The organism is Paenibacillus ginsengarvi (genome assembly GCF_003626695.1).
GTDB lineage: Bacteria > Bacillota > Bacilli > Paenibacillales > NBRC-103111 > Paenibacillus_AB > Paenibacillus_AB ginsengarvi.
Map to the genome: position 1 here is coordinate 1 of NZ_RBAH01000024.1, position 57671 is coordinate 57671.

Genomic DNA, 57671 nt, shown 5'->3' on the forward strand with positions numbered 1-57671 from the left:
GAAGGTATGGATAACACGCCTACCTTTTTACAATAGGAGATTTTTTTTATTTGGGCCATGAAAACACATCATAATTTAACAGATATAGTAAATACAAGAGATTGTATTTTTCATGTTAACTTCTTTGTAACGCTAGTGACTCACTCACAATTATTCGTCTATATGCTAAAGGTAACAAATCTTTCACTTCAACTTTAACAGGATTTCCTTTCTCATCGTTCAAGATTACCTTAATATCAGGGCAATATTTAAGGAGCATTTGCCGACAGTTCCCACATGGAGGGACTAAAGTGCAAACTCCCCCATGCCTGAAGTCAGGGCTTCCTCAGGTCATCGAGACTCGTAACTTCGTCTCTCCTTGAAGGCACCGTCCGAGCCTGGATATTGGTATGGTTACGATATCATAGGTGTTTAATTTTTAATCAAGGGAACTGGATGTATAATCGGATTTATTCAGCAAGACTTGCCCTAAAATGACCAACCTTGTTCCATCAGGCTCTGACAAGACTTTTTTCCTACACTTACAATCTTTAGTGCAAGTCGACCATCGCAATACCGACGGGAACCGTCAACGAGTCGTTCACCTTCACCGGGTTCTGCACTGTATCGTCGGAGAAGCAGTCGGAGAAAAAATAATCGGTTCCCGTTCTGACGATCCAGACGAACGTATTCGTGGTGGTAGCATTATCGTTCATGCTATAAAAGACACACCCTTTGAACAGGGTCTTTGGTTTCAGCGCACCTTCCTCCTGGATGCGAATAACGTAGTCGGAAACGTCTATGTCTTTCTGGAACCGACAGTTGACAAACTCGGTTAGTATATTCCGGTTCTCTGCCGCTCGATTGATCCAGATAAATTGACTGCCGGTTAATTCAAATTCCACCGCATCGAACTGTATGCGTCCGGTCGTTACCAGGTTCATCCTTCCAGCCACATGGCAATGATGAAACCGGATCTCGTTGCTTGAGATGTCTTTGCCAAGCCTATGCTCCCCAGTGGGAAAACGACACCTGTCAAACAACGCCTTCTTGAACTTTTGAAAGCCTGGTATATTGACAAGCGTGTCTGCCACGGTTACCCGAGACACCCCGCCATGAATCCTCAAATAGATTGGCTCCGACGGGTCGGGGCACGCGCAGCGATCAACGCTCAGATTGAATTGCGTCTCGCCAAATACCACGATATCGCCGGCAGCAAAAGTGCTTGAGTCGAACATCGAACGTTCCGTCACCAACGAATGGTCGAACACGCAGTCGCGAATCGTTACGGATGCGTTTGAGGTTAATTTATTGCTGCATATGATGCCTTTGCAGGATATCCCCGATTCGCTCGTCAGTTGAACGAAGCACTGGTTCAACCGAACCGTATCATTTGCACTCGATAAGTTGACATTGATTCCGTTCTGCGATCCGAATACTGCGCAATTGCTGCATGTAACGGCAACGCTGTCGTCAGTAAAGTTATTGGATATGACGATTCCGTTAAGATTATCGAGCACGATGCAAGAATCGAGTACAAATACCGCCGGAGTCGTGAGCTTAAGACGCGAACTGCCGGTGTTTACGACAAATCCTCTATCCGTATTGTTCTCGGCTACGCATTGAGCGTACGTAACAGTCTCCGAATTTTCCGCCCAGAATCCGGCGTTAAATTCACCACCGCCATACTGTCTGGATGAATCGTGCCCGTAACGGGCGTAGCATTGGGAGTAAGAGACGTTGACGCAGCCGCCCTCCAAAACGAACCCGATACGGGTATAGTCTTCGGCCTTACAGCGATCAAATCTGACGTCCTGGCAGTTTCGCGCATAGATCCCATCGCCGGAACCTCCCCGTGCATGGAGAAGGATGCAAGTCTCCACACCAACAGAATGGCAATTCTCGATGCGAAGATTGGACATGAAGCTATTGCGAAAAATACATCCACGCAAGATGATATTGGTGCTGTCCCGGATGTAACAGGCTATCGCCCCGGTAAAGGCGTCGTAGTTTCCTTTCCACGCTTCCGGGTCCGCGCTTACGTTCCCGTCGAACGTCAGTCCTTCCAGTGTAAGTCCATCCTTTCCTGTCATCCGGATGAAGTTGTACTTACTGGATTCGGGAGAGTTGTTTTGGAGGATGGCGCCGCAGTCTGAATACCAGGGAACGTTAATGAACAAACCATAAGCCATGTAGACCCCCGCCGGAAAATAAAGCCTTTTGGACAAAGCAGCCGCGGTGTTGTCCGCATTTTGAATAGCAGCCGTATCATCGGTCGAGCCGTCTCCTTTGGTGTCGAACCAGGTTACGTTGAGATAGTCCGTTTCAATCACGCGCTTGTAGCGCCTTCCGGAAGTGGTAACAAGCACGGTTCCCGTATTATCCAGCGAAGTCGTATCGGTGTTGTCATACTTGAAATATCCTTCCTGGCCGGGATCAACAATGAAATACAAGTCCGACGCGGATTTACCGCCGGTGTTAATGGATCGCAATTGCTCGACTGTGATCGATACGCAAGCCCCATTCCCTTTGGAACCGTTATTTAAATTGCCGTATACGGATCCCGTAACTGTGGTTTCCTGACCGAGCGCGATACCCGGTCCAAGCAGACTGGTGGCAGCCGTTGCCACCCCCGCCATGCCGATGGAGGTCAGCAATGCCCTTCGGCTGAATCGTTCGCGATTTTCCTCTTGCTTTTTTTCCAATGTTATCCCTCCATTTCCCGGCCACTGCGCAAGTAGCCATCACTCTCGTACTGGAGAACGCAATGTGTGCCGCTGACATGTTGCGCCCGGCGAACATCAGGTTATCGACATTTGCGCTAACGAGCAAACGCAGCGGGATCCCGTACATGTAAGGCGTGTACGGCTGTGAGCAAGGCTTCTCCTCTTTGGCGTCTATGCCTGACGGAGGAGGCGTATCCATCGACCAGCCGCCGTAAGCGATTACATCTTCAAAATCGACTACCTGTTCCAAATCGTTCTGGGTGAGCACTTGTTTCCCGATAAACCGCCGCGATTCCCGTTTGCCTGGTAAAAGCGCGATGGCCGCGAAAACGAAAATCGTCTTCGGTGAACGTGCGCGCCCATGCCGGCTTGACAAACGGCATCGGCCTGCCCTCGTCCCGTGCAGTGAACAGAAGAGAGGAACCAAGCCGGTAAGAATCGCTCAGCGCGGTTGCAGCGGATTCTCCGGCCGCCTCCCGTCCGGTCGTAAACGACGCGCCTGCCTCGTAGCCAAGCCTTCCGTCACCCGTACAGTCGGCAAATAGATCCGCTGTAATTTCAAAGAAATCTTCTGTGCTTTCCCGATTGGCGTATACCGCTGCGATGTGGTTTCCTTCTTTTCGGACACCGACAACCGACGTATTCAGCATGACCGTCAGTAACGGTTCGTTTAAACACGTTTCGTACAAAATCAGATCGAACATCGAAACGCTTCGCTGCGTATTGCGCATTCCAGCATTATTTCCTCGATAATCCCGCTCTCCCTCGCCTCTGTTTCGAGTTCTTTCCCGCGTGGTGAGGAGCCGGATACGTTCATGCGAATTTCCGACGAAGCATTCCGCCCAATACAGGCCAGTCTTGACACAAAATCACGTTCACTCCGTTGCGCGCCGCTGCCAGCGCGGCTGCTACTCCGGTAAGCCCCCCTCCTGCAACAAACAATTGTGTGTTCAGCACAGTTCTGTTTCGGTCTTTTTGATCCAACTACATGGTTTCCTCCGGTAATCATGTATAATTTGTGTTTCTAATTTCATAGTAGAGCAGCCGTTTTCCTTTTAAAATGTACTTTATTAATTGGAACGTATACACAATTTAATCGGGTGCGCAAAAAAATCCGCCTGCCTCAAAACTGGAGCAAGCGGATTGTGTGTACAGCAAAAACTAGAACAGCATTGGAAAGAGCACGAGCATCATGACAAGCGACAAGAAGCCGATAATTACAGCCCCGGCGCCCAACGGACGGCTTCCTCTCACATAAGCAATCGAGCCGAGCACAATCGCTGCTGCGCTTAACGGAACCGGGTACAAGACCAACGAAGCAAGTACCAGCCCAAGTGCAACCTATCCAATGGTACCCCCATTTTCCAGGCCGTCTTCATCCGCAGCGTCTTTTCGTTCGTCAACATATCCTTGTACGGGCAGAGCAACCTCTGTTGCAAATTCACTGTCTTCCCATGAAGCCGCCGTATATTCGCGGTAGCCCTCGTCTGTTAACTTTATAATGATCTACTTTGAAACGGTTCTCCTCATTTTCTCTGTAAACCTTGCCGTTTTGGTTCACCGCACCGAGGGAGCTTAATTCTTTCCCCTTATTTTACCACAAGTGTACCAAGATCCGACGGGTGCATATTCATACCATCGGGAATGTTACCAAGTTCTAGACACTGTGCAATGACACGAACTTGGTAACATACAGCAAAAAAGCCGCAGCATTGCGGCTTTAAATGAAATAATGTTTTTGACTTCCGACATTATTACAGTGCCGTCTTCTGAGGTGATACACACTTGATGCCTAAACCTGAGAAGAAAATGTACAGACCATCGTCAATGACGATGGTCTCCCGGGTGCTGTTGCACAAAGGTTCACGGCTGAACCCGTACGACGATCGCTTGCTCGAAATCATATCTCAAACGGCTTCCCCCCGCGACTAGCAGGGGGAATGTGCCCGATAGGAATACGAATCATACGAATCATCTGTCCAGCTCCTGAATCGCCTTCGTCAGCTTCTCGTCCGCCTCCCGTAGCGCCGTATTGATGTCTTTCCCGGTCGTCACCACTTCCTGGAACGCTTTCGATACGAGTACGGCAGGGTTCGTCTCGGTCGGGAATTTGTACTTGAACGGTTGAATAACGGCCAGCTTCGGCTTTGTCATCGCGACGACGTTTTTGGACTGATATTCGGCGGAGTCTTGGCCGAACGCCTGCTGCACTTTGTCATCCTTCAATACAGACACCCTCGCGTATCGGGACAGATCGTTCTGGACTTCGTTCGACAGTAGCGTTTCGATGACTTGGAACGCCGCCTCTTTATTCGGGCTCGCATTCGTGATCGAGAAAACAAGCGAATCGACCCGCTGCCCGGTTCCCGGCGCTTTCGGATTGACCGGATAGGTGACGACGTCCCAGTTGAAGTTTTTCACCGTTTTCAAGCTTTGCAGTGTGGCTGAATGTCCGGCAAGCATCCCCACCTCCCCTTTCAGAAACGATTGCGTCGCCTGCGTCGGAGGGTCGCTAGGCAGCAAATTCGTCGCGCCGGGAATTTTGTACAGGCCGGACCACAGCTCGAACAGTTGCTTCCACCCTTCCGTCTGTAAAGCGCCCTTCTTGCCGGCGAAATCGATAAACGGCAGGCCGGCCTGGTACGCGCCGCGGTACAGTTCCCCCGGGTACAATCCCCAGTATTGCACGCCTCCTTCGGTTCTCGTCATTTTCGCGGCGATCGTGCGCGCGTCATCCCAGGTCATGCCGTCTCTCGGGTACGGGACGCCCATTTTGTCGAACAAATCTTTGTTGTAAAACAAGGCGAACGAATTGTTGTAGATCGGAAGCCCGATCAAATAGTTCAGTCCGCTGGCCGTCTTGATCGACTCGAGAAATTCCGGACGAATCCGGTTCAAATCGAACTTTGCGCTTTTGATCACATCGTCCATATTCAGCTCGACCTTCATATCGAGCAATTGGGTCAAAGCGAGCGGATAGTCGACGCTGATGTCGGGGATTTCTTTGGTTGTAATCATATTGGCCAAAGATACTTTGGACGAATCGACCCATTGCGCCGTAATGTGCGGATACTTTTTCTTGACCGGCTCGACGATAAAACGTTTGAACTCGTCCTCGGTAAGGTGGCGTTGGGCGATTTTGACCGTTACCGGCTTCGGGCTCTCATTCTTCGCCGGCTCCGTCTTCGCCTCCTGTGCGGATTCTTTGTTTCCGCCGCAAGCTCCGAGCAGAAACGATAAGGATAATGCTGCCGCTGTCGTATAAATCGCAGATTGTCTCAATAGGGTCACCTCATAAACTGAATGTGGGATTTGTGGAAATCGATTACTGATTGAGCTTGTAAATGGCGACGTCGTCAATGTAAACTTGTTCGCCGGGGGCGAAATTCCAAAGCGTAATAACGGCCTGGGCGTATTGCACCGTCTTCCCCCCATAGCTCGGCTTCACTTCAAAGATGTGAAGAGCGGTCGTCCATTGCCCGCTCGAATATTTCACAGCAACCCGGTTCGATTGCGTCGCCGCTAAGGTTGCCCCACCGGAAGCTTTTAGATTGAACATCCATTGCAACGAACCTTTTGTTTGTGTCCCTCCGGGAGTGTAATAATGGAAGACGGCTCCGTATTTGCCTGGCCCGAGCGGTACGTTTTGCAGAACGGGCCCTCCTGGATTGACCCCACTGGCGAGCAGGCTATAGCCGCCGTTCCGGGATGCGGCGTTCGTCCGCTGAATAACACCGGAAGCCGTGTTTTCCACCCAGAAATACCATGGCGGAGCGGTCGTCGCCCCCGACTCAAACGACGGATTTTGCGCCAAATTCGTCACACCTCGCGCTTGCGCGAGCAGAAGCGCGGCCATATCGGCAACGCCGGGCACTGGGCTTCCGGTCGCCAGTTGCTCCAGCCGCAGCCTGACAGCACCGCCCGGAGGTTCCGCCAGCACCCAATCGCTCAAAGCGTTGAACGCCCCGCTCGTCATGCCGGACCAGATGCCGTCCCACTCCGGCGGCTTATGGGGCTGCATCAGCACCGGATCGCTCTCGAACTGCCAGAGCAGATCTTTTTGCTTCTGAGCCCATTCCACCTTCTCCATCGCCTTGTCCAGCAGCTCCAGCGCTTGCGTCTCGTCGGCCGGCGCGGCTATCGCCGATTCGCGCGGATAACCGAGTGCTGCCGCCTCGTAATAGTCGAACGAACGAAGCAGCAGTTGGGCTCGCTTTACCTGTTGAGCCGTTCCCGCCTGGGCGACAGCTAATTCCAGCCTACTACGGCTGTCGGCGATTTCCTGCTCCGTCACCAAGTTCATGTAATCCGAATCGAGGAACGGCAAATATTCGTACCTGCCGCGCACCCCGGGGACGGATGCTTTCCATGCCTGGAACCAGTTCGACGGAAGCACGCGCGTAGTCCAGAACTGCTCCCAATGATCGAAATATTGCTTCAAATAGGGTGCGGCCGCGGCGCCAACGGCATGCGTATACCAGTCGTCCAGCAACACGTCGACGTTCTGATTCGGATTCCACTGGAGTTTCGCCGCTAACCACGCTTTCGGCCCTTCTCCGAAGTTCGGATACAACTCCGCAGCATGTCCGACCACATGATGACTGTTCCCCGCTGCATAGTTGTCCTTCATCAAATGCGGATAGACGCGAGGCAGCGCATACGGCGTTCCGTACAAATAATCGTACCAGCCGATTTTGTCCGCCTTCGCCGCCCATGTAGCCATCGCAGTCGATCCACTCGCGGATAAGTCCGGATCAGCCCACGCCATCCGGTCGTCGGTGATGTACGGAATGACATGCGAATTCAGCGCAAAAGAAGGCGGGTCGTAGACGCTGCTGTAAGCGAGCAAGCCGAAATATTTGTCCGGTTTCGTTTGCAGCACGCCTGCCGCCACCTGATTTACCCACCCATAATAAATGTCTGACATGTCAAGCTTGCCAATCGAATTCAGTTTGTTCGGATAACTCGGGTGAGCCGGATTCGCTTCGCAAAAATTTTTGCTGTCATTGATACCGAGCGAATAGTACATCTTATCCGGGTTCGCATCGAAATATTGATTGATCCTATAAACCGCCGCCGTGACCGTTGCGGGATTGGAGAAGCAGGGCTGCCAGTCGAACGGATGCGTAGGCACTTTGCCTCCCGGGTAATATTCGGGATGGTCCGCGAATTTCTTCGGATCGAACAGCACGTTCATGTTGTGATGAAACGCGATGGTTTCGTGCATGCGGTTGAAGCGCGCCCACTTTTCCCGCTCCGGGGTCCACAATCCGAAAAATTGACGCGAAATTGCGGCAGGCTCCTCGCGGATCGCTGTTCGCGGAACAGTGACTTGCGTCCGCGCCGGCACGTCTTCTCCGTCGGGACCGGGAAGTAGCCAACGGACGCCGACATAACGCTCGAGAAAATCGTATACGCCGAATTCTGTTCCTGTCGGCGTCGGACCGACAATCGCAACGGTATGACCGTAAGGGCGAATCACGAAGCCGTCCCCGTTCATCCCCGATAGCTCGGTGCTGGCATTCGGATCCCCGCCCGTACCAATGTAGCCGACGAAGATGCGGACGTAGCCGTGTTGCGATGCGCTCAGGTCGGCTTCGGTCATAACCGGCAGCCTCGCTCCCGTCGACTTGTAAACATAGTCGGTCAGCGTCCCCGCCGCGGCGACCGTACCCGAATCGGCACCGGTCGCGATGAGGACGACCGCCTTCGCCTCGCCGTTTTTCACGATGTCGAGCGGTACGCCCGACGAAGCCTCACCATTGCTGGCGGCATAAACGAGCATACCCGCTCCGAGCATTATGACCAAACAAACCGCAATCGTGTGTTTGACCTTGCGTCTCATTGCAATCCTCCTTAGCAATAGATAAATGAGCGTTTACAATTCTTTTATTAAAGTAATGAAACCGGTTCCAAAAAGAATTATATTAAACGTTTACAATTTTGACAATACCATTTTTTGAAAATATTGATTTTACTTGTATTTGAATAGGTAATTTTAATATAATACATTTATCGTAAACGTTTCCTATTTGATCCCTGTATCACATGCTTGAGCCAGTTATATGCTGCTTGCGACGCTAGACGTTTTATATTCATTTGTATGTTATACTTATTCCGACGACGATAGGTAAAGGGAGTCGATTCTCCATGACGACAATTAAAGATATTGCCAAAGCCGCCGGGGTTACGATCGCCACCGTGTCCAGGGCGTTGAACAACGAGCCGGGCGTCAACGAGCTGACGAGAAGCAAAATTGTCGCGCTCGCCAACGAACTGAACTATATCCCAAATTTTGCCGCCAAGCGGTTGGTCAATAAAAGATCGAATTGTATCGGCATCATCTGGCACGGGGCGCGAGGATTGTTCTTCAGTCATTGGTGCAACAGCTTGCAGAAGCGGGCCGACCAGCGCGGGTTCAGCACGATGATTTCGCTGGCGCATCCGGATAAAGCGATCCGGCAGTTCAGCGAACATTTCATCGATCGGCTTATATTCTGGAGCAGCCCGGGATTGCCGCTTAGTCTGAGCTTTCTCCAGCAAAAGGAGAAGTTTGCAGGCTCCATGCTGGTAATGGGAGGCAATGTCCTGGAGAACGCACACCGGATCGGCATCGATCGCAAAGGCGCCATATTCAAGGCAGTACAGCATTTGGCCGAGTTCGGTCACCGGAGCATCGCATTTATTGGCCAAGACGAGGAAAAACTGTCCGGATTCATGCACGGTTTGCTGGAGTTTCAGCTGTCGTATCACCCGGATTTTATCATCCATTATCCGAGGCCTTCTTCGCTGCCGGAAGCGAAATTGCTGGCGCTCATCGGCAAAAAACCGCAAGAGAGACCGACCGCCTTCGTCTTGGACAGCCACGGTGTGCTGTTCGAGTTCAACAAAATTGTGAGAAAGCAGCAAGTCCGCATCCCGGAACAGTTTTCCGTCGTTGTGTACGACAGCATTCCGGAGATGGAGCAAGTTTTCGACATCCCGCTCACTACCGTCGGCCCGAACATTGAGCAACTGACCGAAGCGGCGCTGGACATTTTGACCGGCGACCAGCCTGATGCCTTCCAAGGCCGGTGGGTGGATATGAATGTGGAATCGGAGTTGACCGTCCGTGAATCGGTATTGCGGCCGGAGAATAGGAGTTGACAGGCAGAGGTCGATAATACGTTCTTCTAGATTATGCGATTCGCCACCTGGTTTCGCCAGCAAAAAACCGGCCGTCAGCCGCACGCTCCAGCCGATCGAAACCTCGTGGCCGTGGAGCGGCATACTGGCTTCCTGTTGCGGTACATACGTCTCCACCTGCACCCTTACGCCCTGCATTCTTTGCTTCCTTCAGCAGTTCGATCGCCTGGGTCACCGCAGCTTCGTCCCCAGGAACACCACCGTGCGGGAATGGGAAACATTTCTTCTGTCGGTTGATAAGAACCTTATCCCATAAATGACAAGAACTTTATCCCATTCCCGTCACGAGAACAAATAAAAAAAATGACGCTCGCTGTACGCGACGTCATTTAATTAGAAAATTTATTATGTAATCGAACTTCTGAGGATATACGCTTATTCAGAAAGTGTTATATCGACCCCGAAAAGAGCCTCCCAACAAGTGTAGAACTCAAGCCCAAAACGAACTCCCGGATACTCTCTTAAAAATCGCTCTTGAATACTTTCATACCAGCTTTTAATTATGCTGGACAATACGTCATTCATTATTGCCATCGGCATCGTATCCGTAGCAATGGCGGATGAGCAAAATAAATGTAAAGACAGCTTCTCCTCCTATGACGGGAGACCAAAAATCGAGAAGGTAGTTTTCAACAGTTGTATAGTCCTTCATCGAAAAAAATCTTTGTTACCTCAGATTCCAAGTAGTCCTGATCCTTCCCTCCCCGTTTTCGGGTACGCGGAATCATATTACCGGTACGTTGGTATCACTCGCCCGCATCGCGACAATCTTCATTTGGAGATTCCTTGTTTTGTACATTTTCATGCAGTACCCCGAACAAAAAGCCGTCGAGTTTCATCAACGGCTCTTGCAACTATTTTATTTTTTATCGATCAGCTTCTTGTCGATCTCCTCGGCAAGTGACGATAAAGAGGCCATTACCTCCGCCTCCGTCGTAGCCGTAAGCAAGCTCTGATCAGACACTTTGATGCTATTTAAAAGCGTGTTCCGATAAGAAAGCGGCATGACAGCATAGTTTAATTCTTCGATCAACACATCCATGCCTTTGAATGTAAGCTGTCCGGATTTGGGCACCGCCGATTTGACGGTCAACATATCCTGCTGCCCCCAATCTTTTTGGAACTGGCTGTCGGGATTCAGGATGACGTCCTTCATAAATTTCCATGCAAGCTCTTTCTGCTTGGAGCCTTCGGCAATGGTCAGCAGGTTGTAATAAACAGCATTGGCCTTTGCTCCCTTCTCCAAAAAGGGCAATGGAGCAAAACCGAATTTTCCTGCTGTTTGTGAAGTAGCTTCCAAAGGATAAAACATATTTGCCGCCCCAATGCCCATGCCAATATTAAACGCACGCAATTCGTTAAATACCGGAGCAGTTGTGGAGGAAACGGCTTTGCTCGCTTTGCTCGTATTCATATGGAACAGCAGCTTGGTTATGGCCGATACAACCGGTTTGCTATTCAAATAACCGCTAAACCGGTTACCGTCGGTCGCTATAATGCTTTGCCCGCTGCTCCGCGCAAGCGACTCTACCAAATGCAGGTCCAACGGAACGACGCTCCCGAATATTTCTTTCCCCTCGACCCGGTTGGCCGCCTGCAGCTTGATCGACTGATTAAAAAACTGATCCCAAGTCCACTCCTTGTCGGGATATGGCATTCCGGCTTTGTCAAACCATTCCTTGTTGTAAAATACGGCAAGCGGCAACGGGTTCAACGGAATGCCGATCAGCTTTCCTTTTACGGTCGACATTTCTACGAGTTTCTCGTACAGGTCGTCGGTAGTCATTTTATCCGACTTAAACATAGGCACCAGATCGGCAAATGTATTTTGCTCGATTTGTATCGTATCGTGGTTGGCGTAAATGAGATCAATCGGTTTATTGTCTTTGGCCCTTTCCAGCAAGGCCGTTCTATATCCTTTTGGCGTGGCTAACTTTTCAACGTGTACTTTGACCCCCGGATTCGCGTCTTCAAACAGCTTGGCGCTTTTCTCGAACGAGCTGATCCGGTTCTTAGTATTTGAATCCATCGTAACGAGGGTGATTTCTTTGGCGCCCGGAACAGTTGAGGTCGGTTTGTCCGTCCATGCGGTGCACCCGGCAGCTAAGCTCGAGGCAAAGACAAGAGCGCTGGTCACAATAAGTTTTTTCACAAGTCTTCACACTCCATTAAGATATCGGTCAATACCAATTCGTCTCCTTCAACCATTCATCAATCGCAGCAGCCGCTCCCGACATTTTTATTTGCACTTCCGCTTCCGGGCCGAGAGAAGCAAGCTGTTTCAGCCTATTTACCGTAGCGAACAATTTGGTTTTTGGGTTGCGGTAAATGACCGGCTTGACGGCATAATTCAATTCGTCTATGAATACCTTCCATGCCGGCTCGTCGTTCAGCTTGAGCTTGTGAATGGAAGATCGGGAGAAAAGCAATTCTTGTTTCGACCAATCTACTTGGAACTCGCTTTCCGGGTTAAGGACAATATCCTTGATGAATTTCCAGGCCAGTTGTTGCTGCCTGGAAGCGGTAGCGATGGATAAAGCAGCATGAATCGAGACCGCATTGGCCCGAACCCCGCCCGCCAGCCGGGGCAGCGGAGCAACTCCGATCGTTTCTTTCAGCTCCGGGTTACGGGTAAGAAAAGGATAGCTTCCGATTCTCCCGACGCCCATTCCCACATGGCCGGAGGAAATTTCTCTAAAGATTGCACCTGTCCCATTGGGCACTTTTTTTACGACATCTTGGTTGCCCATCTCCTTCAGCAAAAAGGCGAACGCTTCGACGACAGGCCGGCTATCCAAATATCCGGTTAAATGGTTATTGTCAGGTGACAGCATGCTGCCGCCATTGCTTTGTGCAAAGGATTCAAATACATCCAGAATGATCGGAACTGCGCTGCCGTAAATCTCCTTCCCCCGGACGTTGTTGGCCTCTTTCAAATGTGCCGACATGGCGAAAAATTGTTCCCATGTCCAATCCTCCGTCGGCTCGTGCAGATTTGCCCTGATGAACCAATCCCTGTTGTAGAATACGACAAGCGGTTGAGGAGACATCGGGATCCCTGTTAATTGTCCGTTGTCTGTCATCAGATCGGTTAGCGGTTTGTATATGTCGTCGGGAGTTATTCCATCTTCCTTATAAAATTGAAGCAGATCGACAAACAAGCCCTGCCTGCTGAACTCGGTATCATAAGGCCATAAGACGAGATCTATAGCATGGGAGCCGCTTACTCGTTCCGAAAATTTGGCCCTGCCGAAATCGAGTAAAGGCATTGTGACGATTCTAACCTCTATCCCGGGATTGGCGGATTCGAAAGCTTGTGCATATTCGATTAACGTGGATTTCCTATACCTGGTCGAGCCGTCGTCATGGTCGGGTACAAGGATCGTCAAAGACCGTTCTTTCGGACTTGGCTGTTCCGGGGTTATTATGGCTCCTGATGAGTCACACGCATCATCCATATACTGTTCCATCAAGAACTGCTTCCATTCCGCTTCGAACTGGCTCGCTGTGCGCTCAAAGATGGGTTCGAGGTTGCTCAAGTCTCGAAGCAGACGGCGGAGGGCATCCCAGCCATATCGGGTAACGATAAAATCAATCAGGGTGTAGCCCATTTCGCGACCTCTAATCTGTGCAAACTTATCCGCCTCCACGGCCCGCAAATATTTAATAGAAGGGAGTTCGCGTTGTCGGTAAATGGGAGCTATCCAACTTTGTACTTGCTTGCGGGACCATTCTTGCGCGAGATACTCTCCTACCCCATGCAGTAGAAACGTCGGTATTTGCGGGTTCAATTGCTTGGCTAACGCTCTACTATACAGAGCCAAAGAACGCCGGACGATGCCCTGATAATCAAAGTGCGGTCCCGGATTCAAAGGGGAAACGATCTTCACTACGTTCAACTGACTGGTGGTTCCGATAAAGGTTTTTGTAGCGGAATTGTTTCCCGGGAACATCGACTCTGGATCGGGATAAATCTCATACGCAATTTTGGTATGCGGGGTGAAATTTAAAGCTGATGTAATGCGCCGGAAGTTTTGCCGCAAAATGGCCATAAAATCGTCGGTCACCTTCTGGAATTCCGGATCGCTTTGCCCGGTTTCGAGCATATTGACCATGTTAATGTATTGCTTGGGATTGAAGGGCGCTGCGATGTGCCAGTTTTCCAAGTCATTTTTCATTTTTCCCAAGCAGCGGTACATCCTGTTTTTGATCGTGCTCTCATGCAATTTCAACAGCTTGGCGATGTCGCGGAAGGAGTAGTCTGCAACATAACGCAAGGTGAGAATTTCTTGGTCGATCTGATCCAGTTTATGGAGGGAAGTACCAAGATCAATTTTGAAATCCACCTCCTTCGTGAAGTCGGTCGTTATAAAACGCGAAAAGCTAGTCTCCTGACCTTCGAGCAACTCTTTGGTGTGATACGCCCTCCTTGCTTCGTTCATCATGGTGTTGGAGGCAATGGAATACAGCCATGTGTACAAACTCGACTTGTTCTGAAACGAGTTCAGCGACTGATGTGCCTTGAGAAACACCTGTTGCGTCAAATCCTCCGCTTCATCGCTCCCCGCTTTGTAGGCGATATACCGCTTGATGCGATCATAATGCTCCATTAACAGATCATTATCGTGCCAATTCACGGATCCGTGCACCTCCCAGTTATGTTAGACACTTCAGGATTGGAAAAAGACCAAGTTTTCATCTGTTAATTGAATTTTCTACGCAAAAATCTATCTAATAGTGCAGAGACATAACCTATTACGAATGTTACGACTGTCAGTATTGGCACATATGTTGAATACTTAATTGGTAAGCCAAGCTTTACAAACATATCAGAAAGCCAAAATAAACTAATCCATGTATAAGCCACAAATATTATGAGGGGAATCTGATGCATTAAACGGAATGGACTCGACTTCTTATCCGACTTCACATACCCTCCCCCTTTTCTCAGATCCGGCTGCAATGAATCCCAATAATTAGACGTTATTGACATATGGACCCTATCTGCTGGTTGTTTACATAGAATTTCATCTAATAATCTAATACCAAGTTCATTTTCCCCACCCCTTCGGCATATATTTTACCATAATCAGGATAAATTGGAGCCGCAACCAGTTTCCCGCACTCCGCGTTCCATCTAACTGATTTTACTAGTTCATAAGTTCCTCGTTACTCATGGATTTGGGATTGTTTGATCGGCTCCAGACCGCATTTACTTGCGGTACTGGTTGATCTTTTGTATTTACGGTTTTCACATTGGCAAGAGGAAATAAATACACCCCGGCAAGAGCGCCGATGTTGATAGCTTGAGCGATACTGCGGAGCGGTTGATAATTGCTATTTAGGAGTACACAAACAGGCAGAGCAAGCAATGTCCCTTAAGGAGTTGCTTGGATCTGCCTGCTGTGCGTCCGCCTGATTCGGCTTTGCTTAAAGCTGCGCAACCGCCGGACGTTCGCCGATGAAGTAGACTCCTGATGCCTCATACACGTCGCCCGGCTGCGTCGTATGATGGTCGTATACTTTCGGATACAGCTTCTGGATGTTGACGTTGCGATGCTCCAAAAAGATCAGAGAGTCCGCGGAACTTCTTCCGGCTTGCCCGTAGCGAAACGTCGAGGCGATATCGCGGACAGTCATCGCAATCATCGTCTCGTGCTCGCCGTGAGCGCCTTCCGGCTCATGCACATATGCGTAACTGAGCGAGCGGTCATGGTCGAGCAAGTAGGTGCGGCTGCCGTCGGTTGCCGTTGCATCGTATCGATGGCCGAGTCCTGTCATCAGCTTGTCGGCGAACGTCCCGACAATCGGGAACATCATTCCGTAGCCCGCGGCAACCGATACCGGCCGCAGCCAACGGACGGTTGAACGAACCGATACGCCACTGCTTTCTATGGAGGTCGTGCAATCGATTTCTGCCAACGGAGCCGAAGGATCGTCGGGGTGAATGCCTAGCATGCGCTGCTCGATGCGCAAGCTGGAGACAGGACGGAAATCGTCGTCTGCCGTCCATCCCGACTGTTCGATCTCGTCCATATAAAGCCGTTGCGAGACGGCAAATACAGTGCCAGTCCGATTATGCTCCGGCAGCCATTGATGCTTGAATTCGCTTCCTGCTGGTGAAACGCAAATGGCGTACTCCTTGTTGCTCCACTGCTGAAGCACGTCAAACAGCTTGTTTGCGGCATATCGCGGCTCGCCCGTGGCGGCATCGGATGCAGTTACAAGCTCGGAGACTGCGCCGTGACGGAATAAGATAAAGTCGTCGTTGGTGTTTTTGCCGAAGCTGTAATGCGCGCAGCGATTGCCTTTAAACGGGACAAGCACCTCGGCAAAGCTGTCTCCAGTCACCTTGGCGTACAACGTTTCCGGGGTTTCGTTGTGCTCCCTTAACAAGCGGACAAAATCCACTTGTTCAGCTGCGTCGGAAATTGCTTGGTTTTGATCAGATGGATTGGATGGATGCATGAGTACGGCGCTCCTTTACCAAACATGGAAATAGGGATAATCTATTTCGATTATAACGTCCGCAACCGCTGTGGGGTGTTCGTCGTCGAGGACGACGAGCTTGCCGATCTGGTGACATCTGCGCGTCGCAACGGATGCGACATTCGATTTACTTTTTACTGTCGGCCTCTATCGTTTTGTTCACTGTTTCCTCCGCGGTCCGGAGTGCCGTATTCGTATCCTGCACGCCCGTAACGACCGAGATAAAGGCATTGAACAGCTGGCCTCCCGCCGTCGCATTATATTTGGATACTTGCATAGGAGGAGCGTTCTTTTCCGCCAGGAGTGCCTTTGCGTTTTTACCTTTATAGAGCGTGGAATCTTGACCGTAAATCTGCCGTATATCTTTGCTTTTCAACAAGCTGACAAATTGGCCGTTTTTCGATTTTTCCAACTGAAATTCTTCAGAAGCCAAGTAAGCGATGACTTCATAGGCTTGCTCCTTAAATTTGCTAGTTTGCGAAACAAACATATAGAATGGATACACTTGAGGGTTGACTCCGGGATTTTTCGCATCCGTTGGGAAAGTCGCGAGATCCCAGTTCATGCCTGCCAATTCCTTTTCCGTATACGTGGCGCTTACCGGCAGCCACATGGCGACGGTCCGATCCTTAAGGAACATATTGCCTTGATTCGCGATTTGGAGTTTCGCCTTATCCCATTCCATACCCGGCAGTTGGTAAAACCGTGTCAGATTGTCCAGGAAGCTTTTCCAGCCGTCTGTTGTCAATACCGCTTTATTTTTGACCGGATCGATCATATTCAACGACTGCGGATTGCGCAACGCCAAGTGGGAAGCGGAAATTAGCGCGCCGTAATATTGCGTCCCGCCGTCTTTAACCGTAAGCTTCCTCGCCATCTCGTACATCGTATCCCACGTCATCCCGTCTTTCGGATAGGCAACGCCGAACTTATTAAAAATATCTTTATTGTAGTATACAGCGGAAGGCGAATCGAAAATGGGCAAACCGTATATATGGCCGTTGCCGATTTGCATTAACATTTCGATGCTGGTCGGTTCGTATTTGCTCAGATCGGTCTTGTACTTCGTAATATATGGCGTAATATCGCTCTGCAGCCCAAGTCTCAGCATATAAGCATCCATGGAGCCAATCGAGATTCCCATAACGTCCAATTGATCCCCAGTTGTAACCAGGTCGTCGATTTGTTTGGCATCTTTATAAGGTATGAACTTGACGGTGACGTGAGGAAACTTTTTCTGAATCTGTCCCCCATAATCTTTCATAAACGTTTCTTCCACACCGAAAGGCCAATAAAAGGCCAGCGTTACTGGCTCTTTTTTTTCCGACGGCTTGGTCACGGGTTGCGCAGCCGTTCCTCCATCGCTGTTTTGCTGTCCGCAGGCAATGGCGCTGCTCAAGGCTGCGAGCACCATTGCGCTTTTTAACATTTTACCGATGATCATGGCGATTCCCCCTATTATCTGATTCCCGATTCAACAATCGGCGCTCCATACAAGCAGCACATTATTCACTCCTATAGCGGGTGCGGATGAGAAATGAACATTGACATAAACAGTATCAGCTTCGACATAAGCGATACCGGCCGTTCCCGCATCTGCGGAAGCGGGAGTGATCTGGTAGCCCGACGGAACCGCCGAAAGGCCGTGTGGAATTGGATACACCGGTGTCAGACCATCCCCGCTGAAAACCGCTTTGCCAGTCTTCACTTCATGAAGAAGTCCGTATGATTTGAACACGGGGGTGCTGTACACGGAAACAAATTCCCAAAGTACCGTTCCGTCGGCGACGATACCGCTGCTGTGACTCGGTGATACCGTCCCAGAAACACCGCTTTTGACGGCCCGAAACACTTTCGAATTAGCATTCGTGTAAACACCGGCCGAGTAGGATTGGCTGGCAGCCCACACCGTGCTCGGCGTGAACGTTCCCGCGGACGTGCATACCCAGCCGATCGTAGCATTGGCGCCTGACGGGACGGTGTTCTGCACATAATCTCCAACGCTCCAAGTACCGGTTGTTGGTGCCGTTGACTGCGCAAGCCGCTTCGGATTAATTCCCATATTGTCGTATTGATAGCAGTCGACAGCGCTTGGAGACATAATAATCGCACGATTCGAACGGTTACCGTAGAAAACGCAGTCCGATGCTGTCCCTTGGGCATAAGCCATACTGTTCCCGGTCATGACGCAGCGATTGTTCGTTACTTTAACTTGATAGGCATAGCTAATATTAATAAAGTAAGTTGTATGGCCTACATCGTCCCGCAGCTGGTTGTTGGTGATTTCGATGTCGCTAATGCGGCTCGTTGCGCTTCCGACGAGGTTGATGCCCATTTTGTAGGCATTGCCTTGGCTGTTGTTAGAGAGTATATTGCCGTCTATCACCAATTTGGTGACGCCGGGATATACATATACGCCGAAACCGCCGTTGTCCTTAATGATGTTATTGGCGAGAACAATGTCTCCGGTTGGCAGATTGCTAAAATAAGTAATCGAAATCCCATTCCCCATCGTCGAGCTTGTAGGAACTCCGCCGTCGCCGTTCCCTGTGCATATATTGGAGGAAGCCACCACCTGTTTGCCTGAAATCGACAGCCCGGAGTACTTATTATTGGCGAACAGATTACCGGTAATGGTCAGATTGACGGTAGCTCCTTCAAAGCCGGCAGAGCCGCAATATTTGGCCGTTGAATCGAAAATGCCGCTGTTATACGTGTCGCCCATATAATTGAAGCCGTTTTCCAGACAGTATTCCGCGAAGCAATTCGTAATCCGTATTCCGCTGGTTACTTTGTAAAACCCGTCATGTGCGAAGCTCGCCGGAGTCGCATTGACCAAATTGCCCAACAAGTGGGAACCGTACAATTGTTCAGCTACACAGTCTGTACAGCCGGTAAACCCGACCCCTTTCGCCCGAGGCGACTGATAGCGGAACGTGCCGCTTCCGTCCCATTCTCCCGTAAATCGAATACCGCGAACCGAGCAGTTGGATACGCCCATAAAGCTGAAAACGGTGAACACATCGCGTCCCGACGAATTGAGGTCATTGATCGAATCGATATACGACTTCGTCATTCCGGTCATATGAATCGTCGGCAATCCGACCCCTTCGATATGGATGTGATTCGAAGTAATGAGCGTTCGCTTGGGCGCTTGAATGGTAGGACTGACAGCGGGGAACGCATAGGTTCCTTCCGGTATGAGCAGACGGCCTCCCCCTTGCAGCGAGAGAGCGTCGACTGCAGCCTGAAAAGCAGCCGAATCATCCGTAACCCCATCTCCAACGGCACCGAAATCTTTCACACTCACTTGCTCTTGCAGCTTGTCCCGGACAGTCCGCTCCGGCTGAGTTCCGTCATACTTGTACGTTACGCATTCCGAGCCGATCCCACCCGGACAACTCCCATCGCCATAGACGGATTTCGTGACCGAAAGGCCACTTGCAGCCGATACTGGACCGCCGCTCCATAGCTTACTAGCCATCATTGCCATCCCGCCAGCGCCTATGGCCGCCAGCATCTCCCTGCGGCTTACAGGTTTACCCGTCTCCCCTTTTTGTTTTTCGGCATGCAAAACAGGCTTGCTCTCCTCATGATCCATTCGCGATTCCCCTTGCTCATCCGGCAGCCCTTCACGGTATGAACCGCATCTGATTACCGGAGATAGTGTTTGGTAAGCGCTTCCGAATACAAAGATAACATAGCCTTTTTTTATTCTCACATCGGTGCTTGGCGTTAAACTCGCCTTAACTATCTCTAATTGCGTTCTTGGCAAACCTTCTTGAATTGCTCGGGGCTCATGCCCACCATCTTCTTAAAATTGCGTGAGAAATGAGTGGGCTGTTTGAATCCAACCTCATAGCAGGCATCCGTTACCGACATTTTGTAGTCGACCAGAAACAGCAGCTTCGCCTGATTGATTCTGCGTTTATTCAAATGTTCAAAGACCGTTGTACCGGTCAATTCCTTGAACAGCTTCACCATGTAGTACTTGCTTAAATGAACATAGGCGGACAGCTCGTCCAGGGTCAGGTCGTTTGCATAATGGAGCTCGATATAGTTCAGCAGCTTACGGACGACCTGCTCCTTTTCTACTGGAATCGCGGTTCTTTGCCGCATCATTTCTTCGCTATGCTCGTAAATCAGGAGCAGCAGATCGAGAAACGATGCCCGCAACCGGTTGTATTCGATAGCGCCATTGCGGTTGAAGTAGCGGTTCATTTGCGAAAAGATCATTTCCACTTCTTTTTTAGATTCCTCCGACAACCGGCATCGGTAATGCAGCAAATCCCGGAAAGGTTTTAGCACGTCAACGAGGCCGGGCTGGTTTAAATGCGGCTTCAATACCGTTTCGTCAAAACGAACCATTGTGCGGATGCATGTAATGTCCTTTTCCATCATAGGTCCATGCGAGCTAATCCCGTTCATAACGATCATATCGCCAGCCGTCAAATCGATGATCGTTTCCCCTAGCAAGTAACGGCATTCACCGGTATGGACATATAATATCTCATATTCGGAATGTGCATGGAAAAAAGCAGACATAAAGCTTTTATTGCGATAACTAAATACATCGATCAACGGGTAAGTTTGACTCATGTCGCGTTCCGCCTTTAGTTTATTCCGTAAGAACATAGCCTCCAGGTCATTTCCTCTGATTCCAGAATTCCCCACGTTCCATACCTGCCGGAATAGTTCAATCCTACTCCAGTGTAACAGGAATCCCATGCAAGCATCCCTTTGACCGTTCTAATAAAACCATCTGGCCGTTTGGCCAAGTTGTCCAGGGAAGGCATGGTTGAACAGACTCTCCAACGTGCCGCTATTTGTAGTCAACGCTGAGAGGTATCGAGAGAGCCCTTCTCTCTTACAAGCTCTGTTCGGTCACTCCCGTTACCGGATCGAAGGTCAGCATCTTGGTCCCGATCTTATCGATGAAGAAGCGATCATGGCTTACCGTAATGACCGCACCGGGAAAATGGATCAGAGCTTGCTCCATTACCTGTATGCTCGTGAGGTCCAGATGGTTGGTCGGCTCATCCAAGATAATAACGGCCGCACCCGAGAGAAGACACTTAGCCAGAGCCACCCGAGCCTTCTGCCCGCCGGACAGATTGCCGATCGCCTTGCTTAGATCCGCCTCCGAGAATTGCAGCATAGCTAGGAATTTGTTCACCTTTTTGCGCGGAGCGTCTAATCCCAATCCATACGTATTCACCGCGTGGCTGACGGTATCCTTAGGATCAAGTTCCTCCCACATCCGGTTGAAGTAGGCATAGTTCACGCCTTTCTCCCAGACAACCTCCCCGGAAACCGGCTTCTCCTGCCCGGAAAGCGCCTTAATGAGTGTGGACTTCCCGCTTCCGTTCGGTCCCACGATGACCAAACGATCTTCCTTCTGAATATCGAAGCTTACGTTCTCGAAGATCTGCCTGCCCTCGTAGGTCTGCCCGATCTTCTTCACTTCGCATAGCTTGTCGGGAAAGCGCAACCTCTCGTAGATGTCGGTAATCAGCACGTTAACGGGATGCGGCTCTACCCGCTTCTTGTTATCCGCCAGCTTCCGCGAGAGACGGTCTTTCGAACCGGACTTCCGGCTCGCACGATCGTCGATCGCCTCGGATTCCATGAGCAGCAGCTCTTCCTCCCACTCGAACTGGCGGTCCAGCTCCTTCTTGCGCATCTTCTTCTTACGGACGTAATCGGTGTAATTGCCTTCGTATTCCTGAAAATGATAGTTCTCGATCTCGATCGTGCGCGTGACGACCTTGTCGATAAATTGCCGGTCATGCGACACCAGAATCATGGCTCCCTTGAATCGGTACAACCACTGCTCCAGCCATGCGATCCCTTCCATATCCAAGTAATTCGTCGGCTCGTCGAGCAGAACGACATCGGGCAGCTCGATTAGCATCTTCGCGAGCGCCGCGCGGTTACGCCATCCTCCGGACAACTCATCGATTGGCTGGTTGCGGGATCTGTCGTTAAACCCTAGCTTCGTAAGCACCGTATTAATCTCGACGGAAACGTTCCAGCCATCGAGATGATCCATTTGTTCGAATAACTCCGCTTGCCTTGCTAGCAGCGCATTCATCTCGCTATCGTCTGTAACCATACCCAGCTTATCTCCTACCTTTTGCAGCTCTCGTTCGATTAGGGCAACCTTCTCGAAGCACGCTTCCAGTTCTTGCTGAACGGACAGGCCTCCGCTGAGTTCCGAGAATTGCGAGAAATATCCGATTCGCACTTGAGGGTCTATCTCTACTCTGCCGGACGTCGGCTCTTCCTTGCCCATGATGAGCTTAAATACCGTCGACTTACCGGCGCCGTTCCGTCCGATTAGGCCGATACGTTCCCCTTGCATAACTCGAAAATAAATGTCGCGAAAGATCATAGACTCTTCGTACTTCTTCGTGACGTTCTCCAACCGTATTACGCTCATGGCTATCACCCTTCTGATTTCAACACTCTAGAGTGATTATACCACCCTAGCCTTAAGGATACTTCATGCTCTAGAGAGATCCCATAAATATGAGCTTGCATATTAACACCAATATTCAAATCCTGCCCCCGCAACCAACTTACAATTTTGTCTCGACACATATATGAGAATGCCTTTAAATCACTGATGTGGCTTAAAGGCATTTTTGCGTTATCTTATATATTTATGGTTATTGTATATGCCCTGCGAGGAAACGAGCAAGTTGCTCTTATTTGTGATACGGTTCACTTATCACCAAAAAGGCGAAATCGCATGGCGCCGCAGCACGTAGGTTTCGCCTGAATTGGGGCATCTTCTGCCTATTGAACGCAACTGCATCTTATTCTGAATCTCGTCAAAACCTCTGATTATCACTTATGCATGACCTCACCAGTACGAGCGAAACCATACAGGAGTGCCTATACCGTCACCATATTCGGCGGATCTGACACCGACCCCTAGGATCACAACAGACCGGAAGTTAGTATAGCATCGATCCTAGGAGTGCCGATGGAGGTGTTAATTATGACTAAATCATTTTGATTTCGAGCAGCTCATACTGAAGATTGCCCATCGGCGCGTTTACGTTAATTATATCCCCTACCTTTTTGCCCAAAAGACCCTTTCCGAGTGGGCTTTCGTAAGATATTTTGTTCTCCGCTACATTCGCTTCAGCCGGACCGACAATGCGGTATTCAATCTTCTCGGCAAATTCAATATCATTCAAGATCACATAAGAACCTACGCCGACTTCATTCAAGTTCACACTGTCCGCACTCACGACTCGTGCCCGCTTTATCATCCGCTCCAGGACCAAAATCCGGGTTTCCATGTGCGATTGATCATCCTTGGCAGAGTGGTACTCACTATTTTCTTTAAGATCGCCATAACTAATCGCCACTTTCAATCGCTCCGCCAATTCCTTACGCTTGACCGTCTTGAGCTCGTTGAGTTCTTCCTCTATCTGCTCCAAGCCCTCTTGCGTCAATATTACTTCATCTTTTTTCATAGTTTCAGCCCTCATTCCCTGTAGTCTATACCATATTACCTTACTTGGAGTGCAATAGCTAAAATAGTTATTGGATATTAGGATGGCAGAAAATTGACTTTTCACTATGCTTCGGATATCACAAGGGTTTCGCTTGGCAGACTAGCCCCTTCCATGCCCGCCACTCCATGTAGAATCAAGTCTTTTTTTACACCCAAAAGGGTATAAAAGCCGTCTCTTCGTAAAACTCTCTGTTGCGCAGTGGCCGTTCTCCCATACTGGAGGCATAACAGCGCCAAACTGTTCCCATTGCTCACGCTCCATTCATTAGCGTAACAAATTTCTTAATTTAACCTTTGAACTACTCGTTCAAGAATAACTTCGTAATTCGTAGGTTTTCCATATCCATTATTTACTTGTCGAACGAAATCAGATCGATCTCTCGCGAATAACCGTCACATCCCACCAAACGATACGTCGAGCCCCCCTCCCCGGCCTTTACTTCATCGAGCCGTTTGCAGGTTACTGCCGTGATCGCCATGCTGCCGAACCGATCCCGCGACCGATCTTGAATGTAATGGATGTTTTTGGAGGCACTATCATAAATCAATGAAACAATAAGCGGATCACCCTCAATCGTATGCGACGTCAGACGGATCCAGTCTTCCGTATCCTCATGCACACTTCGCACGAAAGCTTCGATCTTCTTCTTGTCCGGGCGTCGTTTCATCAGATCGCCGTTGCGTTCCGCCATCTCGTACGTATACGGATCGGGCAGAACAGGTAATGGCGCCGAGCTGACCGAGATCGCTCCCTCCCGCTCGTCATACGACACCTTCCCGCCAAATTGCTCCGTCAGATACCGGATCGGTACATAAGCATGACCGCTATAATTCAGAATCACATATTCCTCCGGAAGCTTCTTCTGCTCCCCGTTCAGCCACAACTTGACCGGAAACAAGTCGACTTCGATCTTGCCAGTCGCATAGGCGAACGGCGACAGCGCCAGAAGCAATCCGAACAGCACGCCGATCGCAAATTTCTTCATCGTCACCACGCCTCCCACGTTTTTCCGTTTATACGCGGAAGGAGGCTTTTTGTTGCGTCAGTGGCGTTCCTAGAGATTCGGACCCTCGACGAACTGTAGATAAGCAAAACGGTCCCTCAACTCCATACCAAGTTATTATTCAAAATTTTACGCTTCCGAATCCATGAGACCGATGAATTCCCGGATCGGCTGTCGTCTATATAAACGAAGGCATTAAATGAACACAAACTAATTTGACGAAGAGGTGTTTTGAAAATGGCATTAACGTCCGCATTCACGAGCTTCAACCTGCCTGTAAAAAACGTAGAACAATCGAAAGCGTTCTTCACCGGACTCGGATTTGAGCTCAACCCGCAATTCCCCGATAACGAGAATTCGGTAGCCTTCGTGATCGGCGACAACCTGCAGGTCATGCTGATTAATCAAACATTCTTTAATACGCTCACGGAGAAGGAATCCGTCGATACGAGCAAGTATGCGCAGATGACGATCGCATTGGCCTTCGAGAGCCGGGAAAAGGTCGATGAAATCGTGAATACCGCGGTCTCCTTGGGCGGGAAATTGCACGCTGAACCTGAAGATCATGGGTCCATGTATCATTGGGGCTTTGTGGACTTGGACGGCCATCTGTGGGCCATTAACTCCATGAACATGGATGCGGCACAAGGTTAAGGCTAACGGAGAGCACGCTCGTACTAGGGTTCATAAAGAAAGACGCCGGGCATCTTCCCCAGCGTCTTCTTCGCGATGATTAGTTTTGTTCGGTATAGGCTTTGAAATTGTCCAGGATCGCTTGCCAGCCTGCTTGCTGGAATTCGACAGGATTGGAGCTTTCCGCGTCGAACGTTTCAATGACCTTCGTCTCATTCCCTTGATCGACGAATGCAATATCCACTCTTCTTCCGTCTTCCATGGTGTAGCCGATCGCCTCATGCCGATTCACGACATCGTAGACGCCGCCAAAATCAAAGCCCATGCTGCCATCCTTCGCTTCCATCCGTGTCAGAAACTTGCCGCCGACCCGCAGATCGTTTTCGGCTCTCGGCGCATGCCAGTCCTCGGACGCTTGATTCCACTTTGTGATGTGATCCGGCTCGGTCCAACAGCGCCATACCTTCTCAACAGGGGCTTGGATAACGGCTTGCACGGTTACTTTCGTCGGTTGACTCGTTTCCATTTTAAATAGACACCTCTCTCATGATATTCGTCATTTGGTTATTCTCAATAATATAGACGTAAGCCAATGACGAAATTCATTGGTCCATTCGCTCAGGCAGCCCAAATCGCGAAAATAATGGCGTATGAATGAAGTTTTGAACGTGCAGGATTTGATTTTCTTTGGTTTCGATGACGTGGATGCCCCAGGGTACCAGGCCAGAGCCCTCTTTGCCCGGCATATACTGGGCCAACGCCGGATAACCGCCATTCACCGTAATGGGCACCAATCGCGAACCTTCGCAATGCCAGCGAGTAAGCGAATAGAAGGCGGACAAATCTTCCTTGCCGCGGATCCACATCTCGAAGGGCGGCATCGACATGCAGCCTTCCTCGTGGAACAACGCGACGAGCGCAGCAATATCGAATTGCTCGAAGGCCTCCACATACCGGGACAGCAGCTGCTGCTCCGGTTGAACGTCCATGCTGCTGAGCTCATCCGAGCGAAGCTGCGCCCGGTCCATCGTCTCTCGGGCTCTTTGCAAGGCGCTGTTCACCGCTGCCGGCGACATCGCCAACGTTTCCGCGATCTGCTTGGAGGACCATTCAAATACATCCTTCAAAATGAGTACCGCGCGCTGCCGCGGAGGCAAGGTCTGCAGGAGAGCGATGAAGCACAGCCGAAGGGTATCTCTGCGGACGAGCCGATCCTCCGGATTGCCCCCAAAGTCGGGAGACGGCCAGATCCAGGCAGAGTCCGGCAGCGTGTCGCGCGGCTCGACGATGGCAACGGCCGGGTCGAACAGGTCAACGGGAAGCGCGCGGCGTTTAGATTGTCTCAGCTTGTCCAAGCACAGGTTGGAGGCAATCCGATAGACCCAAGTTTTGAACGAGGAATCCTGTCTGAACGTGCTCCAGCTCTGCCAGACCCGAATACTCGTCTCCTGAACGGCATCGTCCGCATCGTCCATGGAGCCTAACATTCGGTAACAGAACGAGGTTAAGCCCGGCTTCATACTTGCAAATAATGGTTCGTCAAATGCGGTCTCGTTCATCGTGGCCTCCCTTAACGATCTCCCCGAAGGGCGGTACCTTTATTATATGCAATGAAGCGGACAGCCTCAATCCGAAAAAATAGGCAGGATTATGGGTTCATTTATCATGGGCCTCCAAGGACTTGGACGGCCATATGTGGGCGATCAACTTCATGAACAATACTGCGTCGGAAGGCCAGGGATAACGAAGAGCATCAACGATAAAATATAAATCCAAAGACGGTGAGCACATATGCCCGGCAATTTCATCGTTCTCGCACAACAATCGTTTCGAGTGGTCTCCACTTTCTCGCTTAAAAATACTTCGGTCACCCATTCGCAAGCATGCCGAGAATTTGCAGGATTTCAAGATTGCACGGATACCGGATTGCATGGGTAGCAATTCTCGTCATTCCCACCTCGATTTCCTTCTGTTTTTTTATAAGTTCCCTTTCTCTCGCAGTAAAAAAGAAATTCGGATTTAATCCGAATTGAGACACCATTTCGAAAAAACGCGCCTTCCTTGGTTTTCGCTACCCTTTGTTTATCGATTGGGCAGGACAATTGCAACTTTCCAATGTTTGGAAACGTATATAGGGGGGGGGGGGGGCTGCAGACCGAAGAAATGCGAAGTGATCCTAATGAAATATAAAACAGGGGCTTTGATTATTATTTTGCTGCTCATCGTAGCAGTTGGAATCATGTACCAAAATAATAAGACAAAAACGCCATACGTTAAGCAGTTTCCGTTTTCTGTAAAAATCGAATCAGTGGATTCGATCGGCATAAACGAAGAATTGTCCGTGGTAGCAGTGATTAGAAATACAACTGACCAAACTCACATGATTCAACATGGCATTACAGTATTTAAATTTTTGGTGTTTGACATTAATGGAAAGCTACTAAATACTTCTAAACGACCATCTGTTATGAAAGATACTACCGTGGAAGCCAGCGGTACCATAGAAGAGAAGTTCAGTTACATCTTTAAGGAACCCGGAATTTACTATGTAGAAGCAATCGCTGATATTTCCGTTTCAAATGGAGAACCGTATCAATTAACAACGGATAAAAAGAAAGTTACAATAAAATGAAATAAGGCGCACTGGACCTACTTTTATGACTCGAAGGCTGCATCGTGTAGAGAGACCGCAACACCGGGCAGGTGGACATCGGTCCAATCGTGTAAACACCTAAACACCGCAACAAACCACAACCCCCATGCCGTTGTTATCGGACGGCCGGAGGTTGTGGTTTCGTTTTGACGGCTTTATTTGCGCGCCGCCAACGTTTCTTCTATTTTTTGTTCGTCGCCTCTCTCGGCGATGCGAGGAAGGTTAAAATCCGCTGGCCCGCAGCGCGTCAAACCGGACCCAAATGTTCTGCGAATCCGGGTTTTTCTCCCCTGTCGCCCGTATTTCAATCGTATGCGCACCAAGCGGCAAAACGCCCGTATCGAACACGACGTACTGGATTTGTGCAGTGCCTCGCCTCATAAAATCATACGTCGTCCGGTAAATGCCATCCACATAAATGTCGCCCAAACCGCCGTTGGGCGCCAACGTTCCGAGCACCTTTGCCCGCGTCCCATAAAACGGCACCCGCGCGGTCGCGCCTTTCGCCGTGCCGATCCATTCGCTGCCGCCGTACAGGCTGGCGCTCGTCGTCGTCGTTCCGGAGCCGGAATACATCACGAACGGACTCGTATTGTCGATCGCCGCCAAGTTGCGCGGGATGATTGCAATCCGCTCCGACGCCGCGGACACGTTGCCGGCGCCGTCGATCACGTATGCCACGTACAGGCCGGAGGCGAAATCGGTCGTGTCCAGCGCGGCCGCGATTCCCGCCGCAGCCGTCGCCCGCGCGCCGTACACCGCCCCGCCAACCGTGACGACGGACGCCGCTTCAATCGCCGTCCGCGTCGCCGCCGTACCGGCCGGGACAAGATGCAGCACCCCGTCGCGCGACATCGTCGCCGACACCGGGTCGCCGATCGCCGCCGCCCCGTACGTCACGCCGGACAAAACCGGCACCGGCGACCGTTGCAGCGTCACGTCGACGGACGTTGTCTGTCCGTTCTCCACGACGAATACGTCAGACAAACCGTCCACGTAATCCAGCTTCGTCGCGGCAAGCTGCCAGCTTCCGCCCGGCGCGTTCGCGATCGTGTAGCGGCCGTCTCCATCCGTTGTCGCCGCTGCGACTTCCGCTTGCCCGACAAGCCGCACGACCGCTCCGGTCAACGGAGCGCCCTCCTCGTCGTACACAGTCCCCGTTACAGTGCCGATCGACTCGTATCCGTTGACCAGAAGCGCGTCGAACCGAATCCAGTTGTTCAGCGAGTTTGCCCCGATTTCTCCCTTGGACACGATGTTCACCGTATGTGCGCCAAGCGGCAAAAGCCCTGTGTCGAATACAACCGCCTGGTATTGCGCGGTGCCGCGCTTGACGAAGTCGTAAGTCGTCCGGTAAGCGCCGTCCACGTAAATGTCCGCCAAGCCGCCGTTCGAAGCCCTTGTGGCGAGCACTTGCCCCCGCGTCCCGTAAAACGGCACCCGCGCGGTCGCGCCTTTCGCAGTGCCGATCCATTCGCTGCCGCCGTACAGGAGGCTGGCGCTCGTCGTCGTCGTCCCGGAGCCGGAATACATCACGAACGGACTCGTATTGTCGATCGCCGACAGGCTGCGCGGGATGATTGCAATCCGTTCTGACGCCGCGGACACGTTGCCAGCGCCGTCGATCGCGTATGCCACGTACAGGCCGGAGGCGAAATCGGTCGTGTCCAGCGCGACCGCGATTCCCGCCGCAGCCGTCGCCCGCGCGCCGTACACCGCCCCGCCGACCGTGACGACGGACGCCGCTTCGATCGCCGCCTGCGTCGCCGCCGTTCCGGCCGGGACGAGGTGCAACACCCCGCCACGCGACATCGTCGCCGACACCGGGTCACCGATCGCCGCCGCCCCGTACGTCACACCGGACAAAATCGGCACCGGCGACCGTTGCAGCGTCACGTCGACGGACGTTGTCTGCCTCGTTGTCACTTCGAATACGTTAGACAGCCCGTCAAAATAATCCAGCTTCGTCACCGCAAGCTGCCAGCTCCCGTTCGGCACTTCTGCAATCGCGAAGCGGCCGTCTTCGTCCGTCGTCGCAGCGACTTCCGCTTGCCCGACGAACCGCAAGACCGCTCCGGCCAAAGGAGCGCCGCCTGCACCGTATACGGTCCCTGTTACAGTGCCGATCGGCTCGAATTCGCGGGCATCCCGGTAAGCCGTCACCGTGTAGACGGCGGAACTGCCGTCCGAAGCGGAAACGGCGAGCGACAGCGGATTGGCGCCGGGCTGGAGGGCGAGCGGGATCGTCGCCCCGCTGCCGTACGTTTGCCCGCCAACCGTGATGACGGCGTCGGGCCGGTACGTCTGTGCCGTGACCGTCAGCGCGGACACGTCCTCGCCTACCAGCACGGCGTAGTCGTGCGTCTCCGGCGCAAACGGTGGGCTCAGCGTGCCCGGGCCGACCGCAAGCCCACTCAGCGCGGCGGCGGATGCGATCCGCTGCTCCGCGGCCGCGTGCCGGTACCCCGTCGCCTGCACGACGATCCAGGCCGCGCCTTCTCCGGCCGGCAGCGCATCCGCAGCGAAGGCGATGCTGCCCGGCGAGACGGTATATTGGCCGCTCGCCAGCGGGACGCTGGCAACCGTCACGCCGGATATCTCGCTCCGCCATGCGGCGGAATCGGCGAACGTCATGGCGAACGCCTGCCCGGGATAGATCGGCCCGGCCGCCGCCTGTAAAGCCGGAGCGTCGGGCAGCGACTCCTTGATTTCCAACTGGATCAGCCCGAATTTGTAGTTGCTGGAGCTTGCATTTTTCCCGTCGCCCACCAGTGCGATCCGGTGCGTGCCCGCCGTTAACGGCATCGTCCCGATCGTCTCGAACGCGGTGCTCGCTCCGCCGATGCTGCTGTAGAAGTCGTAGGTCATGAGTTCCGTGCCGTCGACGCTAACCTTGTACTTCCCGTAGCTGCCCGCCTTGAACGGTTTGATCCCGATGGCGTACGCGGCGTCCTCCGCCACCTCGAAGTCGAACGAAATGCCTTGTCCGGCCGCATTCGCCTCAAGCTGCACCGTATTCGAATCGGTAACGTACAGCGTCGGCACCGTCTGCTCCGCGATGTTCAGATCGACGATATTGTACGTTTGCAGCGACCGGGACTGCGACGACATGACAACGCTTGCCGTCTTCGTCACTCCGTTCAACGTCACCTCGACGCTAACCGTAGCGGTTCCGTCACCGACCGCCGTGACGTTTCCGCTTGCGTCGACCACCAGGACGTCAGGATCGCTGCTCGTAAAAACCGTTTCTCCCGCGGACAACACCGCGGGACTGCCGTCCCGGTTCACCCCGTACACGGCCAGCGAAACCGTCTCGCCTTTCGGCAAATCCCGCTGCGGCGCTTCCACCGTGACGGCTGGCAGCGGATTGCGGTCCAGCGCTTCCACGTTGGCGATTTTGAACGTATGCGCGCCGGTCCAGCTTTTCGCCGGATAAAACATCATCTGCGACGTCCCGTCCGCTTTCAGCTCGAATCCGGGATCGTATTCGGCCAGGACGATCGCCGTTTGTCCCGCTACACTGCGGATGTCCCCGATTTTGTAACCGTTTGTTGTGCCATCCGGATGCGTCACGATGACATACTTCCCTTTCAGCGTGGCGGCTTCCGCCGGATCGATCGGCGTATTCGTCACGATCGCGTCGTACGGTTCGCCGTTTGCTTTGCGTTTCGTGCCGGTAATCGTCCCGGTGATAGAGCCTTGCGCGCTGATCTCCTTGCTTCCCTTCTTCAGTTCGGTCCCGCCGACGAGGTACATGTTCTGTACGACGCCGTCCTCCACCCGGATAAAGCCCATCTCACCGCGCATCGTAATATCTCCGACAACAAGCGGCTGATCCGGGTGCTCCGGCAAGCTGAGCAAGTAGTCCGTGATATCGCCGTACGTCACCTTAACCGCCACTGCGCCTTCCGGCGCCTGGCTTGGCTCCAGCCGTTTGATCGAATCGATCTTCGACCCGGCAGCGCCCGTATACGGCTCCAACGCCGTCACGAACGTGCTGTTCAAGTTGGCTCCATCCCGTCTCAACACCAGCTTCGGCATGTCGTATTGGACCGCTTCGTCGTTCGTGTCCTTGCTTTTCCCGGACAGCCGTGTGGAGCGGATGGAAGGAGAGCGGGCCAAGTAAAGCTCGTTGCTTCCTTCCTCCAACAAACCGGTAATTTTCAGGCTTGCTTTGTCCGCGCCATTGTCGGATGTCTTCAGCGTCACTTCGTACTTGTCGCCCGACAGTTCGGCCTTCTGCACATCGTTCACATAAATGTAGGCGGGATAGTTCCCTGCCGCCGTGCCGCTCTCGTTGAATGTTTCGGCCTCGTGCACTTCCGTCCCCGGCGGCAGCAAATATGGGCCATACGACTCGAGCGGCAAATCCGTCTCGAATTCGGCATCGCGGTTCGCGTCGCCCTGCAGCGTGTACTCATGGCGGCTGCCACCCTTCACGCGGAACAGATCGAGCACGTAGCCTTCGCCGCCATTCCCGCCAGCGAACGGAACGAACCACGGCTCCCGGCTGTACGTTTCCGTCTCCGCGTAAGCGTTTTCTTCGCTTGCCCGCATCGCCTGGAACGTGCCGACGGAAGCGAAGGCCTCAATCGCCCCGCCGTCTTTGCCCGCGCCGGCCGTGGTCATGTTTTTACCGTTGACGACGACGGTGTTGTGACCAAGCGTGGACAGCGTGAAATAGCGGTATTTCGTATACGTGTACCCGAGATCGGGCAGCAATTCCTGGCCCTGCGCGTACAAATTCAAGTTCAACGGATCGTAGTGTGTATGCCCGGACTTCGGCGTAAACTCCAGGTAAAGCTGTGTCCGGTCCGCGCCCGTTCCGCCGGACAGGCGGCCGATGCCGGCATTGGGCAGCAGCATAGAGCCGACGTCCGACCGCGGCGCCTTCGCTTTGTCCGACGCCCACGAATCCTGGACAGGTAGCAGTTGGCCGTTCGGGAAGGAAAGCAGGTTCGGGATTTCCTTCGCCTTGCCGATGATCGGAAAATCGTTATACATATCCAAATTGTCGAAATGCAGTCCCGAACGCGGTGAAACGTACCCGGTCGGGTCGCTGTACCCTTGCAACTGCCCGATTGCCAAATTCAGACCGTCGGTCGACTGCACGTGGTAAGAGGGCGCCACTTCGTACCAGAAGCCGTCGGACATATACCGCCTGTCGACGTATTCCCGCATCCATTCCACCACGTTATGAATGTAGTCAGACTGCCCAATCGCCTTGCCGGCGTCGATCAGGCCGAGCCATTGGGTATAGTCCATATTGCCGAGCGTCGTCGGATAGCTGAGCGCATAATCGACGGACGGCATCACTACTTGCTCGACCAGCTTCTTCTCGACGTCTTCCCCGACTTCCTGGCTCAGCACTTGCAGGGCGTCCGTCTTCTTCACTTCCATGTAGGCTTGCAGGAGCGGGCGCAGATTGTTCAGGTCGGATACCGACCAGCGGCTCCACATGCCGCCCCAATAGTTGAACGGCGGGCCGGAGGTGATGTTGATCGGATAGTTGTACCAGTTATAATCGGTCGTCGGCACGTAGCCTTCGTACACTTGCGCGAACCGGTACAGCAGTCTTGCCGCTCCGAGCGGATCGGTTTTGGCGATCGCTTGCGTCTGGTTGAGTGTATACGCTTTTTGCAAATACCACAGATGCGCGGACAAGAAGTACCGTTTGCCTCCCGCGTCTTGGTAGTACGGGTATTCCAGCGTTTCCCCTTTCCGGTTGACGGCGGTCACCGTGCCGGATTCCGGATACTGCGCGTTCGGATACGCCGTGCCGGTTTTAGGCGCAACCATGCTTTTGCCGTCGGCGGACAGCGTATACAACCCGTCCGGATTCAGCTCCGGCATTTCCGGCAAGCCGGCGAAGCGGAAGCCGACCCGATCCGGGATCAATTCGAGTATGTTCGCGACGGCCGCCGAGGCGGGGGCCGGCGTTACCGCCGCGACATCACCGGCAGGCGGCGCCTGCTCCGCCGCCGCAATACCCGCCGCGATCATGCCGTTCCGGTCGAACGTCAGTACGGCGAACCGACAATCGGCCGGATCGTCTTCGCAGGCCAGTATTTGCAACTGGTACATGCCGTCGCGAAGCGGCCCGGGATGCGAGAAGGTCAGCACGCTGCGGCTTCCTTCCCAAGCGGTCTGAACGTCGTCGAGCGTCGTCACGTTGCCGAGCGGATCTATCCATTTCAGCTCAAAGACAGTATCAATCGGTTCCAGACCGGTACCATCAAAGGACAACCGCTTCGTCGCAAAACCGGTATAGTCGAGCTCCGGTTCGAGTTGCGTCCAAGCAACGCCCTGCGTCGTTCGTTCGAAAAAGACGGAGCCGAGCCGCCCTTCGTCCACGACATTGGCCGGCACCTTTACAGCCCCCGACGTATCCCAGAAGCTCGACGTGCGGATCGGTACCCAGGAGGAGAGCGGCTTTGTATTCAGATGATGCAAGTGGATGATATTCATCCGCCATTCTGCGCCCGGCGAGACGACGGCGGACCCGAAGGCGGATAACGGAATGGCCGCTTCGACCGTAAAGACACCGCCCGCCAACGACGTTTTATGGGAGAAGGCGCCGATTTTCACCCTTTGCGGGTCTACACCGTCGGGCGTCTGGTTCCAGCCCGTCGTGAACGTCCTTCCCGAAGGAGTGACCGGGATGGCCGCCGCATAATGCAGCCCGCCTGCCGTCTGCGGACTGATCACGATCTCGATCCGTTCCAGTACGTCCTTTTCTTCCTCGTCAAACGTTCCTCCTATGTAGAGATTCGTCTCGTCGAAGGCCGCCTTGTAGGCGATGCCGCCAGTCGCCGGCTCGTTGTAATAAGCCGTGCGGAAATCGTCCAGCGGCGCGGCGCCGCTCCATGCCGCCTCATCCAATTTTCCATCGATGACGGGAGCGGCGGTCCATGCGGGAATTACATTCCATTTATTCGTATACACCTCGATCGGAGCTTCACCTTCCTCAGCAATCGTTTGTCCGGCGGCCGATGTCCGATTTCCCGGGCCCAGCAAACCGTACGGCACAATCATCATCAACGCCACGGTCCAGACCATCCATCTGCGCAATTGCCATTCCTCCTCGAATACGTTTATCTTCGAGCGTCTGCGGCTAGCCAACATCAGATGACGGCGACTTCCTCCGCTCTGCCGGTTTCGTGGGAGCGATAGGCGGCATCGACGACGGCGGAGACGGTTTGGGCATACGTTCCCGTTATCGACAGCTCCGAGCCGTGCCCGATGGCGTTCAGCAAATCGTCCCACTGCGGGGCGAACGGTTCGCCCATTGCGCCCGTGTCGACAAGCTCGTAGCCGTTTGCTCCGCTGATCCAAAGCCCTTTTCTCGCCGCGATTTTCAGCGCTCCGTCCGTAAATAGCAGCTCCGTCTCATTGGCCGGCGGCACGCCGCGATAGCCGAAGAGCGAGACGGATGCCGTCGCTCCATGCGAAGTGCGCATAAGCAAGCTGGCGCTTCCTTCGACATTGCCCCGTTCGCCGTAATGCGTCAGCTCCGCTTTTACGCTCGTTATTTGACAATCCGTCAACCACTGGATTTTATCGATCGAATGACTGCCGATATTGATGACGATCCCTCCGCCGGAAGTTTCCTTATCCAGAAACCAGGCCGGACGCTTCTCGTCGTAATAATACCCGTAGCGCCGATCGATGATCGTCACAAGCCGCCCCAGCTTGCCGGACTGAATCAGTTGCTTCGCTTTCACATTTTCCGCAAAATAATGCTGCATATGTCCCACGGCCAGCACGATGCCACAGCGGGCAGCCGCCGCGTTGATGTCCGCGCATTCGCGCGCATTCATCGCCATCGGCTTCTCCAGCAGCACGTGGCACCCTTGCTCCGCGCACCAAATCGCCGCTTCTTTGTGCAAAACATGCGGCAGCGTAATGACGACAATGTCGGGCTTCTCCGCCCGCACCATCGCCTTGTAGTCCGTGTAAGGCCTGATCGCGTAAGCTTCGGCCGCCAAGCGAGCCCGCTCCCCGGCAATATCGGCGACGCCGACAAGCTCGGTTCGTTCGCTTGCCGCAAGCGTCCGCAAATGAAGGCCCGCGATCGTCCCCGCTCCGACAACAACTGCGCGTAAAGTATGCATCTCTCCATCTCCTCTATAAGCCGGGGAACAAGTTTCGACTTGTTCCCCGGACTGCTGTATCTGCTACTTCTGCAAAATAAAACTTCTTCTTTATTTTCTCGCGTTTTCCTCGATGATTTTGGTCGCTTCCTCTTCAATTGTGCGGAACGCGGTGTTCATGTCCGTCTGGCCCTTGACGATGTCTTCGATCTGCTTCGAATACAGGGCTGCAATAGCCGCATCACTGACCGTCATTTCCGGGAAAGCCGCAAATTTATTATAATTGACCGCATTCCAGTTTTTCCCTGCCGGTTTCGCTTCGGTTGCGAATACGCGCTTGATCGCATCCGTCTGCTTCGGCACGAGATAACCAATCTTGGCGAGGTCGCCGAGAACTTCATCCGAGACCATATACTTGATCACATCAATCGCCGCTTCCCGATTCCGGGTCTGGTTCGTCAATCCCCAAAGCGTCGAGTTCATCGGACTGCCGGTTTTCGGCGCTTCCTTAAAGCTCGGCAACGCTACCATATCCCAATTGACTGTTTCCTCCTGCAGCGCCTTGTCGATAATGCCGATATTGGCATTGAACAAAAGCATCGCCGTGTCGCCTGCGGTCAGATTTTTCGCCCCGCCGCTGAACGCCTTGTTGTTCGACCTCAGCGCATCATTCAGCACAGAGTTGCCGTAAATAATCTGGAAGTATGAGCGCCAGCGCTCATCGGTATTGATCGTCGGCTTTTGCGTCTTCGTGTTAACCAACGGGATCGCCAACTGATTCGTTGCCGTCATTATGCCGGTATTTCCGGCGAATCCGTAGTATTGTTTGCCGCCCTCGTTGCGGGTCATCTTGGCTGCCAGCTGCATCGCATCGTCCCAGCTCATCCCGTCCTTCGGATACGCAACGCCGAATTGGTCAAACAACGTTTTGTTGAAAAAAAGTACGTGGTTGATGGCGCTTCCACCCGGGATGCCATACATGCCGCCGCCAGAAATGCTGCGGACGTAATTGACCAGTTGCTGTTCGAAATCCTTCGTCTCAACGCCGGCCTGCTTGAGCAGCGGCTCCATATTGTACTGCAGCTTGTTAGCGACTACGTCGTTCTCGTAGACGGTCGCGGCGCGGCCGATAATATCGATCGGCGTCCCGTTGGTTAGCAGATCGGTAATCGCCGATCCTTTCGTAGCCTGGTTATAGCGGTTAATCTTGTAGTCCGGAAACTTCTTGGCCAGCCGTTCGAGAAATTCCGGCGTAATCGTCGCATCGGGCGTCACGAGATTGATCTCGACCGGACCGCTCGGCTTCGCCGGCGCAACCGGCTCCGTCCCCCCGGGCGTCGCTTCTCCCGCTCCCGATTTACTTCCGTCCCCCCCGCCGCAAGCGCTCAGCATGGCCGCCGTTCCCATACCGATCATGCCCAGCTTCAACCACCTATTCATGTTTTTCATGGGTCAACCCCCTAATTTGAAATTCTCGTTGTAAACTTCCGCCCTGCCTTCCGCTCCCGCTACGGATCTGACAGGAATAAAACACCAGAGCCATCGGTTGTTTCTGCTCCGGAGCCTGACTGGTTGCTTCGCCCGTTTTGTTACCGCTTTCATTTTGCCGCCGGCGCAAGCCGGCAGCGAGGCTGCCGCCAGTACGGCAGCAAGCAGCCATCGTCGATCCCTCCACAAGTTCAGTCGCCCGCTTCGTTCGCGCCCGCCCGCGTTTCGCCGGACAACGCGCCGCGAATCCGGTCGCACAATTCGTTTTCGTCAATCATATCGGCCAAATAAGCTTTCAATTGTTGAAATATTTTGGGCAAAGACATAACCGGGATGCCCAAATCGCTATGGGTGCGGTAGGAAAACATCATCTCGCGAAACAACGCGTAACGCTCCGGGCGGTTGATGCCGACAGACGTCGAGGCGGCCGGCGAATAAGTGGGCAGTTGCGTGCTCGGAATACTGAGCGTATGCTCGAAAATGTAATTCTGCGCACCGGTCGAAACGAAATAATCGGCCAGCAGCCGTGCCTCTTCCTTATGTGCGGACTTGGCGCTTATGCCGACGCCGAGAACGATAACAAGCGTCCGCGGCTCGTAAATGAACGGAACCGGCGCCACATCGTACTCCAGATTCGCATGTTTCCACAAGTTCAGCCCCATGTAGGTGTTCAAAATCATCGACAGCTTGCCTTCCTCGAACATTTGCATAATATCGCCGTTGCTCTCGGACAGAAACAGCGGGAACGCCTTCCGGTTATGAATGATCCGTTTGTACACCTTCATGCTCTCCAGCAGCCGGGTGCCGCGCAAATCGTTCAACTGTCCTGCGTTCCATTCGAACCGTTCACCGCTTTGCAGCAAAAAAAGCGGCCATCTATTCATATCCTGCGCGTGAAAGCTGAATCCGTATCTGCCTTTGCCGTCCGACAATTTCTCCGCGCATTCGAGCAAGTTGTCCCATGTCCAGCTTCCGTCCGGCTCCATCAGCCCGCATTCGCGGAAATGCTCCTTGTTGTAGCAAAGCACGATCGGCGAGAACACGACCGGCCGCATGTACAAGCTTCCCTCATAGGCAAACTGCCCGGCAAGCCCCGGATACACGTCCTCGCGCCCGGTAATCGGCTCCAGCTTCTTGGCGGCTCCGTCCTCGACCATACGCTGAAACTGATAATTGTCCGCCAGCACCAAATCCGCGTGCTCGTTATTTCCTTGCCTGTCAATCTCATAGTTCTCCACCGATATCCACGGAAATTGCCGATGGAAATTGTCCAGCAGCCCGGAAAGCTCGAGATTGCGCTGCGCAACGACGTTGTGGGCCAGCACCAGCTTCACCGGAGGACGTCCAGCCGCCACCCGGTTCCCGATTCTCGGCACCTTCTCGATCCAGCCTTCGCGGACGAGCGTTTCCAACGCGGTGCGCACCGCGTTGTTGCTCATGCGGAATCGTTCCATCAGCGTACGCTCCGTCGGCAAATATTCGCCCGGTGCATAGCGGCCTTCGATCATTTCGTTGCGCAGTGTGCCGGCAATTTGCTCCAGTTGCAGGTTAAATTGTTCCTTGGTCGGTCGTATTCCCATCGTTCAACGCTCCAATGTCAGTCATCTTCAACTACCGCTTAGTTTATCATGAACTTATACTTCCCGCCTCCCCGTCTGCATAAGTAACCCCTGAAACCGCTTATTGACTCTCAAAAATATGATAATATGGGAGTCAAAGAATGAAAAAAGCAATAATCAAGAATGATTTCATTATATATGGCCGCAAAAACCAATGTCAATCCTTATTTATCAAAGTCAGAATGATTAAATTTATATATTATAAGAGTCAAATGACTGTATTGGAAAAGCCCGTATTATACTCTGTGGAGGTTTGCTTGCTTTACTTATAAATGCCGAAAGAACGTTCCTGCATGCTTGCGGTCAGGAACGTTCTTTCTATTAAAATAAACCTTTACTAACAGAACAACGTTGCTCTGTTAGGACCATTTGAGATCGTGCCAAAAGCCGTTTAATTAATGAAATAGTGTCCCTGTTCGATGCCTGGGATCAGTGTGGGTCCCTCGATTCGATGCAATCGGTTGATCAGACCGCTTTGGCTTTATCGGAATGGTGGCTCTTGCGACACCTTCTCCATAAGAGCAGCTACCCTCATTTATTCCTCAAGCCGCAAACGTACGACTTCCCTTCTAGTCTCATCTGTATACGCTTCAAACTTCCGACCCTTCTTTGGTGGCAGCAAAGGGATAATACCACATGCCGTACGCAGGACAATTCTTTTTATAGCCGGTAAAACTCGTATCAATCTCGTCCGATTGCCTCATCCTACCCAGTAGCGTATTCCGATTGTTTTTTAATATGCCGATCTTTCGGTTTTGGATCTCCCGTCGACGTTTATACAAATGGAGGATGGTTCATCTGTCTATAGTCGGTTATAGTGGACCCAGCGGCAAACGCCCGGAATCGAAAGCGCCATCATGGCCGAGCCGGTGGTAGGGCTGAATACCGCGAGAACAGGTTCAAAGAGGAGGCAACAGCTTTATGGTAAACAAAAAAAGGGGGATTACGGCTATGTCCGCCGTATCCACCGTGCTAGCCGCGACAGTCGCATTGGCGGGCTGCAGCTCCAACAAAACAGAAGAAGGCGGCACAGGAACCGGAGGCGCCGTTACGACGCCTAATTCGAACGCGACCGCGGAAGGTTATACGCTTCCGATCGTCAAGGACGGGACAGTGACTTTAAATATCGCCGCCCGCGACTTCCCTTCCCCTTATAGCTATACGAAAGGTTTTCCGGTCTGGCAGGAAATCGAGAAACGAACAGGCGTTAAAATCAACTGGATCGTCACGCCGAACGATCAATACGACAATGTAATGAACGTCAAGCTGGCCGCCGGCAAAGATTTGCCCGACATCATTACGCTGCCGACCGCCGACCCGGTGAAAACGGCCGACGACGGCCTCATTATTCCATTGGACGAACTGATCCGGAAATATGCGCCAAACATCAGCAAATTTTTGAAGGACAATCCGGAAATCGACAAGAAAATGCGTTCTCCCGATGGCAAGCTGTACTCGATCTCCTCGGTTACGTCCGGCGTCGCTTACACCGATCCATACGGCATCCTGATCCGCCAGGACTGGCTGGATAAACTCGGCTTGAAGGAGCCTAAAACGCTCGACGACTGGTATACCGTTCTAAAGGCGTTTAAGGAAAAAGACCCGAACGGCAACGGCAAAGCCGACGAAATTCCGTTCGAGCCCGATCTGAAGCTGAGAGGGCTGACCATCTTCGGCAGCGCGAAAGGCTTGCACCTGTTCTACAGCTCCGGGTATTATCCGGACAAAAGCGGCAAGGTGCAGTTCGAATGGCTCAAGCCGGAAGCGAAAGAGCTGATCGTTTGGCTGAACAAGCTGTATTCGGAAGGGTTGATCGACGCCGAATTTATGACCAAGACGGCGGACGCGGCCCGCGCCAATATTACGCGGAGCGAGGCGGGCGCCACGAACCGGTTCCTAAATGGCAAGGCGAGCTTCGAGTCGGCGATGAGGAAGGCAGGGGACCAAACGGCCGTATTCAACATGGCCTACCCGCCGGCGGCTTCCGCCTCCGAAAACGGTTTTTACGAAAAATACGGCCCGATCAGCGGCTGGTTCGCGATTACGAAGGACGCCAAAAATCCAGAAGTGGCGATCAAGTTTTTGGACTATATCTACGCGAGTGAAGAAGGAAACCGACTCGTTACGTTCGGCATCGAAGGCAAAAGCTATACGATGGTGAACGGCCAGCCGAAATTTACGGAGTTTGCCTACAAAAACCCGGACGGGCTGGATATCAACACGGCGCTTCGTTCGATCGGCGCTACGCCGACGATGCCGTGGATTCGTGCAACCGACGGACCGCTCGGGCAGCAGCCGAAGGAAATTATGGCGCTCGATCCGAGATCGGCGGAACAGGCTTTGAAAGTCGGCCCGTATTTGATCGAAGCTAACCCGTATTCGCTGCCGTCGGTGGAAGAATCCGAAACGCTCGCCCGCTACCAGTCGGAAATTACGACGTACGTCGACTCGACCCTGGCCAAATTCGTCACCGGCGTGGAGCCGATCGATTGGGACAAATTCACGAAACAGGTGAAGGCGCTCGGCATCGACAAAGTGCTGGAAGTGAAGCAAAAACAATACGACCGGTACAAGAAATGACCGGCCTAACTTAAAAAGGAGGCGAAGGCCGTGCGGGCGGAAGCGAACGTGTCGGAACCTGCGGCTCTTCCCTCCCGCGGGAAGAGCTGGTCGCAGCGATTGCGCAAGACGATCAAGCGCGACAAATATTTGTATTTGCTTATTTTGCCCGTCGTGGCGTATTATGTCGTCTTTCATTATGTGCCGATGTACGGGATTATTATCGCTTTCAAAAAGTTTCAGCCGCTTAAAGGCATTTTGGGCAGCGCGTGGGTCGGCTTCCGCTATTTCGAGGATTTTTTTTCGGCCCCTTATTTTTGGCGGCTGATCAAAAATACGCTGCTGCTCAGCTTTTATTCGCTTATCTGGGGCTTCCCGGCTCCCATACTGTTCGCCCTGCTGCTCAACGAGGTTCGGCACAAGGTGTTCAAGAAGCTGGTGCAGACGGTCAGCTACCTGCCCCACTTCATCTCCATCGTCGTTATTGCCGGTATGGTCGTCAGCTTCACCGGGCTGCGCGAGGGCATCATTAATCACGCGCTCGTGCTGCTCGGCTTCCAGCCGATCAACTTCATGGCCGAGCCGGGGTGGTTTCGCACTATTTTCGTCGGCTCCGGCATTTGGCAGGGCTTCGGCTGGGGTTCGATCATCTATTTGGCCGCAATCGCCGGCATTGATCCACAGTTGTACGAGGCGGCGGAAATGGACGGGGCGGGCCGCTGGAAGCGCATGTGGCATATTACGCTTCCGTCCCTAATCCCGACGATCGTCATCATGTTCATCATGCAGATGGGCTCGCTGATGGATATCGGGGTGGAGAAGGTGCTACTGCTGTCCAACCCGCTAACCTACGACACGTCGGACGTTATCTCCACCTTCGTGTACAGGCGAGGGGTATTGAGCCAGGATTACAGCTTTGCGACGGCGGTCGGGCTGTTCAACAACGTCATCAACTTGATCTTGCTCGTGAGCGTCAATGCCTTGTCGCGCCGACTCTCGCAATCTTCGCTGTGGTAGGAGGGCTGTAGCCATGAAATCGACTGGAACATGGGGAGACCGGCTGTCGTACGGACTGATCTGCATCGTCCTGACGTTTGCCCTCCTAATCACGCTTTACCCGTTCGTCTATGTACTTAGTATGTCGATCAGCGATCCGATTCAGGTGATGAACAACACGGTATGGCTGTTCCCGAAAGGATTTTCCCTCGATACTTATAAAAAGGTGTTTGCAGACGGCGAAATTTGGGTAGCCTACGGCAATACGCTGTTTTATACGGTCGCGGGCACCGCGATCAATGTGGTGATGACCTTTCTGGCCGCCTACCCGTTGTCTCGCCGCTCGTTTTCCGGGCGGAAGCCGCTTATGATCGGCATTGTCGTGACGATGTTTTTCAGCGGCGGTCTGATTCCGAGCTTTATTCTGATCAACAATCTCGGGCTGTACGATACGCGGTGGGCGCTGCTGCTGCCCGGTGCGGTCGCTGCGTTCAACATCATCATCGCGCGCACGTTTTTCCAGAGTATTCCAGAAAGCCTATTCGAATCGGCGAAAATCGACGGAGCCAACGACATTGGCATTTTGTTCCGCATCGTGCTGCCGCTGTCCAAGGCGATCTTGGCCGTGCTGACGCTGTTTTACGCGGTCGGCCACTGGAACAACTATTTCAACGCGATGCTGTATTTGACCAATGTGAAGCTGCAGCCGGTTTCGCTGTATTTGATGAAAATCCTTATCCAAAACCAAGACCCGACGATGCAGGACATGCGGGAGGCGCTCGACCGGATGCTGTTCTCGATGCAGCTGAAATATACGATGATCGTCATCACGACGCTGCCGATCGTCTGCATCTACCCTTTTTTGCAAAAATATTTCGTTCGCGGCGTCATGATCGGATCGTTGAAGGAATAGTCACAAGCATAGGATTGCGGCGAAACGCAATAACCCTCTTTTCCGGCTTATTAACGCGGAAGGAGGGTTGTTTGCTTTAAGTTATGAACAGTTAAACCGGTTCAGGAGCGGCCGGGTTCGTCGCCTTCCTGAATGAGGACGCGGCGGTATTCGCCGGGCGTAACGCCGCATATTTTTTTGAACATGCGAATGAATGAGTTGACGTTTTGGTAGCCGATCCGCTCAGAAATTTCGTTGATGCGGACGTCTTTGCCGCCGAGCATTTCCTTGGCCCTGCGAATCCGCAGGTCGTGTACATAGTCGGTAAACGTCATCCCCGTCTTTTCCTTCAGGTACGTCGACAAATAGCTGCGTGACCGCTGCAGCTGCTCGGCGACCGTTTCCAGCGACAAATCTTCGTTGTAGTGCTTTTCGATATAGTCGAGCACAAATTCCTTGACCGGATCGTGTCGGTCTCTTTTTTCACGAATGAGTCGGCAAGTTTCCTCGATGCTTGACGTCAGTACCCGTTCCAGATCAGCGACCGTTTGTGCCTCCTGGATGTGTGAATACGGAGATTGGCTTTCCATCAGCTCTCCGACGTCTAACTGATGCGCCAGCAGCGCCTTGATCAGCTGGGAAGCGACTTCTTTGCTGAACAGAGTAAACTGGTGCGCGTTCATGCCCTTCTGCTCCATCTGCCCGAGCAGGCGGCGCACAACGGCGCTTGCGCCTTCCGCTTCGCCCGCATGCAGCTGCGCGGCGAGCTCTCGCTCCGGGCCAGAAGGCAGGAACAGGAACGGGTCTTCCTCGTACGGCGTTTGTTCCGTGACGATTTCCATATCCTCGGTCAGCTTACGCTGCAGCAGCATGCGACGGCAATCCTCGTACCCCCCGGCCAGCTCAGACGCCTGCAGCAGCTTCGGATGAAAAGCGACGGTTAGTTGACAGTACGCCTTGTCGCGGTCGAAAACGAGCTTTAGTTTGGCCAGCACGTCGAACAGCTTGTTCGGCTGCTCTTCGCCGAAGACGAGCGTCAAAATTTGGTTTTTTTCCGCCTGCACGGTGACGGCGTCGGCGAATTGGTCGGCAATGTTCAGGCTGATAAACTCCTGGATGAAGTAGCTCGCCTTTTCCTGCGTCTCCTCAGTCATTTCGCGGTATTGGCTGGTGAACGCCATCTGAAACACAAGCAAATAAAACGGCTTGTCGGTGTCGCTCAAATCGCGGATGCTGTTAAGCGGATACAGCGACTTGGCCCCACGCAGATAGCCATACTGCTTCAGCAAACTCGTTTTGGCCGTCAAATCCGAGCTCATCTCGCGGTTCGACTTCGCCATATTCGCCATCGTTTCGTGAATCCAGTTCCATTCGACGATGCCGCTTTGGATAGCCGGAGGACGGCCGGACTGCTTCATCCCTTCGATCATCCGCTGAATCGGGTTGTTGAACCGGTAGCTCAAAATGACGGATACGATCAGACCCATCAGCACCGCCGCCGCCATAATCGACAGCAGGATGGCATTGAGCCTCGACGCTTGGGACACGATATAAGCGTCGGGAACCCGATTGACATAGGTGAAACCGGAATAAGCGCCTTTTTTGTAAAAGTAGTATTGGCCGTCTTTCAACGTGAAGCCTTCGCCGCCCGGCAGCATCGCTGCGCTTACGTCAAACGCATCCCCCTGCGAAAACAGCTGGGAACCAGACTCATCCATAATGGCGAAGCTATCGTTGATCGAGAAATGAAACCGCTCGAACAGTTGGGCGCTGTCGATCAACGCGATCAGCAGAAACGGATTGTTGTCGGACACGCGTTTCGATACAACCGGAAACATTCGCCCCAGATCGTTTTCCAATCCGGTGTTTTCGACTCGGTGAAAGGAATCGGCTGGAAGGACGCGGAAGGCGTATTTTTCCTTCGCCTGCTTGACCCAAAACGACTGGCTGTAGGCGGCGGAGGCGAAATTGGTTATGAACAGGTCGCTAACGTTGCTCGTGCCGTTTTTTTCGATCGCGTACGGTTGGTTGGGCATATAGACGATCAGGTTGTTCAAATAGAGGAACGAGTTATTCGTCATGTTCTGAATTTGCCTGAGCACGGACGCGACGGCCCCGTAGTCATAAGGGGCGTTCGGCTTGGCCATCGCGTTCAACACTTCGTTGAACGTCATTTGCAGTAAATCGTTTTGGATCAGGCTGAAATGCTTTTCGTAGCCGTCCACCGTTTTGTCCAGGCCGAGCGTATTGTAACGGATAATTTCCTGCCGGATATTCGTTTTGAAGAAGGTCAAGGACAGCAGGTGAAACGAAACGAACAGCACGATCATGGCAAGGAAGGAGGTCAGCAGCTTGGCGAACAAGGAGTTCCATTTCCACTTTAGAAATCGATTAATTCTCATGAAATGACCCCCTTTCGTCTCTTATGTCGCTTCTCTTAGTTTACTATATATTTATTATGATCGGTATCCCCGCAAAATACAAAAAGCCACCTTCGCGAGATGGCTTTTTCTGAAATGACGAGACCCCTTCCAGGTCAAACGGTCGACGAGCTCCTCGATTAAAGTAGCATTAGTAGTTTTGTAACTATACCCCCGTCTACAGGTTATAAAAATACTGGCTCCGTCAACGGTCGAGGATTCTTAAGCATACATGTTCTTGAGACAAGAAACATCAACCATCCTACCTTTTGCCTCCCTCATACGATCCGGACATCAATCCTAACCATATAGCGGAACAAAACAAAACGTCGGCAGCCGTGGAGAACTTGGCTGCCGACGTTTGTTGAACTGATGTTGCCCCCGATCGAGACGAAGCCACCTGAGGGGTCACTGCAAATCGTTGAGCAGCCGTTTCAAATAAGCCAGATCGGCTTGCGCGAACCATTCGCGATCGCCTTGACGAGGCGCTTCGATACAGATCGGCCCCTCGTATCCGGCTTGCTTCAGCAGCTTCAAATAATGACGGTGGTTAATTTCTCCGTCGGCCAGCCCGATCGCGCTGCGACTGCCGTCGCCCAGTCCGATCGAATTTTTCAGATGAACATAGTAAAGACGATCGCCAAGCAGGTCGATGCTCTCTTTCAAGTCCGGCACCTTTTTGAAATACACGGCATTGCCGAAATCCAGATTGGCGCCGACTACCGGCTTATCGATCATATCGATCAACTTTTTCGTTGGCGCAGGCAAATCGTGAATATAGTTCATATGGGTTTCGAAGGCGAAGCGGAATCCAAGCTCGGCAGCCAAGTCGCCCAGAACCTTAAAGCCTTCCGCCGCATACTGCCATTGTTCGTCGGTCGCAGCCGCCGAACCGTGCTTATCGTATTCGCGGCCGCCGAACGTTTTGTCGACTAAAAATCCGGCCATCGTGTTGTTGACCGTCAGCTTGAACCGCTCGGAGGCCAGGCGATAGAAATGGACGGTTTGGGCGATTTCCTTTTCTCTCGCCTGCGCGTCGGAAACGGTCAAGTTAGGTCCCGGCGAGCCGAAAATAACCTGTTTTAAGCCGGAACGGGACACCGCAGCGGCGATCTGGTCCAAATAAGCTTCTGGTTCTTCATTGATACCATTGCGCACTCTGCGGAATTCGATGCCGTCGTATCCCCACTCCACCGCTTTTTGGCACATTTCGTCAATCGTTTGACCTTGCTCGCAATAGTTCACATGCATAATGATCGGTAACGTCATTGATTCTATTTCCTTTCTGCAAATGGTGTAACGAGCCGCCTGGATATCGGTCACGAGGGACATGTCCAATCTGGTAATTCCAGTCTCCACCTAGTATAGTGCCCTACTGCAGTTATGACAAGTATATACGTAACATCGCATCTTATGAGATGAACAATGGCTTTTTGTTATGGCTAAATTAGGTTTGAAGACACGCTCTAATCCACCTCAAAATTGTTTAACAACGCCAATGCCTCTTCATGATCAGGCTCGAGTTCTAATAAATTCCGCAAATATCTCAGAGCATCCTCGTCCAAATCTAATTCGAAACAACAAATAACGAGACAATAAAATACGGTCGATATGATCTCACCTTCTTCTTGATGTATTGAAATTTCTAAAAAACGTTTGGAGTCCTCGTACATTGCCATCTCAAACAGCAGCAATCCAGCATCGAGCGCCAAATCATAGCGCTGCTCCATTACATAGTACGATGACCACATAAGCTGTATGCCTCGCAATATATCCTGCTTTTCTTCGTCGCTTGCATCCGGCAACAGACTAGAGATCCGCTTCGTACTTTGAATGAAAAATTCCGCATCATATCCGCCCAAACGCCAAAAACTCAAGATTTGTTGGAGTCCCATGTTATCTAGATTGCGATCTACCCATATCTTCAAACTGAAAAACTCATCCGGTCCAAAGCGTTTAATGCATCGACGATAAGCTAATCTTGTATTGAAATAGTTCATCGGTTTATCCAAATTAAGAATACAGCCCACGTTTAAATTTTTATAATTATGTGGGGGAAATAACGCCATGGCTCCTTTTCGTTCAAAAACATGCTGAATCGCATGGTAGTTTGCCGTTAATGAAAAACTTCCGTGGAGGATCAACTCTGGCGGTTCTGCGAATTTCCAGGTATCAAGCAAATGATCTCCCTTGTCTGCCGTTATTAATAGGAATCCCGCCGACGGAGACAGCCGATTCAAACGCTCCAAACAAGTGATTCCAGCGAGAGGAAACAAAATATGCGAATCTTCTAGTTGTTCCTGATAAATTGCAATGACATCACGGTAAGGATAGGTTTTTTGTTCGTACTCGGGTGCCCGCCGATACTCATAATGCAAAGATATTTGTTCTAACAATTCTGATGGTTTAAGTGAATCATGATGTTCGGGATATTCGACAAAAACATCAGCTTCATAAATTCGACCGTCACTTATATAAAGCAACTCTTGTGGAATGCTATCAAAAAAGTAGTTGGCAACAAGGATTAACGGTTGTTTTAAATCTCCTTCACCAATCGTTGCGCCTGATACAACAAGGTTCAGAACCGTATCATGAACAGCATCAAATCGCGCAAAATCGAGTAATCCCTCGGCAATAAAAGATTGCAGAGCAGGATGCTCCCTCCAAGCTAGAACATTGTTTATCGCCAAATCCGTCATAATATAACGGAACGAAGGTAATGTAGTCCCAGCATAGTCTCTTAACTGGCACAACTCACTTAACACATGGAAAGCAAGACGTCCCGCTCCTGCACCAAGCTCCACAATCATAACAGGTTCCGAACTATATTCCTTATTCGCTCGATCTTGAAGAAACCCAAATATCATTTCAGCATAGGAAGTAGCGATCATCGGATTACTCGTTATATATTGAGGAACTTGATCATTGTTCCAAGCCTTCGTTCCTTCTTTTTCATAATACTTCCGCTGAATATTCCATATAGGCGCTTCACTAAAGCGGTAGCGTTGTTTTTTTATAAGTGTCATTACAGCTTATCCTGCTCTCTGAAAGTTATAAGATACCTCAATTGTTATACTGCGTTTATTTTGAAATTTCCGGTGAATGGAATTGTGTACATTCCGAGAAGGCCCTTTTTATTTTAACACATATTGGAAGTATCCTGCCCGTTCGCGCAAAGACGGCAGCCGACATTTTGGCCGGCTGCCGTCGTGCATTAAACGAGGTGATCGTACGGTTTTATTTCCCTTTGATAAAATTCGTATAATTGATGAATAGAAGAACTTGAGAAGATAGGACCGGCTCTTTCAATTTTCTCACGTTTCCAATCGAACCAACGCATTTCCTTTAACTTATCAATTTCTTTGTCTGTAAAGCGTTTCTTTATCTCTTTAGCAGGGTTGCCGCCTACTATCGTATATGGTGGGACATCTTTTACTACAACTGATCCTGCTGCAACTACGGCACCTTCACCTATTCTCACACCAGGCATAATCATTGCATTCATGCCAATCCAGACATCACTTTCAATGATTGTATCCCCTTTTGGTTCGTAAGAGGTTTCAATGTGCTCTACAAACGGATACACCGTAACCCATTCAGGATGATGATTGTGATTTCCACCCATTAAAATAATTACACCACTTGCAATGCATACGTATTTTCCTATAATTAACTTATCTAAAAGCCACCCATAGTCTTCAATGGGGTTAAATAACTTTCTTGATTTTTCATCTCCCCAGAGGTATCTAACACACCCATCTTCAAAATCATGATTATCATAATAACCAGAGTAGTATGAGTATTCCCCTACTTCAATCATTGGGTTGGTGACAATGTCCTTTAAATACTTAATTTCAGACCAGTGGTTGAATCGATGTTGTTTCATTCTTTTCCCTCGCTTCTAAGTAATTTGAAACATTTTTTACTTAGAAGCTTCATGCAGTAGCAACATTCTTAAACCGTTTCAAACGACGAACCATCGTCCTCATCCGTTTCCTATTTGATGAGGACATTGTAACAAACGAATCATTTTTTCGTCAATTTATAAAACAAAGCGGTCCCTCCCTATTTTCCACTAGGGAAAGACCGTTTTGTTTTATGGCAAACCAATCAATACCAGATCCCGACTGCTCCTGCAACTTCCCAATTGCCGTCCGACCTGCCGACAAGCGAAATCGAATCCCCCCGATTCGCCGATTGCACGTCCGGCCCCCCTCCTGCCGGCTTAAATATCGCCGCCCCCGGTTGCGGCACAAGCTTGATCGCATGGGCGTCCTCTACGGCGAATTTGTAAGTATAGCCTCTTTTTGCGGGAGGAAGCGTCAGAGCCATATCGCCCGAAGCCCCCGCGTTCGTTATCGTATGACCGATCCAGCTCGTATTGACCGGACCCGACGCCGTAACGTTTCTAACAGGCGACGGAGCGGTTGCAGCATGCACGTCCTCGGTCATCGGATCGATATGGTACAAGCTTTGCGCACCGCCTATAACGCGGCAGTTGTCGAAAATGACGTTTCGAATCGCTTCGTTACCGTTGCGCTTAACGGCGAAACCGCGAACGATAAGCGGAGCGGCCCGATCGTCGATCGACGAGCAGCCGATAAACTCGACATTGCCGATTGCCGCCCTCGGCTGCTGCGGAACCGTCGAGACGATGAAGGAGGCGCCGTAGCCGTATGGATCTTCAGGCGCATTCACGGTATTGCAGTTGATCGCTTTGCAGCGGACGAACGTCGTCTTTACGCTTTCCGACGAATTGGACAATACCGAATAGCCGCCGTACTGCTCGTTTTCGGCCATACAATCGATGAACTTCACATCCCCCTTTACTGCCCTTACGCCGTCGCCTCCGTAATTTACGGAAGAACCGAACGAGTTTCCCCGCGTGCGGCAGTTTTCGAACGTAATGTCAACCCTTTCGTTCGACGCCGTCAACTTCTGCAGGGAGACGAGGAAGCCGCGCCCAACATTGCCGTCCGCCATGCAGCCGACGAAACGGACTTTTTTCAATACGTCAACGCCGGTGTTGTTGTTCGGCTCGATGTCGACACCGCTCTTTGGCGCGGTGCCGGTCGTGTTCGTAAACCTGCAGCCATCCGCCAAAAAGCCGTCTACCGAAATGATGGATAGTCCTTGTCTACGATTGTTGTCCGCTGTGCAATCACGCAGCACGACATTTTTGCAGTAAGACTTGGTAGCCTCATAGTTGCCGACGTAGAAGCCGTCGCCGCCGCTGTCGTTTGCGCTCAGCCGCTCGATTGTCACGTTCTCCGAGCCGCTAATATCGAAAATGTGCGCCTGCTCGCCAGTTAAATAGGCGGCTTTATTCATTTTCAGAACCGCCCCGTTGCCGAGAATGAGGACGTTTTTCACGTTTTTGATGCGAATCAGGCGCTCGTAAGGCGCTTTCAGATTAAGCGTATCGATCGCTTGCACGACCGTACCCGGCTCGAATTCGATCACGATATCGCCTGGCACGAAAAGCTGGCCGGTCAAGTAGAAGCCGTTCGCCTGTTTCGGAATCCACAGCTTTCTCCCGGCTGCCGCATTCAGCGCGTTTTGCAGTGCAGCGGTCTCAACCGTCGCGCCGTCGCCTTTAGCTCCGAACCAGGAGGCGGATACGGTGCCTGTCATTACGCGTTTGAATCGTTTGCCGCCGGCGGTTACTACAACCGTCCCTGTATTATCCGGCGTGGACGTATCTGTCGGATCGTACAAGAAGCAGCCTTCTTTGCCCGAATCGGTGACGAAGTAGGCGTCTTCCGGACGGGTATCCGCACCGCCGCGCAGCTCCGAGAGTGTCGTTTTGACGCAAAAATCGATGTTCTCCAGGTCCTTCCAATGAAACTTGCCGTCAACTTTATCTTCTTTGCCGTATACGTTCTCCGTTACGCTGGCTTGTCCGTATGCGACCCCGGCTCCCGCATTCAACATCCCACCGGTCGCCAGCGTAGCGCCTGCCGCGCCGAGCGTTGCTAGCAGTTTCCTTCTGCTGATCGTTTCCATCAAGACATTCCTCCTCGTTATTCACTATCATTCGGTTCAAACCGGCGTAATCGTCAAAGCTCCCGCATCGGTCACTCCGATTTTGTAAGCGGTTCCATTGGGCGAATCAATCTTCACTTCCGTTGCCGTCAATCCGCCTGCCGTTCCGATCGGGGCCCATGTCCCGGGCGTGCCGTCCGCCGTGCAAACCCAGCCGGTCGGGGCATACGCGGCCGGCTGCACGTTCCATAAGACGGTGCCGCGCTTCCAAGCTCCCGCTGTCGGTATGGCGGTTGCCCACCCGACCACAGCCCCTTTCGTCTGCACTTCCGGGGTTGTCCATTTGGCCAAATTAGAGCCCCCGGAAACGGAAACGCCTGCGCCGGTAAATACATTGTCGGACGTGATGCGCAAATCCGAACCGGCTGCGGCGGCATCCACTAAAATGCATCTGACTCCACATTCGGTTACGTTGCCGTCGAACAGCGAATCGGTAACGACGTTTCCGAAAAAATAGCCGCCTCCGGTCACGTTCGTCATTTGATTGCCCGAGATCAGATGGCGGCTTGTCCCGATCGAGCCGGCAAATCGGACCGCACCGTCCGATGATGTTATGTTTTTAATTTGATTGCCGGAAAAACGGATCGCCTGACAGCTTTGAAACGTAACGGCAACGGTACGCGCGGCGTCGAATACGTTGTCTGCAATGACCGGAGCTGCAGCGTTAGCGATGTTCCAGCCAGCGGCGCCGGTCGAATAATCGCGGTTTCTGCTTATTACAAGCCCCTTCAGCACATTAGAGCTTGTAATCATGCGCCCGGTTCCATAAAATTCGTTGTCCCGGATCGTTACATGTTCAGCGCTGCCCGCTGTCGTGCTGCACCGAAACAAATAGCTCGATTTCCCTTTGTTCCCAGCAATCGTAATGCGGCGGTTCGGGTAGGCAGCGTTTGGATTGTACGAATTGACGAAATAGATTTCGCTGTAAAATTCGTTCCCCTCGATCCATACGTCCTCGACCAAATCCGATCCGGTGGACGACGAATTCGGCTCCAGATCGATTGCCGCCACATACGGATACGGGTCGCTGATCACGTTGCAGGCGATCCGCACTTTACGGCCGGATACGACCGCAACCGCGCACCGCCGCCGATTGCTGAGCACGTTCTCGCGGACTTGCACGTTTTCGCAGGGCGCCGCGTAGTCGGAGCCGATATATACGCAATCCCCGTAAGGCGCATGCAGCCAATTGTTATGCACATAAACATTTTTGGAGTATGAGACGTAGACGAGATGGGACCATTCGCCCGCCGTGCCCGTTGAGTACCCACCGTTCAAGTAAAGTCCGGATACGGCAAGGCCGCCGCCTTGATACCCTACGATGAGAAACATCCGTTTGGCCAACTGGCCGTTAGGCCCGTCCATGCGGATTTCCGGCATGCCGACGCCGAATATGGAGTTCGTCAGCTCGACTGGGGCGGACAGCTTGTAGTAGGCTGACGGAGCAGGGACCAGAATAGGCTTGCCCGTAGCCGCCGCCGCTTGGAACCCCGCCGTATCGTCGGCCGTTCCGTCCCCTACTGCCCCGTAATCGAGAACGTTCGCCCAGCCGGGATCGGCCGGACTTAGCAAGGTCCCTCCGCTGTAAACGCTGGAAACGACGCTCTGTCCCGGCGCAGCGGCGGCGGCCGGAGTAAGCAGATGCATGAACGCTCCGCCCGCCGCAACCGTCATGCTTGCCGTGCCTATCGCAGCCAGCAATTTGCGCCTGGTTAAGGCCGTTCCCGTTTCCGATTCGTTCGCCGCTTGTTCCAGCCGAGCCTCTTCATTGCCATTTTCCATCCGTTTCATTCCGTCTTCCAGCTTCCGTACTTCCGTCATTTTCATCCCTCCGATTGGAATAGGTATTGAAAATCCGCGGGTCTAAGACGTGCTGTATAAGGCATCACGACGGCGGTTTGCCATTCGCGTTGCTTCGGAATATGAGGGGGACGAGCAGGCTAGCCTTTGAGGCCGGTGGAAGCGATCCCTTGTACGAAGTGACGCTGCGCAAAAAGGAACACGATCATGACCGGCAGCACCGTAATGACCGAACCGGCCATGATGAGTGGCACTTTGTTTTCCACTTCGTTTTTCAAAAACAGCAGCCCGAGCGGCAGCGTGTATAGCTTCTTGTCCTGCAAATAAATGAGCGGCTCCAGCGTCCCGTTCCACGAGCTGATGAACGTAAACACCGCGAGTGCCGACAATGCAGGCGTCGTCAGCGGCAAATAAATGTTGTAAAAAATTTTCCACGGATTCGCTCCGTCGACCCACGCGGCTTCATACAGTTCTCTCGGCAACGTTTTGAAAAACTGATGTAGGAGGAAAATGCCGAACGCCGTGCCGAGAAAGCTGCGCAGAATAAGCGGATAATACGAGTTGAGCATGTCCATTTCTTTCCATATAAAGTAAGTAGGGATCATCGTCACCTGAGACGGCAGCATCATCGTACCGAGCATCGCGATAAAAATCAGATTTCGGCTGCGAAACTCGAAGAAGGCGAGCCCGTACGCCACGATGGCGCACGACGCCACCGTTCCGACCAGATCCAGCACCGTTACGAATAAACTGTTCAAAGAATAACGGACGAAGTTGACCTCGATCCAAACCTTGCCGTAGTTGGCCCATTGGATCGGGTCCGGGTACAGCTTCGGCGGAAGTGTCAACTCATCGCCCGGCTTCATGAGCGAGGTCGAGAGCATCTGGTAAAACGGAACGAGCATGAACAGCGCCCCGGCGGTCAAAACGATATAGGCGGCCCACTGCAGCCCGCGCGAAGGTTTAGTCATAGTGGACCCACCTCTTCTCCATCTTTTTCTGGAACAGCGTCACAAGCAAAATGATCGCGAACAAGCCCCATGACCATGCGGAAGCCGTACCCATCTTGGCATTCAGAAACGCATCCCGGTATATCAAAATGTTCGGCACCATATTGCGGTCATGAACGGCATTGATGTCGCCAAGCATAACAAGGAACACATCGAACGCATGGAACGCCGAGATCGTTGAAAGAATCATGACCATGTACACCATCGGCGAAACGATCGGTATCGTGATTTTGGTGAAAAAAGTCCAGCCGTTCGTTCCGTCGATCCGGGCCGCCTCAATCGTATCCTTCGATATGCTTTGCATGCCCGCAAGCAGCAGCACCATCGAATAGCCGGCTCCTTTCCAAACGTTGACGATGGCGATCGAGCCGATGACAAGCCACCATTTCTCGCTCGTGACCCACTTGACACCGTCCATACCCATCGATGTTATAACCCAGTTCAGGATGCCGAATTCGCTGTTGTAAATCCACAGCCAAATGAGACCGCCCGCGACCCAAGGCGTGATGACAGGCAAAAAATAAACCATGCGGAACAGCGATTTGAAGCGAATTTGCTGGTTCAATAAGTATGCAAGCAACAGTGCTACTATTGTCTGAATGGGCACGAACAGCAGCGCGAAATAAAACACGTTGCGGAGCGACAGCCAAAAGACGTTGTTTTGAAACATTTGAATCCAGTTTTTCAGCCCGACCCAGGCGGGTGGATTAAACAAATCCCATTTCGTAAAAGTCAAATAAAACGAAAATACGAACGGGAACATGAAAAATACGACCAGTTGAATAACGAACGGGAGGGTGAAGCAAAAGCCCCACCAGCCTTGTTTGCGCATGAAAACACCTCGTCGGGGCCGATAGCGATATCCGGCCCTAGCTTTACATGATGGGAGCCTTACTTATCGTCGTCCAATATGGCCTGCACCTTCGGCTGGATTTCTTTCGCGCCGTCGGCGGCCGTCTTCTTGCCGTCGAGTATGTCGTTCAAAATCGGGGTTGCCGCCGCGCGCCATTCGTTCCAGGTCGGATTTTCGTCCAGCGTGCCGGCTGCTTCCTCGATTCCTTTCGTGAACGCTTTCTTGTTAAGCGGCTTTGTCGTCTGTTTTTCCACAGCTTCGAGCGTCGTTTTCTTTACTGGTAAGCTGGCGCCGCTTTCGGCAACGAATGTCTGCGCCTCGTCGCTCAAGTAATATTTCAGAAACGTCCATGCTGCTTCTTTCGCATCCGGCTTCGCCTTCGAGTAAATGAGCCATTGGTTGACGACGATCGGGACGAACCGTTTGCCGTTCAAGCCGATCGGCATTTTGACGACGTCCCAATCCAAATCCGGCTTGTTTTTGACGAGGCTGACCTGTGACGACGATTGGACAAACGTCATTGCCGACTTGCCTTCCTCGAAATATTTCACGTTTGTTTGCTGTTCGCGCGTCGGGCTAATCTTGTCTTTGTTGATCGTATCCGCCCATTTCTGCAGCCCGTCGATCGTCTTCGGGTCGCCAAACATCGACTTGCCGGCCGCTGGATCGATCGCCGATCCACCGCTCGACTTGATCCATGGAATCCAGCCCAGCGCGATGCTCGCTGCCGTATTGAAGCCGAATTGGTCCGGCTTTCCGTCGCCGTTCGTATCTTTGGTCAGCTTTTTGGCCGCATCCAATAAATCTTGATACGTCCAGTTGTCCGTCGGAAACGGAACATTGCTATCCTGGAACAGCTTCTTGTTGTAGGCGAGCGCGCTGGCGTTAACCCCATGCGGAATGCCATAAATTTTCCCGTCGGCGCCCTTTGCCGACGTCAGCGCATCAATGTAATCCGCTGTCTTCAAGTCACGTTTGATGTAAGGCTCGAGATTTTCCGCCACGCCCCGTTTGCCGTAGCCGAGGATGACCGCATTTTCTTGGAACCAAATATCGGGCGGGTTGTTACCGGCAATGTTGGTGACGATTTTTTTCGTAAAATCGGCCCACGGCGATTCGTCGATCTGCAGCTTAATATGCGGATATTTCGCCTGGAAGCCCTCGATAATTTTTTTGTTCGTAATGTCGTATGCACCCGGCAAACCGATTTTAAGCGTCACTTCCTTCGGCGGCTGGTTACTTGGCGCCGCGCCGCTTCCACCCGAACTGTTCTCTGTTTGGCTGGCCCCTCCGCTCGAGCAAGCCGATAGCGTAAGCGCTGTCATCATGGATAACAAAACCGTTTTATTTGCTTTCATTCCTCGCAACCTCCCATTTTGGATTGATTTTTTGTAGAACACGATTTCGTTATTAATTTTAATGATTTTTATCCATTTTTAGTTACACGTGTTCCTTAAGTTTGGAGTAACTTAGTTCCAGCACCGAACCTTGCAAATGCTAAAATTGGATCTACTAAAGCACTAAGAACCATGATGTTACACGTGTTCGTAATGGATTCAAAACAGCAATCAAGGATAAACCACCGCCGGATTCGAAGGCCCCGTAAAGGAATTACAGCATCCTTTCCGGGCTTCTCCTCGCTTTGCGGGGCCGTCCTTTACTTTTTTGCTTTTGTATGGAGCGGACTGACCGATTT

The 57671-nt window shown here is 52.1% G+C and carries 37 protein-coding genes and 1 pseudogene (1 of these 38 running past the window's edge); 6 read left to right on the forward strand and 32 right to left on the reverse strand.

Annotation, left to right across the window (positions count from 1 at the left end):
• Nucleotides 1-530: 530 nt before the first annotated feature.
• The 7 genes and pseudogenes from D7M11_RS26555 to D7M11_RS26580 form a co-directional block, all read right to left on the reverse strand.
• Nucleotides 531-2684, reverse strand: a complete 2154-nt coding sequence (locus D7M11_RS26555) for a right-handed parallel beta-helix repeat-containing protein (protein WP_120750291.1) — start codon at nucleotides 2682-2684, stop codon at nucleotides 531-533.
• 76 nt (nucleotides 2685-2760) lie between these two features.
• Nucleotides 2761-2973, reverse strand: a pseudogene (locus D7M11_RS38160) (FAD-dependent oxidoreductase); the annotation flags it as partial.
• Complete coding sequence (locus D7M11_RS37525) at nucleotides 2933-3556, reverse strand: FAD-dependent oxidoreductase (protein ID WP_338042517.1); 624 nt, start codon at nucleotides 3554-3556, stop codon at nucleotides 2933-2935. The gene D7M11_RS37525 and the pseudogene D7M11_RS38160, both read right to left, overlap by 41 nt.
• On the reverse strand, nucleotides 3519-3662 hold the full coding sequence (locus D7M11_RS38165; protein WP_420818442.1) for an FAD-dependent oxidoreductase: 144 nt from the start codon (nucleotides 3660-3662) through the stop codon (nucleotides 3519-3521). The genes D7M11_RS37525 and D7M11_RS38165 overlap by 38 nt, the downstream gene beginning before the upstream one ends.
• A gap of 204 nt (nucleotides 3663-3866) precedes the next feature.
• Complete coding sequence (locus D7M11_RS36980; protein ID WP_193556288.1) at nucleotides 3867-4019, reverse strand: hypothetical protein; 153 nt, start codon at nucleotides 4017-4019, stop codon at nucleotides 3867-3869.
• A 657-nt stretch (nucleotides 4020-4676) separates the two neighbouring features.
• Nucleotides 4677-5987, reverse strand: a complete 1311-nt coding sequence (locus tag D7M11_RS26575; RefSeq protein ID WP_158606841.1) for an ABC transporter substrate-binding protein — start codon at nucleotides 5985-5987, stop codon at nucleotides 4677-4679.
• Between the two features lie 43 nt (nucleotides 5988-6030).
• A complete protein-coding gene (locus D7M11_RS26580) occupies nucleotides 6031-8550 on the reverse strand; it encodes a DUF4838 domain-containing protein (protein ID WP_120750294.1) in 2520 nt (839 codons plus the stop codon).
• A gap of 305 nt (nucleotides 8551-8855) precedes the next feature.
• Between D7M11_RS26580 and D7M11_RS26585 the strand changes: the two genes are divergently transcribed.
• A complete protein-coding gene (locus D7M11_RS26585; RefSeq protein ID WP_120750295.1) occupies nucleotides 8856-9851 on the forward strand; it encodes a LacI family DNA-binding transcriptional regulator in 996 nt (331 codons plus the stop codon).
• An 898-nt stretch (nucleotides 9852-10749) separates the two neighbouring features.
• Here the strand turns inward: D7M11_RS26585 and D7M11_RS26590 are convergent.
• The 9 genes from D7M11_RS26590 to D7M11_RS26630 form a co-directional block, all read right to left on the reverse strand.
• On the reverse strand, nucleotides 10750-11919 hold the full coding sequence (locus D7M11_RS26590; RefSeq protein WP_205127119.1) for an extracellular solute-binding protein: 1170 nt from the start codon (nucleotides 11917-11919) through the stop codon (nucleotides 10750-10752).
• Between the two features lie 151 nt (nucleotides 11920-12070).
• Nucleotides 12071-14527 (reverse strand): extracellular solute-binding protein, encoded by a 2457-nt coding sequence (locus tag D7M11_RS26595; RefSeq protein ID WP_120750297.1) that lies wholly within the window; start codon nucleotides 14525-14527, stop codon nucleotides 12071-12073.
• Nucleotides 14528-15320: 793 nt separating this feature from the next.
• Nucleotides 15321-16358 carry a hypothetical protein gene (locus D7M11_RS26600; protein WP_120750298.1) on the reverse strand — a complete coding sequence of 346 codons (1038 nt, stop codon included), beginning with the start codon at nucleotides 16356-16358 and terminating at the stop codon, nucleotides 15321-15323.
• Nucleotides 16359-16506: 148 nt separating this feature from the next.
• Entirely contained in the window at nucleotides 16507-17823 is a 1317-nt protein-coding gene (locus D7M11_RS26605) for an ABC transporter substrate-binding protein (protein ID WP_120750299.1), read from the reverse strand.
• Between the two features lie 30 nt (nucleotides 17824-17853).
• Entirely contained in the window at nucleotides 17854-19980 is a 2127-nt protein-coding gene (locus tag D7M11_RS26610; protein ID WP_120750300.1) for a right-handed parallel beta-helix repeat-containing protein, read from the reverse strand.
• 155 nt (nucleotides 19981-20135) lie between these two features.
• Nucleotides 20136-20978, reverse strand: coding sequence for a helix-turn-helix domain-containing protein (locus D7M11_RS26615; protein ID WP_158606842.1), 843 nt, complete (start codon nucleotides 20976-20978; stop codon nucleotides 20136-20138).
• A 268-nt stretch (nucleotides 20979-21246) separates the two neighbouring features.
• Complete coding sequence (locus D7M11_RS26620) at nucleotides 21247-22821, reverse strand: ABC-F family ATP-binding cassette domain-containing protein (protein WP_120750302.1); 1575 nt, start codon at nucleotides 22819-22821, stop codon at nucleotides 21247-21249.
• A gap of 568 nt (nucleotides 22822-23389) precedes the next feature.
• Nucleotides 23390-23869: a transcription elongation factor GreA gene (gene greA / locus D7M11_RS26625; RefSeq protein WP_120750303.1), complete on the reverse strand. Its 480-nt coding sequence runs from the start codon at nucleotides 23867-23869 to the stop codon at nucleotides 23390-23392.
• A gap of 391 nt (nucleotides 23870-24260) precedes the next feature.
• A complete protein-coding gene (locus tag D7M11_RS26630; protein WP_120750304.1) occupies nucleotides 24261-24896 on the reverse strand; it encodes a DUF4362 domain-containing protein in 636 nt (211 codons plus the stop codon).
• 255 nt (nucleotides 24897-25151) lie between these two features.
• On the opposite strand from D7M11_RS26630, the gene D7M11_RS26635 reads away from it, so the two are divergent.
• Complete coding sequence (locus tag D7M11_RS26635; RefSeq protein ID WP_120750305.1) at nucleotides 25152-25568, forward strand: VOC family protein; 417 nt, start codon at nucleotides 25152-25154, stop codon at nucleotides 25566-25568.
• Between the two features lie 79 nt (nucleotides 25569-25647).
• On the opposite strand, the gene D7M11_RS26640 is transcribed toward D7M11_RS26635, so the two are convergent.
• Both D7M11_RS26640 and D7M11_RS26645 read right to left on the reverse strand, forming a co-directional pair.
• On the reverse strand, nucleotides 25648-26073 hold the full coding sequence (locus D7M11_RS26640; RefSeq protein ID WP_120750306.1) for an SRPBCC family protein: 426 nt from the start codon (nucleotides 26071-26073) through the stop codon (nucleotides 25648-25650).
• Between the two features lie 76 nt (nucleotides 26074-26149).
• Nucleotides 26150-27106 (reverse strand): sigma-70 family RNA polymerase sigma factor, encoded by a 957-nt coding sequence (locus tag D7M11_RS26645; protein WP_120750307.1) that lies wholly within the window; start codon nucleotides 27104-27106, stop codon nucleotides 26150-26152.
• Between the two features lie 620 nt (nucleotides 27107-27726).
• Here D7M11_RS26645 and D7M11_RS26650 point away from each other — a divergent pair.
• Complete coding sequence (locus tag D7M11_RS26650; protein ID WP_147433506.1) at nucleotides 27727-28179, forward strand: hypothetical protein; 453 nt, start codon at nucleotides 27727-27729, stop codon at nucleotides 28177-28179.
• 243 nt (nucleotides 28180-28422) lie between these two features.
• Here D7M11_RS26650 and D7M11_RS26655 read toward each other — a convergent pair whose 3' ends face one another.
• From D7M11_RS26655 to D7M11_RS26675, 4 genes are all read right to left on the reverse strand, one after another.
• The gene (locus tag D7M11_RS26655) at nucleotides 28423-35271 is read right to left on the reverse strand and encodes a carboxypeptidase regulatory-like domain-containing protein (protein ID WP_158606843.1); all 6849 of its coding nucleotides are present in this window, start codon (nucleotides 35269-35271) and stop codon (nucleotides 28423-28425) included.
• A 53-nt stretch (nucleotides 35272-35324) separates the two neighbouring features.
• A complete protein-coding gene (locus D7M11_RS26660; protein WP_120750310.1) occupies nucleotides 35325-36314 on the reverse strand; it encodes a Gfo/Idh/MocA family protein in 990 nt (329 codons plus the stop codon).
• Nucleotides 36315-36404: 90 nt separating this feature from the next.
• Nucleotides 36405-37742 carry an ABC transporter substrate-binding protein gene (locus D7M11_RS26665; RefSeq protein ID WP_120750311.1) on the reverse strand — a complete coding sequence of 446 codons (1338 nt, stop codon included), beginning with the start codon at nucleotides 37740-37742 and terminating at the stop codon, nucleotides 36405-36407.
• A 230-nt stretch (nucleotides 37743-37972) separates the two neighbouring features.
• Nucleotides 37973-39361: an extracellular solute-binding protein gene (locus tag D7M11_RS26675; RefSeq protein WP_120750313.1), complete on the reverse strand. Its 1389-nt coding sequence runs from the start codon at nucleotides 39359-39361 to the stop codon at nucleotides 37973-37975.
• A gap of 960 nt (nucleotides 39362-40321) precedes the next feature.
• Here D7M11_RS26675 and D7M11_RS26680 point away from each other — a divergent pair.
• From D7M11_RS26680 to D7M11_RS26690, 3 genes are read left to right on the forward strand one after another with little or no spacing between them, the layout of a single operon-like run.
• Nucleotides 40322-41980, forward strand: coding sequence for an extracellular solute-binding protein (locus D7M11_RS26680; protein WP_120750314.1), 1659 nt, complete (start codon nucleotides 40322-40324; stop codon nucleotides 41978-41980).
• Nucleotides 41981-42010: 30 nt separating this feature from the next.
• Nucleotides 42011-42976 (forward strand): ABC transporter permease, encoded by a 966-nt coding sequence (locus D7M11_RS26685; protein ID WP_240041314.1) that lies wholly within the window; start codon nucleotides 42011-42013, stop codon nucleotides 42974-42976.
• A gap of 13 nt (nucleotides 42977-42989) precedes the next feature.
• Nucleotides 42990-43868: a carbohydrate ABC transporter permease gene (locus D7M11_RS26690; RefSeq protein WP_120750315.1), complete on the forward strand. Its 879-nt coding sequence runs from the start codon at nucleotides 42990-42992 to the stop codon at nucleotides 43866-43868.
• 101 nt (nucleotides 43869-43969) lie between these two features.
• Here the strand turns inward: D7M11_RS26690 and D7M11_RS26695 are convergent, their stop codons facing one another.
• The 10 genes from D7M11_RS26695 to D7M11_RS26740 all read right to left on the reverse strand — a co-directional run.
• Nucleotides 43970-46249, reverse strand: a complete 2280-nt coding sequence (locus D7M11_RS26695) for a helix-turn-helix domain-containing protein (RefSeq protein ID WP_120750316.1) — start codon at nucleotides 46247-46249, stop codon at nucleotides 43970-43972.
• A gap of 426 nt (nucleotides 46250-46675) precedes the next feature.
• Nucleotides 46676-47536 carry a sugar phosphate isomerase/epimerase family protein gene (locus D7M11_RS26700; protein WP_158606844.1) on the reverse strand — a complete coding sequence of 287 codons (861 nt, stop codon included), beginning with the start codon at nucleotides 47534-47536 and terminating at the stop codon, nucleotides 46676-46678.
• 197 nt (nucleotides 47537-47733) lie between these two features.
• Nucleotides 47734-49293 carry an SAM-dependent methyltransferase gene (locus D7M11_RS26705; RefSeq protein WP_120750318.1) on the reverse strand — a complete coding sequence of 520 codons (1560 nt, stop codon included), beginning with the start codon at nucleotides 49291-49293 and terminating at the stop codon, nucleotides 47734-47736.
• A 188-nt stretch (nucleotides 49294-49481) separates the two neighbouring features.
• On the reverse strand, nucleotides 49482-50153 hold the full coding sequence (locus tag D7M11_RS26710) for a CatB-related O-acetyltransferase (RefSeq protein ID WP_120750319.1): 672 nt from the start codon (nucleotides 50151-50153) through the stop codon (nucleotides 49482-49484).
• A gap of 224 nt (nucleotides 50154-50377) precedes the next feature.
• Nucleotides 50378-52273 carry a right-handed parallel beta-helix repeat-containing protein gene (locus tag D7M11_RS26715; protein WP_120750320.1) on the reverse strand — a complete coding sequence of 632 codons (1896 nt, stop codon included), beginning with the start codon at nucleotides 52271-52273 and terminating at the stop codon, nucleotides 50378-50380.
• Nucleotides 52274-52309: 36 nt separating this feature from the next.
• The gene (locus D7M11_RS26720) at nucleotides 52310-54133 is read right to left on the reverse strand and encodes a glycoside hydrolase family protein (RefSeq protein WP_120750321.1); all 1824 of its coding nucleotides are present in this window, start codon (nucleotides 54131-54133) and stop codon (nucleotides 52310-52312) included.
• A 119-nt stretch (nucleotides 54134-54252) separates the two neighbouring features.
• Nucleotides 54253-55083 carry a carbohydrate ABC transporter permease gene (locus tag D7M11_RS26725; protein WP_120750322.1) on the reverse strand — a complete coding sequence of 277 codons (831 nt, stop codon included), beginning with the start codon at nucleotides 55081-55083 and terminating at the stop codon, nucleotides 54253-54255.
• On the reverse strand, nucleotides 55076-55954 hold the full coding sequence (locus D7M11_RS26730; RefSeq protein WP_120750323.1) for a carbohydrate ABC transporter permease: 879 nt from the start codon (nucleotides 55952-55954) through the stop codon (nucleotides 55076-55078). The genes D7M11_RS26725 and D7M11_RS26730 overlap by 8 nt, the downstream gene beginning before the upstream one ends.
• A gap of 59 nt (nucleotides 55955-56013) precedes the next feature.
• Nucleotides 56014-57333, reverse strand: a complete 1320-nt coding sequence (locus tag D7M11_RS26735) for an ABC transporter substrate-binding protein (protein WP_120750324.1) — start codon at nucleotides 57331-57333, stop codon at nucleotides 56014-56016.
• Nucleotides 57334-57632: 299 nt separating this feature from the next.
• A protein-coding gene (locus D7M11_RS26740) for a LacI family DNA-binding transcriptional regulator (RefSeq protein ID WP_158606845.1) crosses the window boundary here: on the reverse strand, nucleotides 57633-57671 show its end. 954 nt of this gene lie beyond the right edge of the window; the window shows 39 of its 993 coding nt (coding positions 955-993); the start codon falls outside the window, past its right edge — the gene reads right to left on this strand; it ends in the stop codon at nucleotides 57633-57635.

What these genes read in the sequence shown, in the direction of transcription:
- D7M11_RS26635 (WP_120750305.1), top strand. Translation starts at nt 25,152, where the DNA reads ATGGCATTAACGTCCGCATTCACGAGCTTCAACCTGCCTGTAAAAAAC.
- D7M11_RS26695 (WP_120750316.1), bottom strand. Translation starts at nt 46,249, where the DNA reads ATGAGAATTAATCGATTTCTAAAGTGGAAATGGAACTCCTTGTTCGCC.
- D7M11_RS26660 (WP_120750310.1), bottom strand. Translation starts at nt 36,314, where the DNA reads ATGCATACTTTACGCGCAGTTGTTGTCGGAGCGGGGACGATCGCGGGC.
- D7M11_RS26640 (WP_120750306.1), bottom strand. Translation starts at nt 26,073, where the DNA reads ATGGAAACGAGTCAACCGACGAAAGTAACCGTGCAAGCCGTTATCCAA.
- D7M11_RS26645 (WP_120750307.1), bottom strand. Translation starts at nt 27,106, where the DNA reads ATGAACGAGACCGCATTTGACGAACCATTATTTGCAAGTATGAAGCCG.
- D7M11_RS26585 (WP_120750295.1), top strand. Translation starts at nt 8,856, where the DNA reads ATGACGACAATTAAAGATATTGCCAAAGCCGCCGGGGTTACGATCGCC.
- D7M11_RS26715 (WP_120750320.1), bottom strand. Translation starts at nt 52,273, where the DNA reads ATGGAAACGATCAGCAGAAGGAAACTGCTAGCAACGCTCGGCGCGGCA.
- D7M11_RS26590 (WP_205127119.1), bottom strand. Translation starts at nt 11,919, where the DNA reads ATGGATTCAAATACTAAGAACCGGATCAGCTCGTTCGAGAAAAGCGCC.
- D7M11_RS26710 (WP_120750319.1), bottom strand. Translation starts at nt 50,153, where the DNA reads ATGAAACAACATCGATTCAACCACTGGTCTGAAATTAAGTATTTAAAG.
- D7M11_RS26700 (WP_158606844.1), bottom strand. Translation starts at nt 47,536, where the DNA reads ATGACGTTACCGATCATTATGCATGTGAACTATTGCGAGCAAGGTCAA.
- greA (WP_120750303.1), bottom strand. Translation starts at nt 23,869, where the DNA reads ATGAAAAAAGATGAAGTAATATTGACGCAAGAGGGCTTGGAGCAGATA.
- D7M11_RS26730 (WP_120750323.1), bottom strand. Translation starts at nt 55,954, where the DNA reads ATGCGCAAACAAGGCTGGTGGGGCTTTTGCTTCACCCTCCCGTTCGTT.
- D7M11_RS26680 (WP_120750314.1), top strand. Translation starts at nt 40,322, where the DNA reads ATGGTAAACAAAAAAAGGGGGATTACGGCTATGTCCGCCGTATCCACC.
- D7M11_RS26605 (WP_120750299.1), bottom strand. Translation starts at nt 17,823, where the DNA reads ATGATCATCGGTAAAATGTTAAAAAGCGCAATGGTGCTCGCAGCCTTG.
- D7M11_RS26725 (WP_120750322.1), bottom strand. Translation starts at nt 55,083, where the DNA reads ATGACTAAACCTTCGCGCGGGCTGCAGTGGGCCGCCTATATCGTTTTG.
- D7M11_RS26580 (WP_120750294.1), bottom strand. Translation starts at nt 8,550, where the DNA reads ATGAGACGCAAGGTCAAACACACGATTGCGGTTTGTTTGGTCATAATG.
- D7M11_RS26735 (WP_120750324.1), bottom strand. Translation starts at nt 57,333, where the DNA reads ATGAAAGCAAATAAAACGGTTTTGTTATCCATGATGACAGCGCTTACG.
- D7M11_RS26630 (WP_120750304.1), bottom strand. Translation starts at nt 24,896, where the DNA reads ATGAAGAAATTTGCGATCGGCGTGCTGTTCGGATTGCTTCTGGCGCTG.
- D7M11_RS26675 (WP_120750313.1), bottom strand. Translation starts at nt 39,361, where the DNA reads ATGGGAATACGACCGACCAAGGAACAATTTAACCTGCAACTGGAGCAA.
- D7M11_RS26665 (WP_120750311.1), bottom strand. Translation starts at nt 37,742, where the DNA reads ATGAAAAACATGAATAGGTGGTTGAAGCTGGGCATGATCGGTATGGGA.
- D7M11_RS26690 (WP_120750315.1), top strand. Translation starts at nt 42,990, where the DNA reads ATGAAATCGACTGGAACATGGGGAGACCGGCTGTCGTACGGACTGATC.
- D7M11_RS26620 (WP_120750302.1), bottom strand. Translation starts at nt 22,821, where the DNA reads ATGAGCGTAATACGGTTGGAGAACGTCACGAAGAAGTACGAAGAGTCT.
- D7M11_RS26650 (WP_147433506.1), top strand. Translation starts at nt 27,727, where the DNA reads ATGAAATATAAAACAGGGGCTTTGATTATTATTTTGCTGCTCATCGTA.
- D7M11_RS26600 (WP_120750298.1), bottom strand. Translation starts at nt 16,358, where the DNA reads ATGCATCCATCCAATCCATCTGATCAAAACCAAGCAATTTCCGACGCA.
- D7M11_RS26720 (WP_120750321.1), bottom strand. Translation starts at nt 54,133, where the DNA reads ATGACGGAAGTACGGAAGCTGGAAGACGGAATGAAACGGATGGAAAAT.
- D7M11_RS26610 (WP_120750300.1), bottom strand. Translation starts at nt 19,980, where the DNA reads ATGGATCATGAGGAGAGCAAGCCTGTTTTGCATGCCGAAAAACAAAAA.
- D7M11_RS26705 (WP_120750318.1), bottom strand. Translation starts at nt 49,293, where the DNA reads ATGACACTTATAAAAAAACAACGCTACCGCTTTAGTGAAGCGCCTATA.
- D7M11_RS26615 (WP_158606842.1), bottom strand. Translation starts at nt 20,978, where the DNA reads ATGAGTCAAACTTACCCGTTGATCGATGTATTTAGTTATCGCAATAAA.